Origin of the sequence: Dyella japonica A8 (assembly GCF_000725385.1) — a bacterium.
Lineage (GTDB): Bacteria > Pseudomonadota > Gammaproteobacteria > Xanthomonadales > Rhodanobacteraceae > Dyella > Dyella japonica_C.
Genome location: NZ_CP008884.1, coordinates 3,393,662 through 3,451,332, shown reverse-complemented (window position 1 = coordinate 3,451,332; position 57,671 = coordinate 3,393,662). Strand labels below are relative to the sequence as shown.

Annotated in this window: 36 protein-coding genes and 4 tRNA genes (2 of these 40 running past the window's edge); 20 read left to right on the top strand and 20 right to left on the bottom strand. The window is 66.1% G+C overall.

The window, feature by feature from the left end; translation table 11 throughout:
* Positions 1–360, bottom strand: partial view of a polysaccharide deacetylase family protein gene (locus tag HY57_RS14415; protein ID WP_237717939.1) — the 5' portion only. The gene continues 252 nt to the left of window position 1, outside the view; 360 of the gene's 612 nt are visible here — the first part of the coding sequence; it begins with the start codon at positions 358–360; the stop codon falls past the left edge of the window.
* A gap of 426 nt (positions 361–786) precedes the next feature.
* On the opposite strand from HY57_RS14415, the gene HY57_RS14410 reads away from it, so the two are divergent.
* Together HY57_RS14410 and HY57_RS14405 are read left to right on the top strand one after the other, a co-directional pair.
* On the top strand, positions 787–1,977 hold the full coding sequence (locus tag HY57_RS14410; protein WP_019463645.1) for a glycosyltransferase: 1,191 nt from the start codon (positions 787–789) through the stop codon (positions 1,975–1,977).
* Positions 1,974–4,079: an NAD-dependent epimerase/dehydratase family protein gene (locus tag HY57_RS14405; protein WP_019463644.1), complete on the top strand. Its 2,106-nt coding sequence runs from the start codon at positions 1,974–1,976 to the stop codon at positions 4,077–4,079. Before HY57_RS14410 ends, HY57_RS14405 begins: the two co-directional genes overlap by 4 nt.
* 745 nt (positions 4,080–4,824) lie before the next feature.
* Here HY57_RS14405 and HY57_RS14400 read toward each other — a convergent pair.
* The 9 genes from HY57_RS14400 to HY57_RS14360 form a co-directional block, all read right to left on the bottom strand.
* Positions 4,825–6,060, bottom strand: coding sequence for a glycosyltransferase family 4 protein (locus tag HY57_RS14400; RefSeq protein WP_019465564.1), 1,236 nt, complete (start codon positions 6,058–6,060; stop codon positions 4,825–4,827).
* Positions 6,051–7,172, bottom strand: coding sequence for a glycosyltransferase (locus HY57_RS14395; RefSeq protein ID WP_019465565.1), 1,122 nt, complete (start codon positions 7,170–7,172; stop codon positions 6,051–6,053). The genes HY57_RS14400 and HY57_RS14395 overlap by 10 nt, the downstream gene beginning before the upstream one ends.
* On the bottom strand, positions 7,169–8,530 hold the full coding sequence (locus HY57_RS14390) for a phenylacetate--CoA ligase family protein (RefSeq protein ID WP_019465566.1): 1,362 nt from the start codon (positions 8,528–8,530) through the stop codon (positions 7,169–7,171). Before HY57_RS14390 ends, HY57_RS14395 begins: the two co-directional genes overlap by 4 nt.
* A gap of 47 nt (positions 8,531–8,577) precedes the next feature.
* Entirely contained in the window at positions 8,578–9,843 is a 1,266-nt protein-coding gene (locus tag HY57_RS14385) for an O-antigen ligase family protein (RefSeq protein ID WP_019465567.1), read from the bottom strand.
* Positions 9,831–10,931 carry a polysaccharide deacetylase family protein gene (locus HY57_RS14380; protein ID WP_235186570.1) on the bottom strand — a complete coding sequence of 367 codons (1,101 nt, stop codon included), beginning with the start codon at positions 10,929–10,931 and terminating at the stop codon, positions 9,831–9,833. Before HY57_RS14380 ends, HY57_RS14385 begins: the two co-directional genes overlap by 13 nt.
* A 5-nt stretch (positions 10,932–10,936) precedes the next feature.
* Positions 10,937–12,067, bottom strand: coding sequence for a glycosyltransferase family 2 protein (locus HY57_RS14375; protein ID WP_026033975.1), 1,131 nt, complete (start codon positions 12,065–12,067; stop codon positions 10,937–10,939).
* 26 nt (positions 12,068–12,093) lie between these two features.
* Positions 12,094–18,540: a non-ribosomal peptide synthetase gene (locus HY57_RS20950; protein WP_019465570.1), complete on the bottom strand. Its 6,447-nt coding sequence runs from the start codon at positions 18,538–18,540 to the stop codon at positions 12,094–12,096.
* Positions 18,537–25,799, bottom strand: a complete 7,263-nt coding sequence (locus HY57_RS14365; protein ID WP_200873883.1) for a polyketide synthase — start codon at positions 25,797–25,799, stop codon at positions 18,537–18,539. Before HY57_RS14365 ends, HY57_RS20950 begins: the two co-directional genes overlap by 4 nt.
* Before the next feature lie 642 nt (positions 25,800–26,441).
* A complete protein-coding gene (locus HY57_RS14360; protein WP_019465572.1) occupies positions 26,442–27,296 on the bottom strand; it encodes a hypothetical protein in 855 nt (284 codons plus the stop codon).
* Positions 27,297–27,464: 168 nt separating this feature from the next.
* Here HY57_RS14360 and HY57_RS14355 point away from each other — a divergent pair, with 168 nt between their 5' ends.
* A complete protein-coding gene (locus tag HY57_RS14355; RefSeq protein WP_039732362.1) occupies positions 27,465–28,184 on the top strand; it encodes a J domain-containing protein in 720 nt (239 codons plus the stop codon).
* Positions 28,185–28,294: 110 nt separating this feature from the next.
* Here the strand turns inward: HY57_RS14355 and HY57_RS14350 are convergent, their stop codons facing one another.
* From HY57_RS14350 to tviB, 5 genes are all read right to left on the bottom strand, one after another.
* A complete protein-coding gene (locus HY57_RS14350) occupies positions 28,295–29,668 on the bottom strand; it encodes a TIGR03013 family XrtA/PEP-CTERM system glycosyltransferase (protein WP_019465574.1) in 1,374 nt (457 codons plus the stop codon).
* A gap of 215 nt (positions 29,669–29,883) precedes the next feature.
* On the bottom strand, positions 29,884–30,627 hold the full coding sequence (locus HY57_RS20945) for a 4'-phosphopantetheinyl transferase family protein (protein WP_050997920.1): 744 nt from the start codon (positions 30,625–30,627) through the stop codon (positions 29,884–29,886).
* A 26-nt stretch (positions 30,628–30,653) separates the two neighbouring features.
* The gene (locus HY57_RS14340; RefSeq protein WP_019465576.1) at positions 30,654–32,315 is read right to left on the bottom strand and encodes a GMC oxidoreductase; all 1,662 of its coding nucleotides are present in this window, start codon (positions 32,313–32,315) and stop codon (positions 30,654–30,656) included.
* A gap of 101 nt (positions 32,316–32,416) precedes the next feature.
* Positions 32,417–33,427 (bottom strand): NAD-dependent epimerase, encoded by a 1,011-nt coding sequence (locus tag HY57_RS14335; protein ID WP_019465577.1) that lies wholly within the window; start codon positions 33,425–33,427, stop codon positions 32,417–32,419.
* A 19-nt stretch (positions 33,428–33,446) separates the two neighbouring features.
* On the bottom strand, positions 33,447–34,724 hold the full coding sequence (tviB, locus tag HY57_RS14330) for a Vi polysaccharide biosynthesis UDP-N-acetylglucosamine C-6 dehydrogenase TviB (RefSeq protein WP_019465578.1): 1,278 nt from the start codon (positions 34,722–34,724) through the stop codon (positions 33,447–33,449).
* Between the two features lie 482 nt (positions 34,725–35,206).
* On the opposite strand from tviB, the gene HY57_RS14325 reads away from it, so the two are divergent.
* The 3 genes from HY57_RS14325 to HY57_RS14315 all read left to right on the top strand — a co-directional run bounded on the left by HY57_RS14325 (position 35,207) and on the right by HY57_RS14315 (position 38,959).
* Complete coding sequence (locus HY57_RS14325) at positions 35,207–37,501, top strand: TonB-dependent receptor (protein ID WP_019465579.1); 2,295 nt, start codon at positions 35,207–35,209, stop codon at positions 37,499–37,501.
* Between the two features lie 67 nt (positions 37,502–37,568).
* A complete protein-coding gene (locus HY57_RS14320; RefSeq protein ID WP_019465580.1) occupies positions 37,569–38,237 on the top strand; it encodes a Fe2+-dependent dioxygenase in 669 nt (222 codons plus the stop codon).
* Complete coding sequence (locus HY57_RS14315; protein ID WP_100218217.1) at positions 38,234–38,959, top strand: tetratricopeptide repeat protein; 726 nt, start codon at positions 38,234–38,236, stop codon at positions 38,957–38,959. The genes HY57_RS14320 and HY57_RS14315 overlap by 4 nt, the downstream gene beginning before the upstream one ends.
* Before the next feature lie 45 nt (positions 38,960–39,004).
* Here the strand turns inward: HY57_RS14315 and HY57_RS14310 are convergent, their stop codons facing one another.
* On the bottom strand, positions 39,005–39,688 hold the full coding sequence (locus HY57_RS14310; RefSeq protein ID WP_026033978.1) for a DUF2076 domain-containing protein: 684 nt from the start codon (positions 39,686–39,688) through the stop codon (positions 39,005–39,007).
* 288 nt (positions 39,689–39,976) lie between these two features.
* On the opposite strand from HY57_RS14310, the gene HY57_RS14305 reads away from it, so the two are divergent.
* A complete protein-coding gene (locus tag HY57_RS14305) occupies positions 39,977–40,864 on the top strand; it encodes an EamA family transporter (RefSeq protein ID WP_019465583.1) in 888 nt (295 codons plus the stop codon).
* Between the two features lie 131 nt (positions 40,865–40,995).
* Here the strand turns inward: HY57_RS14305 and HY57_RS14300 are convergent.
* A tRNA-Ala gene (locus tag HY57_RS14300) sits at positions 40,996–41,071 on the bottom strand.
* 58 nt (positions 41,072–41,129) lie between these two features.
* Positions 41,130–42,248 carry a ribonuclease D gene (gene rnd, locus HY57_RS14295; protein WP_019465584.1) on the bottom strand — a complete coding sequence of 373 codons (1,119 nt, stop codon included), beginning with the start codon at positions 42,246–42,248 and terminating at the stop codon, positions 41,130–41,132.
* Between the two features lie 106 nt (positions 42,249–42,354).
* Here rnd and HY57_RS14290 point away from each other — a divergent pair, with 106 nt between their 5' ends.
* The 10 genes from HY57_RS14290 to HY57_RS14245 all read left to right on the top strand — a co-directional run bounded on the left by HY57_RS14290 (position 42,355) and on the right by HY57_RS14245 (position 53,535).
* Positions 42,355–44,298, top strand: a complete 1,944-nt coding sequence (locus HY57_RS14290; RefSeq protein ID WP_026033980.1) for a formylglycine-generating enzyme family protein — start codon at positions 42,355–42,357, stop codon at positions 44,296–44,298.
* 244 nt (positions 44,299–44,542) lie between these two features.
* A tRNA-Leu gene (locus tag HY57_RS14285) sits at positions 44,543–44,627 on the top strand.
* An 87-nt stretch (positions 44,628–44,714) separates the two neighbouring features.
* Positions 44,715–46,007, top strand: coding sequence for a trigger factor (gene tig / locus HY57_RS14280; protein ID WP_019465586.1), 1,293 nt, complete (start codon positions 44,715–44,717; stop codon positions 46,005–46,007).
* A 37-nt stretch (positions 46,008–46,044) separates the two neighbouring features.
* Positions 46,045–46,674 carry an ATP-dependent Clp endopeptidase proteolytic subunit ClpP gene (gene clpP, locus HY57_RS14275; protein ID WP_026033981.1) on the top strand — a complete coding sequence of 210 codons (630 nt, stop codon included), beginning with the start codon at positions 46,045–46,047 and terminating at the stop codon, positions 46,672–46,674.
* A 106-nt stretch (positions 46,675–46,780) separates the two neighbouring features.
* Positions 46,781–48,076, top strand: coding sequence for an ATP-dependent Clp protease ATP-binding subunit ClpX (clpX, locus tag HY57_RS14270; protein WP_019465588.1), 1,296 nt, complete (start codon positions 46,781–46,783; stop codon positions 48,074–48,076).
* A gap of 172 nt (positions 48,077–48,248) precedes the next feature.
* Complete coding sequence (gene lon, locus HY57_RS14265) at positions 48,249–50,765, top strand: endopeptidase La (protein ID WP_019465589.1); 2,517 nt, start codon at positions 48,249–48,251, stop codon at positions 50,763–50,765.
* Positions 50,766–51,089: 324 nt separating this feature from the next.
* Positions 51,090–51,362 carry an HU family DNA-binding protein gene (locus tag HY57_RS14260; protein WP_019465590.1) on the top strand — a complete coding sequence of 91 codons (273 nt, stop codon included), beginning with the start codon at positions 51,090–51,092 and terminating at the stop codon, positions 51,360–51,362.
* A gap of 20 nt (positions 51,363–51,382) precedes the next feature.
* Positions 51,383–51,457: transfer RNA gene (locus HY57_RS14255), tRNA-Val, on the top strand.
* 9 nt (positions 51,458–51,466) lie between these two features.
* Positions 51,467–51,543, top strand: a tRNA-Asp gene (locus HY57_RS14250).
* An 87-nt stretch (positions 51,544–51,630) separates the two neighbouring features.
* Positions 51,631–53,535, top strand: coding sequence for a SurA N-terminal domain-containing protein (locus tag HY57_RS14245; RefSeq protein ID WP_019465591.1), 1,905 nt, complete (start codon positions 51,631–51,633; stop codon positions 53,533–53,535).
* Between the two features lie 76 nt (positions 53,536–53,611).
* Here the strand turns inward: HY57_RS14245 and HY57_RS14240 are convergent, their stop codons facing one another.
* Both HY57_RS14240 and gloB read right to left on the bottom strand, forming a co-directional pair.
* Entirely contained in the window at positions 53,612–54,775 is a 1,164-nt protein-coding gene (locus HY57_RS14240) for a LysM peptidoglycan-binding domain-containing protein (protein WP_019465592.1), read from the bottom strand.
* A 95-nt stretch (positions 54,776–54,870) separates the two neighbouring features.
* Positions 54,871–55,635, bottom strand: a complete 765-nt coding sequence (gene gloB, locus HY57_RS14235; RefSeq protein WP_019465593.1) for a hydroxyacylglutathione hydrolase — start codon at positions 55,633–55,635, stop codon at positions 54,871–54,873.
* Positions 55,636–55,861: 226 nt separating this feature from the next.
* On the opposite strand from gloB, the gene HY57_RS14230 reads away from it, so the two are divergent.
* The 3 genes in view from HY57_RS14230 to dnaQ are tightly spaced (at most 23 nt apart) and all read left to right on the top strand, a layout consistent with a single transcriptional unit that may run on beyond the window.
* Positions 55,862–56,545, top strand: a complete 684-nt coding sequence (locus tag HY57_RS14230) for a methyltransferase domain-containing protein (RefSeq protein ID WP_019465594.1) — start codon at positions 55,862–55,864, stop codon at positions 56,543–56,545.
* Between the two features lie 23 nt (positions 56,546–56,568).
* On the top strand, positions 56,569–57,012 hold the full coding sequence (rnhA, locus tag HY57_RS14225; RefSeq protein WP_019465595.1) for a ribonuclease HI: 444 nt from the start codon (positions 56,569–56,571) through the stop codon (positions 57,010–57,012).
* Positions 57,009–57,671 carry the 5' portion of a DNA polymerase III subunit epsilon gene (gene dnaQ / locus HY57_RS14220; RefSeq protein ID WP_019465596.1) on the top strand. The gene runs 60 nt beyond the window's last position, so 663 of the gene's 723 nt are visible here — the first part of the coding sequence; its start codon is at positions 57,009–57,011; the stop codon falls past the right edge of the window. Before rnhA ends, dnaQ begins: the two co-directional genes overlap by 4 nt.

The window sequence follows — 57,671 nt, the reverse complement described above, 5'->3', positions numbered from 1 at the left end:
GCGTGGCGGCCGGAACACGTGATAACGGCGGCCGTCGAAACTGGACAGCACCTCGTCGGTGCGCTCCACCTCCACCCATTGTTCGGTATGCGTAAGCGCGTCGAACATCGGATGGCTGTACGAGTGGTTGCCGAGCCGATGACCTTCTTCAACGATGCGTTCCACTAGCTGTGGGTAGCGCTCCGCCTCGCGGCCGATCAGGAAAAATGTCGCCTTGACACCATACTCGCGCAACAGCTCGAGCAGGGCTGGCGTGTGGTCAGGGTGCGGGCCGTCGTCGAAGGTCAGGTACAACGCTTTTTCGGCGCGTGACGCGCTCGTGGATACCACTCCTCGCGGCAGGCAGCGCAGTAGTTGCATCTTTTTCGGCCGTAGTGTCATGGCGACGGAGCGCACGGAAAGGGTGTGGGCGGGCGGTCGTGATGGCGCAAAACGCGCCGCTCCCTTGGTGTCCACTGTGTCGCCAAGCGGCCCCGATATCCATCGGGCGCATAGTCAATGCCGCATGCCACCGACAGGCTATGACGAACGGCCGATGAGTCGCGCGCAGGCCGCGTTTTCTCACCACCAATGGGTGGAAACAGCGGGTTTTCGGGCCTTCCCTTGGCAATTCGACGGATGGGAGCACCGTGGGCGTTGGGCTAGGCTCATGACGTTGACGGCGGGCGTCCGAAGGGCGCCAGCACGCTGTCGTCTGTTTCACGGGCCGGCACCGGCCTCTCTCGATCAACCGCACAGGGGACGGACCATGCTGATCGCGCATCTGTCCCGCGCACCGGAGGGGGCATGCTAGAGCAGTACGGTGTCGTCTACTTCGGCAACGACTGGTTCGCCGAGAACCGCACGAGCAGCCATCACGTCGCGCAGCGCCTGGCGGAGCGCATGCCCGTGCTCTATGTCGATTCCCCGGGCATGCGCGCGCCGCAGGCCAGTGGACGCGACCTGCATCGTGCATGGCGCAAGCTGCGCGAGGCGTTTCGCGCACCGAAGCAGCTGGGTGCGCAGCTCTGGCATTGCACGGTGCCGCAGTTGCCGTTCCGCCGCGTGCCGGGTGTGCCCTTGTTCAATCGCCTGTTCAGCCAGTGGGCGCTGCGGCGTGCCATGCGCGTGCTTGGCTCGCGACAGCGCATTTCGTGGTTCGTGACCCCGCATCCGGGGTTCCTGGCACGGCGGCTGGGCGAAAGCTTCTGTGTCTACTACTGCATCGACGACTATGCGGCGCACCCGGGTGTGGATGCGCAGGTGATTGCCGCCAGCGACCTGGCGCTTACCAAGGCAGCGGACATCGTATTCGTCGCTCCGCCCGCGTTGCTGGCAAGCAAGCAGGCGCAGAACCCGCAGACGCGCTTTTCGCCGCATGGCGTGGACGCGACGCTGTTCGCCCTGGCATCCGACCCGGCGACCCGGGCGCCGGCACTGGTGGGCGGTTTCAGCGGCCCCGTGGTGGGCTATTTCGGCTCGATCCATGAATGGATCGACGTGGAGCTGATCGCCTGGCTGGCCAGCGCGCGGCCCGGGTGGACCTTCCTGCTCGTGGGCTATGCGGCGATCAAGGTGCCCGCGCTGGATGCGTTGCCGAACGTGGTGCTTGTTGGTGCGCAATCGTACGCCAGCCTGCCGGCGTGGGCAAAGGCATTTGACGTCGCCATCATTCCCTACCGGCGCAACCGGCAGGTGGAGAACGCCAATCCGCTGAAGCTCCGCGAGTACCTTGCCACGGGAAAACCCATTGTGGCCGTGAGCAACCCGGAGATCGCACGCTTCGCGTCGCTGGTGCGTATCGCGGATGGCCGCGAGGATTTTCTCGCCGGCCTCGACCAGGCGATCGCGGACGGTCCCGGCAAGGGAGCCGCCGAGCGCATGGCCGCCGTGGCCGACCAGACGTGGGATCACCGGGTGGACGACGTGTTGCGCGAAGTCGAGGCGTCGCTGGCTGCGGCGGATATGGGCCTTGCTGACCGACAGGTATCGGGATGAGCGTTTCCAGGGACAAGCGGCTGCGCGTCGGCATCGTCGGCGCGGGCTATGTGGCGCGTTACCACATCGAGGCGCTGAAGCGGCTCGACGACGTGGAGATTGTCGGCATCTGCGATCTCGACACACAGGCGGCGCGCCGGCTGGCGCAGACGTATGGCATCGGGCTCGCGACGTCGGACCTTGCCGAGCTCGGCGCCCGCCACCCGCAGGCCATCCACGTGCTGACACCGCCTTCCAGCCACTGCGCGCTGACCTTGCGCGCCCTCGACATGGGCTGCCACGTCTTTGTCGAGAAGCCGATGGCCGACTCGGTGGCAGAGTGCGACGCGATGATCGCTAGCGCCCGCGAAAAGGGCCTCGTGCTGTCGGTGGACCACTCCGATCTGTTCGATCCGATGATCGAGCGCGCGCAGGCGCTGGTGGATGCGGGTGCCTGCGGCGATCTTGTCGCCGTGGATGTGTGGCGCAGTTCCGACTACCCGCCCTATGGCGGCGGACCGCTGCCCGCCATGGTGACGCAGGGCTCCTATCCGTTCCGCGACCTGGGCGTGCATGGCCTGTACACGTTGGAGGCCTTTCTTGGCGAGATCGCCGAGGTGGATATCCGTTACCGCTCCACCGGCCGCTCGACCACGCTGAAGTTCGACGAGTGGCAGGCATCGGCCACCTGTGCGCGGGGCTCGGGGCGGGTGATGCTGTCATGGAATGTGCGCCCGATGCTGAACCGCATCGTGGTGCAGGGCACGCGTGGGGTGATCGAGATCGACCGCTTCCTGCAGGTCAGCCACGTGCGGCGCGTGCTGCCAGGCCCGAAGTTCATTGGCATCGTGATAGGGGCCTTTGGGGGTGCTGTACGCGATGTCTTTCGCATTCCGTGGAATGTGCTGCGGTTTGCCACGGGTCGATTGCGGCCGTCGCCCGGCATCCAGTCGGGTGCAGCGGCATTTGCGCGTGCATTGATCGACGGCAAGGCACCGCCAGTCAGTGCCGAGGACGGCCGTCACCCCATCGCACTGATGGAAGCGGCGTGTCGCCGTGCCGACGATGAGCGCCGGCAGGAACTGGAGGCGCGCTTCGCGGCGCTGGCGCCGGTGGACGTCCTGGTCACGGGCGCGTCCGGCTTTCTCGGTCGTACGCTGGTGAGTGCCCTGCGCCGACGCGGCCAGAGCGTTCGGGTGCTGGTGCGCCGGGAGGACACGCGTCTCGCCGCCATGGTGCAGCAGGTGGTGGTGGGCGACCTGGGCGATCCGCGCATCGTCGACCACGCCGTGCAAGGCGCGCGTGTGGTTTACCACGTGGGTGCGGCGATGGGTGGTGGCCCGCGCGAATTCGAGGCCGGCACGGCGTGGGGCACGCGTAACGTAGTGGATGCGTGCCTTCGCCATGGAACGGACAGGCTGGTCTACGTGAGCTCGATGAGCGTGCTCGATCACGCCGGACGGGATCCTGCCGTGACCATCGACGAATCGTCGCCGCTGGAGCCACATCCGGAGTGGCGGGGCAGTTACACGCAGACCAAGCTGGCGGCCGAAACCTATGTGCGCGATGCCATGCGCGAGCACGGGTTGCCGGCAGTGGTGATTCGGCCGGGGCAGATCATCGGCCCGGATTCGGAGCACACCACGCCGAACGGCACGCTGGGTATCGCGGGCCGCTGGATCGCCGTCGGCTCGCCGGCGCAGAGTTTGCCGCTGGTGTATGTGGACGACGTGGTCGATGCACTGCTGCTGGCGGCGCAGTCCGCCGATGCGGAGGGAGAGCTGGTGCACGTGGTGGACCCGGCGGTGGTGACGCAAGGTGAATACCTCGATCGTGTGCGACGCAAGCGGGGGAGTGAATTGCGCTTGATGCGGTGGCCAACGTGGTTGCTGCTGGTGCTGGCGTTTGGGGTGGAGGGGCTTGGCAAGGTGTTGCGGAGGAATGTGCCGTTGACGCGGTATCGCGTGCGTTCGTTGCGGCCGTTGGCGAATTTTGATCAGCGGGTGGCACGGGATGTGTTGGGGTGGGAACCGCGGGTGGGGGTGAGGCGGGGAATGGATGTGATGTTCGGGGATTCGCCGTTGTCGTCTGTCGGGGTGGTCACGTCGGTGTCTGACAAGTAGTTCTGGTGGAGTGTTGTACTGCCTTGCGCTTACCAGTCGTGCCGCACCGCTTCTTGCTCCTCCGCGGAAGAGTGCAGGGAACAGCCATGAATGGTTGTGGCCTTGAGGGGTGGGTGTGGTGTTGAGTCCTCCCGGGAACATTTCTATCCGCCATCCCGGCGCGCCGGGCAGGGACTAGCTTCGCGGCGCAGAACGCCCGCAGGCAGGTGCTGGCAACCTAGCCTCCATGCCACATAAGAGCCGTCACCCCAGCGAAGGCTGGGATCCAGTGACTTTGCTCTTTCTCGCGGCCTTTGGTTGCTGTGATCCGGCGATCTGGCCGCTTACGACGCAAAGCTAGTTCCGTGGGAAGGCCGGGTCGCTTTTCTGTTGCGGGAGAGGGCGCAGCATTGGGTGCTCGCGGGACCGCCCCTATCCGTCATCCCGGCGCAGGCCGGGATCCAGTAGCGGTCACGTTTGGTCTTCGCCTCAGGCGATACGGCGATCTGGCCGCTTACGCAGCGGGCGTTTCGACCTTCTGCCGAAGGCCGAGTCACTTTTCTTTTGCTGGCCCAAAAGAAAAGTAACCCAAAGAAAATGGCCTTCAGAGCCAGAGCTGGCAGCATTCCGTGGGGATAAGCCCGAACGTGTGAGGCAGGTCGTTACTTGGCAACCTCCGCCTCTACACAGCGGGTAGTTCCAAGCGCTTCGCAACGCGCCATGGCGGTGAGGACTTAAAGCGCCAGAGCGCCAAATCTCCAAGGCATCAAGGCATGTTCTTCGCCGCAATACGGTCGAGCGACTTTTTCGCCTTGCCTGTCGCGGAGGCATTGCTCTTTACCTGACTTTTTCGGCTCAAAGCCGCTGCCTCCAGAATGCCATCCAGTCGCTGGATGTTTTCGTCCCAGCGAAAGCGGCTGGCATGGCTGGCGATGTGGTCGCTGTCCCAGGCTTTGCCGAGGGCGTCGACGAGGGCGCCTTCGAGGCCGATGCGGTCGTGGGCGTTGACGAGCAGGCCGGCATGTTGGGGCAGGACTTCGGGGATGCCGCCGACGCGGGTGGCGACGACGGGGGTGCCGCAGGCCATGGCTTCGAGGACGACGTTGGGCACGCCTTCGTTGTGGCTGGGCAGGCACAGCAGGTCGGCGGCGCGGAACCAGTCGCCGAGTGCGTCGTGTTCAACGGCGCCGACGAGGCGCACGCGGTTCTGGCAGCCCAGCGCGTTGGCACGTTGCAGCAGCGGGTCGCGGGCGGGGCCGGAGCCGATGAGGATCAGGTTGGCGTCCGGGTGGGTCAGCAGGACGTGCGGAAAGGCTTCGAGCAGGTCGAGGCAGCCTTTGGTGTCCTTCAGGTTGCCGACATAGAGCACGATGCGTTCGTCCTGCGGCAGCCCCAGCCGGGTACGTGCTTCGCTCAGTGAGCCGGGGTGGAACAGGCTGGGTTCGACGCCGTTGTAGAGCACATGCACGCGGGCTGGGTCGACGCCCAGCGAAACGGCCTTCTCGGCCAGCGCCTGGCTTACCGCCACCACCGCCTGCGCGCCCTGCAGCGCGCGCCGGATCTGTGGCCGAACCAGCGGTTGCTCGGCTTTCACGTTGAGGTCGGAGCCGTGCACCTTGACCACGTACGGGATGCCGAGGTGGCGCGCCAGCCAGCCGCCCGCCGCCGCATCCGGATAGCCCCAGCTCACCAGCAGGCAGTCGTACTGCGCCCGCCGGAACCGTTTCAGCTTCTGGCCCAGCAGGGAGAGTAGCCAGCAGGCGGCGTGCAGCGGGCGGCCTATCAGGGGCGGGTAGAAGAACACGAAGTGGTCGGTGTTGACGTTGTCCGCGCGGAAGGCTTTGCGCTTGCGGCTGAAGCGCTCGCGAAAATCCACGGCGGTGATCACGTCCACCTCGTGCTGCTCGCCCAGTCGCTCGAACTGCTGGCGATTGAACGGGCTGCGCAGCGGATCCCACGGCGAGGGGAACAGGTTGGTCAGGATGAGTACCTTCAGGCGCACGTTTCACACTCCCTGTCCTGATAGAGGCGTTCGTACCGATCGGCCATCGCCTCCAGCGAGCCGTGCTTTTCCACCCAGGTGCGCGCGGCACTCCCGTAGCTCGAAGCGATGGCGGGCTTCTCCAGCAGCAACAGCATGGCCTCGGCCAGGGCATCGGGTTCGCCTGGAGGCACCAGCTGCCCGGTGCGGCCACTGTGGATGATTTCGCCGTTGCCCCCCACGTCGGTGGCCACGATGGGCAGCGCGGCCGCGCAGGCTTCCAGCAGTGCCATGGAATAGCCCTCGCTGGTCGAGGACAGCACGAACAGATCCAGCCCCTGCAGCAGGTCACGCACGTCGTTGCGGTCGCCGAGGAAATGCACGGCCTGGCCGACGCCTTCGCGCACCGCGCACCGCTCGAGCTCGGCGCGCAGCTCGCCGTCGCCGATCAGCAACAACGCCGTCGCAGGGTGCCGTGCGTGGATCTGCCTAAAGGCGCGGATCAGCCCGGCCTGGTCCTTGGTCCAGTTGAGCCGGCCTACGTTGCCGATGAGGAAGGTGTCACCCGGAAGGCCAAGCATCTGCCGTACACGCTGACGTGCCGTATCCGATGTCGGCCTGAAACGCTCGATGGCGATGCCGTTGGGAACCACGCGCGTCATCGGTGGCGGAAACATGCCGCGCGATATGCCATTGCGGCGCGCGGCCTCGCATACCGTCACCACAATGTCCGTGCGCGACAGCGCGCGACGATAGAGCCACTCCTTGCGGCCCGTTCGCTGGCCCGCGCCCATGCCATGGCGTGTGTTGAGTGTGCGCAGCACGCCGAGCCCGAAGGAAGCCAGCACGGCCTGGTAGTGCGCCACGGCGTTGTGCGTGTGCAGGATGTCAGTGTCGTGGCGGTCGATGGCCCAGCGCACCCGGGCCAGGGCGCGCAGGTCGATGCCGCGCCCCTTGTGGCACGCCACCACGGGAATGCCGGCGACATCCAGCTCATGCGCCAGGGCCCCCGTCTCGTACAGGCAGACCACCTGGCAACGGTGGCCTTGCTGCTGCTGGCGCTGGACCAGGTCGAGCACCATGCGCTCCAGGCCGCCGCGGTTGAGGTTCTCGACCACGTGCGTGATGTTCACGAGACCAGCTCCGAGCGGGTGACGCGATGCTTGCCGCTGCGGGTCAGCGGGATGTCGTCGACGAAGCGATAGTCCAGCGCCACGCTGTCTCCCAGGACCTTGGCCGTCTCGCGCTGGATATAGGCGATGGATGCATCGTCGAAGCGGTCGTTGCGCACGATGGACAGCTCCAGCCGGCCCAGCTCCCGCTGCACGAGCTGGAAGCGCGCAAGGCCCGGCACGTCCTTCAGCATGTGCGGGAAGAACTCGCCCGGCAGGATGCGCCCATCCGGCGTGCGGATGGCATCGAGCACACGGCCATCGACCCGTTCCAGCAAAGGCAGGCCGCGGCCGCAGGCGCAGCTGCGCGCCTCCGACGCCGTGGCCAGGTCGCCGTTGAGGTAGCGGATGAACGGCATGCCATCGTTGGAAAGGTCGGTGACGGTGACCTCGCCGGGGCCGTGCGCGGTGGGGTTGCCTGTTTCGTCGAGCAGTTCGACCACCAGATGGTCCGCATTGACGTGCAGCCCCTGGTGATGCGTGCATTCGGAAGCAATCAGCATGAACTCGCGGCAACCGTAGGTGTTGTAGACCGGCGCGCCGAAAGCGCCGCCGATCACCTCGCGCTGGTGCGGATGCAGCGCTTCGGCCGCCGTGATCACGGCCTCGGGGCGGTGCACCTTGCGGCCGGTTTCCGTCATCCATGTCGCCAGCTGCGCCAGCGGATGCACGTAGCCGACGATGATGGCGGGTCGGTAGCGGTCGATGGCGTCGGCATACCTGGCCAGGTTCGACTCGGTCATGTCGAAACTGTTGAGCATGCGGCGCGCGAACAGCGCGTTGTAAAGGCCATCCTTGAGCTGGTGCATGCGGCCCGGCGTGCCCACCGTGCCGGCCCACAGGTACAGCGTGCGGCGGCCAGGCCGCGAGCCCGTCCAGCCGTAGCCGCGCCACATCACCGCCATGCGTCGCTCGTAGCTCTCGTGGGTATAGCCGAGTTCCAGCGGCTCGCCGGTGGAGCCGCCGGTGCGCTTGAACAGCAGGCGGCTGCGCCAGGATTCGGCCTGCAGGTCCTGGAAGTTCTCGCGGATGTCCGCCTTGGTCAGCACCGGCAGCCGCGCATAGTCGTCCATGTTGCGGATGTCTTCCGGCAGGATGCCCAGCTCGCGCCAGCGGCGACGGTAGTAGGGCACCTCGCGGTAGCAGTGGTCGATCAGCGCCTTCAGCTGCTGGAACTGCATCTGCGCGATGGCCTGCGGCGAGTACCATTGGTCGCGCTCGTAGCGGGCCAGCCACGACAACGTGCTGCGGCGACGCAGTCCGCTTTCGTAGGCGGGGTAAAGAACACCGCGGAAAACCTGTTCGTACCAGCCACTCATGCCAACGCTCCATCAAGCCTGGGTGGAAAGAGGGAGAGGACGTCGCGTCATCCGGCGGTCCTCAGGAGGATGTTCACCAGCACGAACAGGCCGGCGATGCTGCCAATGGCGGCAGGAATCCAGCGCATGCCGCTTTCATGCATGCTGAAGGCGGGCAGGCCGCCGATGCGTTCACGCGCGCCCACGAAGAAGCCGGTGGCAATGGCGAGCACCACGTACAACACGATCATGTAGCTGCGGCTCAGGAAGAACGCGCAGGCGAACATGCCGCACAGCGACAACAGCAGGGTCAGTGCCATCGGCCGCTCGATGTCCCACGCGGCGAAACGCGCCGGCTCGGTGGCAGCATCGGGTTTCAGGCGCAGCACCGCCGCCACCATCCAGAACGTGTAGCCGATCAGCGCCAGCCACAGCACGTAGCCGACGAACCCCGTTTCCGCCAGCACCAGCACGAAGGAGTTGTGCGCGGTCAGCGGGTTGTACTCGGTGAAATTGCCCGGGCCCACGCCAAAGAGCGGGTGGGATTTGAACATCTGCAGTCCTTCGTACCAGGCGTCCACGCGTCCGCTGGCGGACTCCTCGCCGGCATCCAGCTCCTGCATGCGCGAGGACAGCATCTTCATCACCGCCAGGCCCGCCGCGCCCAGCACGCCAGCCACCAGCATGCCGCGGCGATACCAGACATAGGCGCCGATCACGATCAGCACGCCAAGCATGGCGCCGCGCGAATTGGTGAGCCGCACGCCGTAGAGCAGGGTGAGGATGCAGCCAAGCCAGAACAGCTTGCCGACAAAGCCCGCCCGCTTGAGCAGCAGGCAGGCCATGGGGAATACCGAGACGAACAGCATGCCCAGGTCGTTCGGGTCGTTGAAGATGCCCACGTACTGGATGCGGCCGTCCTCGCCGAGCGGGATGCCCGTCCAGCCGATGCCGCTGCGGGCCTGGCCGATGCCGTGCATCGCAAGCACCGTAGCGCACATCACCATCACCGCCATCAGGACCAGAATGCGTCGCTGCGTAGTGCAGGCCGTAGCGATCATGAAGAAGGTCAGCACCACCGGGCCGAACTTGCCCAGTTGATCCTTCACGCCGCCCAGCCAGCCATTGGCGACCTCCGACACCATCAGCACGCCGAAGAAAGCCAGCAGGATGAAGAACTGCGGCGCGTGCAACCGGCGCGCGCCTGAGGCCACCCACGCGGCGAACGCCAGCACCAGCACCACCGGCAGCACCGGCAGGCCGATCAGCGAGGTGATGTACTCCTGCGGCCGGACGATGGTGAGGACGACGTAAACGAGGATCAGTGGGAACATGGCTTCGCCTCGTCCACGGACGCGAGGTGGGCCGGCGTCTGGTAGCCGATGATGCCCGGCATGGCCAGCAGGGCCGCGAACCACGCCTTGCCGTAATAGCGCTCCACCGCGATGCGATAGAGCGCGTAGCGGTTGTCGGCGGGGTGTGGGTTGGTGCCGCTGATATAGCTGCAGGCCAGGTCGAAGCCGGCCCGGCGCGTCACGTCGATCACCTGCCCGTCGAACGCGCGGTTGCTGCCGACGGGATAGGACATCAGCAAGGGCATCGGCCCCAGCTCGCGCAGCAGCGCGTCGCGGGAGTCGAACACTTCGCGCTCCAGCTCTTCGCGCGGCAGCTTGGACAGCATCCAGTGATTCACCCCGTGCGAGCCGATCTCCAGTCCCGCCGCGCGCATCTCGCGCAGCTGGTGCCAGTTCATCGGACGGCAGTCCGCCGGATAGGCGTGCCCGGACGGCATGTTCCACTGGTCCTCGAGGCGCTGGATCATCGCCGCCTGCGCCAGCGCGCTGATCTCCTTCATGCGATCGAGCACGCGGCCGGCGAGGGTGCGGCGTTCCTCGCGGCTGGCCGGCATCGGCAGATCCATGCCCAGTTCGGGAAGCTCCAGCCGCGTGGCGCCGGTAAGCAGGATCATGTGCACCAGCCAGTCGTAGGCGTAGGGGCGTCCGCTGTCGATATGGCCGGTGGAGATGAAGAAGGTAGCGGGTACGCCCAGTTCCTTCAGGATGGGATAGACGATGCGGTAGTTGTCGTCGTAACCGTCGTCGAAGGTGATCACCACCGCGTCTGGCGGCAGGTTTTCACCGGCATTGATGGCCGCGGCGACATCGCTCAGACGCATCGGCCGGTAGCGCTCCCTGATCAGCAGCATCTGCTCGCGGAATTCCTCCGGCGTGGTGCTGATCAGCTCCATGTCGAACGGATAGTGCTCGGGGTCGGGCACCGGCATCACGCGGTGATAGGCGAGGATGCGCAGGTCCTTCTGCCACCAGGCACGCATCTTCTGCAGCGGACTGAGCAGGCCGGCGTTGTAGCACAGCTCTCCCAGGCGCTCGCGGATGCCGGTGTTCTTCGCGTCATGCGACATCGGGCTCACCATAGATTTTCACCCCGGCCACGGGCATAGGCGATCGATGCCTGCGCCGCATAAAGGTTGAGATAGAAGAAAGCCACCATCAGCCGCACCGGCAGCCAGCGCCCCGCATTGGGGCGCGCGCGTTCGATGGCCACCAGCCCGATGCACGCCAGCAGCCCCGCGAGCACAGCGCCATAGGCCAGCTGGTGGCGCGCGAGATAGGCACAGGAGAGCAACAGTGAAAGCAGCAGCCAGGGCGCGATCAGGCGCAGCATCTTGTGGCTCATGAACTGGAACCACAGCGGGTTGCGCGCTGGCGAAAGCAACCAGGGAGCCACGTCCATCAGCTGGAAGCAGCCGACCATGGCGCGCAGGCGGCGCGGCTGCTCATCGAGCGGCGCCTGCGCCGTTTCCCCCCATGCGATGGCGCGCGGTTCGAACACGACGCGCCGGCCGGTGGCGGCCACGTCCATCGGCACCAGTACGTCGTCGAGCAGGGTATCGGGCGGCAGCGGCCTGAACAGTTCGCTGCGCACGGCATAGAGCGCGGCGCATACGCCGATGGAGGAGCCGCAGCGACTCTCCTGGTGGCGGATGAACTTCTCGTAATGCCAATAGGCACTCACGCCGTGGCCGAACGTGCTGTTGACGTTCTCCAGCTCAAGGCTGCCACTCACCGCGCCCACGCGCGGATCGCCGAGATTGCCCACCAGCTCGCGCAGTGCGAGCGGCGAAAGCTTGTGCTGCACGTCCGTCATCAGCAGGATCTCGCCGCGTGCGGTGGCCACGGCGTCGTTGAGGCACAGGGCCTTGCCGCGCGATACCGGAAACTCCATCACGCGCACGCGCGCATCGTGCGAATGGCGGACCAGGGCGGCGGTGCGGTCCTTGCAGCCGTCGCAGGCCACGATGATCTCGATGTAATCGGCCGGGTAATCCAGTGCCCGCAGGTTCTTCAGCTTGCTGCGGATATGGCGCACACCGTCGCGCACCACGATAACAATGGTCACGGTGGGCAGGATGGGTTGCTTGCGCACCGGGCGATGCATCACCTTGCCGCACAGCCAGGCAATCAGCGGATAGCCGACGAAGATGTAGAACAGCAACCAGAAACTGGCCCTGCACACCAGCGAAGCCATCGTTGTCATGTCGCGCCCCCTGTCGCCATGCCCTGTCAATGCCTGCCGAACAACTGCCGCAATCGTCCGCCCAGCGAGGCGGCCCTGGGTGGTCCCGTCAGGTCGCCATCCGGCAGTGCGGCGGCGAGTGACGACAGCGGACTGGTCGCCACGTCGAGCAAATTGAGCTTCACGCCGGTTTCCCTGCGCACCTGCGTGACCATATCGATGGCCAGCAGCGAATGGCCGCCGATGTCGAAGAAGTTGTCGCTGGCGCGCACGTCGTCCGCGCCCACCAGCCGGCACCACACCTCGCCCAGGTAGCGCTCGCGCGCGTCATCGCTGACGCTGACGCCGGGCTCGGCGTTCCCGTCCGGAAGGGCGGTGTTGAGCAGCGGTGCGGGTAGTGCCTTGCGGTCGGTCTTGCCGTTGGGCGTGCGCGGCAGGGCGGGCAGCCGCACCATGTGCTGCGGCTGCATATAGGCCGGCAGCCGTGCCGCCAGTTGCGCCCGCAGCTTCGGCCAGAGCACTTCCTCGTCTTCCGTGCACACCGCGTACAGCACGAGGCGTTCGTCACCGGGTGCCACTTCGCGCACCACCACGACGCAATCGGTCACGGCGGGTTCCATGCGCGCCACGGCTTCGATCTCGCCGGGTTCGATGCGATAGCCGCGCAGCTTCACCTGGAAGTCGAGGCGCCCGAGATGTTCCAGCGTGCCGTTGGCCAGCCAGCGCGCACGGTCGCCGGTGCGATAGAAGCGCATGCCCGGCGCGAACGGGTCGGGCGGGAACCGTTCTGCCGTGAGCTCCTCGCGATGCAGGTAACCCAGGGCCACGCCCTCGCCACCGATGCACAGCTCGCCGGGCACGCCGATGGGGCAATGCTGGCCGTGTGCGTCGAGGATGTGGATGGTGGTGTTGGCAATCGGCGTGCCGATGGAGATGCCGCGTTCCGGATCCTCCACGCGCCAGCAGGTCGACCACACCGTGGTCTCGGTGGGGCCGTACATGTTCCAGCACTCGCCGCCGCGCGCGAGCAGTTGTGTGGCGAGATCGGCGGACAGCGGTTCGCCGCCGCACAGGGCACGGAAATCCTGCGGTGGCTGCCACGGGGTCTGCAGCAGCAGGCGCCAGGTCACGGGCGTGGCCTGCATCATCGTGGCGGCATGGGTGCCGAGCAGCTCGCAGAGCGCATCGCCATCCATCGACTCCTCGCGCGTGGCGAGCAGCACTTCGCCGCCCACGCTGAGCGGGCCGAAGAGTTCGAGCACCGCGATATCGAACGACAGGGTGGTGACCGCCAGCAGGCGCTCGTCCGCGCGCAAGCCGGGGCGCTGCGCCATGCCGACCAGGAAGTTCACCACGGCGCGATGCGGTATGGCGACACCCTTGGGGCGGCCGGTGGAGCCGGAGGTGTAGATCACATAGGCGGGGAAGTCGGCGCCCAGCGCGGGGTCGGCGGGCAGGCGTGTGTCGGGCAGGGCGTCGAGTTCGGCGGCGGTCTCGTCGAGCAGCAGTCGCTCGCAGGTGCCGCTGTCGATCCGGCCGGCCATGGACGACTCGGTGACCAGCACGGCGAGTTCGGCATCCTGCGCCATGTAGGAAAGGCGATCCGCCGGAAACTCAGGGTCCAGCGGCACGTAGCCGGCGCCGGTCTTCAGGGCGGCCAGCACCGTGGCCACCATGTCGATGCCGCGTGCCAGCGATACGCCGACCAGTGCGCCGCGCCGGGCGCCGCGCTGGCGCAGGGCGTGGGCAATGCGGTTGGCGCGTGCATCGAGTTCGCGATAGCTCAGCGTGACGTCACGACAGCGTATGGCGTTGCGCGACGGTGCGCGATCGCACTGCTGTTCGAACAGCGCATGCAGGCGCACATCGGGCACCTCCAGCTGGGTCCGGTTCCATTCGGCGAGCAGGGTGGCCTGCTGCGCCGGCAGCAGGTCGAGGCGCGACACGCAGCGTCCCGGGTCGGCCAGTGCGGATGCGAGCAGCGTTTCGTAGCAGTCGCGGAAACGCGCGGCGGTGGCCGGATCGAAGATGTCGGTGTTGTAGGTGATGCCGCCCAGCAGGCCCTGTTCCTGCTCGAGGAACCACAGGCCGATGTCGTCGGCGGCGCCGCGCTGGAACACCGGCAGGTGTTCATGCGACAGCTCGCCCCACGACACGATGCGGCGGCGGGCGTCCTGGAAGGAAAACATCGCCTGCGAGATCGGCGGTCGGCTTTCGTCGCGCGCCAGCCCCAGCGCGAACACCAGCTGCTCGAACGGCACGTCGGGATGCGCGAAGGCATCGAGCACGACACGGCGCACCTGCTGCAGCACGTCGCGGAACGGTGCGTCGGGGTCCACGGCGACACGCAGCGGCAGGGCGTTTACGAACAGCCCCATGATGCCCTCGGTTTCCACGCGGTCGCGACCACGCACCGGCGTTCCCACGATCAGGTCGCGCTGACCGCTGAGGCGATGCAGCAGCACGTAATACGTCGCCAGCAACACCATGAAGGATGTCGCCTCCTCGCGCTGGGCGACTGCATGCACGGCGGCCACCCGTTCGGCCGGAATGCGTACCCACTCGGTGGCGCCCGCGCCGGTCATGCGTGCCGGGCGCGGACGGTCCGCGGGAAGTTCCAGCGGTTCGAGTGCGCCATCGAGCGTTTTCAGCCAGTGCGCCAATTGCTGCTGCACGGTGTCGCTGCGCATCCAGTCGCGGTGCCACGCGGCGAAATCGGCGTAGTAGACGGCCAGCGGCGGCAGGCCTTCCGTATTGCCCGCGCAACGCGCCACGTAGGCACGCGACAGGTCGTCGTACAGCAGGTCGAACGACCAGCCATCCCACACGATGTGGTGAGCCATGAAGAAGAACACGTGGTCGTTCTCGTCGAGCCGGAACAGGCGGGCGCGATAGAGCGGTGGCTGGGTGAGGTCGAAGGGCTCCGCGATGGAGACTTCCAGTGTCTGCATCAGCGCCGCCATGCGTGCGTCGGCGGGCATGGCAGACAGGTCCTCCAGCCAGAGTTCGGGCATCGGGCCGGCGTGGATGCGCTGCACGCCACCGTTCTCACCCGCCTCGATCGAGGTGCGCAAGATGGGCTGGCGTTGCACCACGTCGTTCAGTGCCTGCTGGAAGGCTTCAACGTTCATGGGGCCGCGCAGGCGGTGGGCGGAAGGCGTGTTGTAGACCACGCGGCCGGGATGGAGCTGCTCCACGTACCACAGGCGTTGCTGCATGGATGACAGCGGCGCGAGCTGCCGGTCCGCGAGGCGCGGAATATCCGCCGAGGGCGTAGCGGTTTCAGGCGTGCGGTAGCCGTCGACGGCCTGGGCCAGGCCTTCGATGCTCGGCGCATCGAACAGCGTGCGGAAGGAAAGCGCGATGCCGAACTCCCGGTTGATCCGCGCGGTGAGCTGCGCGGCGAGCAGCGAGTGGCCGCCCAGCGCGAAGAAGTTGTCGCGCACGTCCAGTTCCGGCAACGCGAGCACGGACTCCATGGCGGCGGCCACGCGCCGTTCGGTGTCGCTCTGCGGCGCGCGGCGGTCGCGGCGCGCCTCGGTCGCGGGCTGCGTGGGTGTGGGCAGCGACTTGCGGTCGATCTTGCCGTTGGGCAGCAGCGGGATGGCTGCCATCGCCACGAAGTGCTGCGGCAGCATATAGTCGGGCAGACGCTGGCGCAGGCGCGGACACAGGTCGACGGTTTCCAGCTCCACGCCTTCGGCGGGCACCACGTAAGCCACCAGACGCACGTCGCCGGGGCGATCCTCGCGCGCCATCACCACGGCACGTGCGACTTCCGGCAGATCGGCCAGCGCGGTTTCGATTTCGCCCAGCTCGATGCGGTAGCCACGGATCTTCACCTGGAAATCCAGGCGGCCCAGGTGCTCCAGCTCGCCCTTGGCCAGCCAGCGGCCCCGGTCGCCGGTGCGGTACATGCGTGCCGGCGCATCGCCATGGAACGGATCGGGCAGGAAGCGCTCGGCGTTGAGTTCGGGACGATGGAGATAACCCAGTGTGACGCCCTCGCCACCGATATAGATTTCGCCCGGCATGCCCAGCGGCACGGGCGCGCCGTGTTCGTCGAGCACGTGGACGGTGGTGTTGGCGATGGGGCGGCCAATGGTGATGCCTGCGCGTGGATCGTGCGCACGCCACAGCGTGGACCAGACGGTGGTTTCGGTGGGGCCGTACGCATTCCACAGTTCGTCGCAGCGGGCGAGTAGCGCTTCGGCCAGATCCAGTGGCAGCGGTTCGCCACCGGCGATGGCCTTGAAGCCGGCACGGCCTTCCCAGCCCGATTCCAGCAACACCCGCCAGCCGGCCGGCGTGGCCTGCATCACGGTGGCCTCGCTGCGCTCCACCAGCTGGCGCAGCGCGGTGCCGTCGCGCACGTCGTCATGGCTGGCGAGCACAACGGCCGCGCCCACGCTCAGCGGCAGCATCAGCTCAAGGAAGGCAATGTCGAACGACAGGGTGGTGACGGCGACCAGGCGGTCATTCTCGCGGATGCCGGGCTCGCGCTGCATGCTGCTGATGAAGTTGGACGTGGCGCGGTGCGGCACGCAGACGCCCTTGGGCTTGCCGGTGGAGCCGGAGGTGTAGATCACGTAGGCGGGCGACTCCGGCGTGGCTGCGCGTTCGTCGCGCGGGAGGCGTTCCGCGCTCGCGGCATCGATAAGCGACGCATCGCGCTTCAGCGACAGCACCTTGTTGGCCGGAAACGCAAAGACGGCCGCGGCTTCGTCGTCCACTACCAAGGCGGCGAGTTCGGCATCCTCCGCCATGAAGGCGAGACGCTCGGCCGGAAAGGCCGGGTCGAGCGGCACGTAGCCGGCGCCGGACTTCAGCACGGCGAGCAGGGCCGCCAGCATGTCCGCGCCGCGGTTGAGCGAGAGCCCCACCAACTGGCCGCGCGCCACGCCGCGTTCGCGCAGTACGCGGGCGATGCGGTTGGCGCGTGCCTCCAGCTCGGCATAGGTCAGCGGTGCGGCGCCTGCGATGGCAATGCGCGACGGCGCGCGATCCACCTGCGTTTCGAAGTACTCATGGGCCAGCTGATCGGTGGCATAGGCGCTGCGCTCGGGCTGCAAGGCCATCGATGCGGCGTGCATGGACGGCGAGACGAGCGAAAGCCCATCGCCGGCTGTCGCGGGCGAGCCGGCGGCGTGGCGCAGCAACGTCACGTAGGCGTCCAGCCAAGCCTGGATGGTGGCCGGTTCGAACAGGTCGCTGTTGTACTGGCATTCAAGCCGGATGCCCGCCGGCAGCTGCACGGCGTTGACGAACAGTTCGAAGTTCTCGAAGACGCGCGGGTTGCCGGCAAATTCAAAGGAAAGCCCGGGGAAGGTGATCGTGCGTTCGTCCAGCGCCTGGTCAAGGTTGAACAGCACGCTGGTCAGCGGCAGGCGGCCCGGGTCGCGCGGCAGGGCGAGGCGTGCAAGCAGGCTGCCCAGCGTGTACTGCTGGTGGTCGAAGGCATCGAGCAGGTCGCCGCGTACCCGCTTGAGGCTGTCCTCGAACGGTGCCGCCGTATCGATCGCCACCCGCAGCGGCAGCACGTTCACGCAGTGCCCCACGAGATCCTGATGACCGCCGGCTGCCTGTCCGGCGGAGGGAATGCCGATGACCACGTCGTCCTGTCCGCTGAGGCGCTGCAGCAACAGGCCAAAGCCGGCCAGCAGGGTGGCGTAGAGGCTGGCGCCCCGTTGCGCGCCCATGCGCTTTATGTCGGCCACCAGCGCAGCGTCGAGCAGGCAGTCTTCACGCCGCGAGTGGAACGTGCGCTGGTGCGGACGTGGATGGTCGGTAGGCAGATCCAGCGAGGGCGTGGCGTTGGCGAAGCGGGCCAGCCAGTACGCCTCGTCGTCCCTGCCGGTGGTGCTCTGCGCGTGCGCGGCTTCGGCAAGCGCGTAGTCGGCGAACAGGTCGGCCGGCGGAAGATCCTCGCCCTGGCCGGTCTGTTGGGCATAGAGCGCGGCGAGGTCGCGCACGATCACACCGAACGACCAGCCATCGCACACGATGTGGTGCGCAGTGAACACCAGCAGGTGTTCCTGCGGCGACAGGCGCAACAGTTCGGCGCGCACCAGCGGGCCGTGGTCCAGGTCGAACGGCTCGCTGACGACGCGGACAAGCGTCGCATCGATGTCGGTCTGCTGCTCATCCGGCCCCAGCCATGAAAGCTCGCGCAGCGGGCAGGCCAGCTCCTGTTCGGCGGCAATGCACAGCTCGCTGCCATCGTTGGCAAAGGTGGCGCGCAGGGCTTCGTGCCGCTCCATCAGCTGCCGCAGCGCCATCTGCAGGGCGGGTACGTCAAGCGCGCCATGCAGGCGCAGCGATACCGATTCGTTGTACGCCAGCGAGGCGTCGGGCTCGAGGGTGGAAGCGAGCCACACCTCGCGCTGCGGCGCCGTGGCAGGGACCACGCGCGCCAGCGTCGCGCCCGCGAACGGATCGTAGTCGACGGCAATGCTGCCGGCGTCGGGCACGCGGGCGGGATCGTTCGGGATCATGCGTTCACCCTCATGTACTTGCCGGGTACATCGGGGTTCGGCACGAACCACGCCGGGTTACCGTTCTGGTCCTTGCCCAGTCGCGCGCCGACCACGGGCGGCCGGCTGGCGTCGATGGCCAGCGACTCCACGTTCTTGTGGCGCGGCAGAAATTCGGCCTCCTGCATTTCCAGCACGGATTCCTTGTAGGCCTTGGCGATGGCCTGGAAATCCTGTTCGGTGTGCGCAGTGGTGAAGAAACAGGGGAAGTTGTCCAGCAGGTGCACGCCGCGGCTGCGGATCATGGCGAACAGCAGGTCCTGCAGCGGATGGTCCTCGGTGAAGCTGGTCTTCCACACCGAGGCAAAGTGCACGAGCTGGATGGGTGCGCCGACGCTGGCGCAGAACGCGTTGAGTTCGTCCATCAGCAGGCTGGTGCGCGCGTTCAGGCGTTCCTGCAGCGCGGCACCGTTCTGCTTGAGGTGGTTCAGCACCGCGTGCGCGGCGGCGAGCGCCAGCGGGTGGCGCACGAAGGTGCCGGCGAAATAAGTGACGCCCACGGTGGGGATGGACGTGTCGCCGTACTGCCAGCTGCCGCCATCCAGTGCATCCATGTAGCGACGCTTGCCGGCGATGACGCCGATGGGGAAGCCGCCGCCCACCACCTTGCCGTAAGAGGCGAGGTCGGCATCGATGCCCAGCACCTGCTGTGCACCGCGGGGGTGCGAACGGAAGCCGGTGACCACTTCGTCGAAGATCAGCAGCGCACCGGCGTCGGCGGTGATGGCACGCAGCTCCTTGAGGAAGTCGCGCGGCTGGAAGTCGGGGCGCCGGCTCTGCACCGGCTCGACCAGCACGGCGGCGATGCTCGATGCGCGCTCGCGGATGATCTGCAGCGATTCGGGGGTGCCGTAGTCCAGCACCAGTACGTTTTCCGAGGTGTTGCGCAGGATGCCCGGCGCGGCCGGGACGGAGCGCAGCTTCTTGGTGCCGCGCACGATCACTTCGTCGAAGATGCCGTGGTACGAACCGGTGAAGATCACCAGCGTGTCGCGGCCAGTGACCGTGCGGGCGATGCGGATGGTGCCCATCACCGCTTCGGAGCCGGTGTTGCACAGTGCGGCGCGGTCGAAGCCGGTGAGTTCGCAGACCTGCTCGGCCACTTCGCCGGCCAGCGGGTGTTGCGGGCCGATCTCGTAGCCGGCGTCCAGCTGGCGGCGCACGGCATCGAGCACGAAATCCGGCTGCCAGCCGAACAGGTTCATGCCGAAGCCGTTGAGCGCGTCGACGTACTCGTTGCCGTCCAGGTCCCATACCTTGGAACCCTTGGAGCGGTTCACCACGATCTGGTAGATCATTTCCTTGAGCAGCGGACGGAAGCCGTTCACCACGCGCGGGTCGGCGAGATGATCGCGATGGCGCTGCGTGTATTCCTTGGATGCCCGCGTGCGGTCGATGTAGCGGCGCATGAAGGCGTCCAGCCGCGCGTGCTGGCGATCGGTCAGCTCTGTCTGCGTGGAGTGGATGCGCGCGATGGCGCCGAACGCCTTCTTGACGTCATACGTGGTGTGGGCGAGCGCGGTTTCTTCGTCCGGTGCCGGAGCCTGCGCCGCAGCGGCGGCGACCGGCGGCACGGGTGCCGGCTGCGCCGGTGCGGTGGCCTGGGCCTGCACCGGTGCAGTGACGACCGGTGCGGGGGCCATGGCGGCACCTGCAAGCAGGGCAAGCTGCTGCTGCATGATCAGCATCTGTTGCTGGATAAGGTCCTGCACGACGTTGCCCGTGGCGGCAACCTGCATGACCGGCGCGACGATGGCGGCGGGAGCCACCGGCGCGCCGGCTGCAGCGGGAAGGACCGGCGCGGCCGGCGCGGGTGCGTCCGGCGGAAGCATCTGGTCGATGTGCATGGCGAGGCGCTCGAATGAGGAAAACGACTCCATCAATTCGCGGAAGGTGATCTTCAGTGCAAAGGTCTTCTGCAGCTGCAGGGCGACCTGGGTGAGCGACAGCGAATCCAGCCCCAGCTCGACGAAGCCGGCCGCGGGGTCGACGCCCGCCAGCTCCGTGCCCGAGACGTCTTCGAACAGTTCGGTGAGCTGGGCCAGCAGGCGGGTGAGGCGGGGCGAGCCGGCGTTGGCGCTGGCGGCGGTGACATCCATGATGGGCTCCACAACGGGGGCAGGCGAAGGGGCGAACAGCGGGACGACGTTGTCCTGGTTGACGGCGGGCGCGGCGGTTGCCGGGGTGGCGTGGGCCGGTGCGGCGGCTTCCACCCAGTGGCGCTTGCGCTCGAACGGATAGGTGGGCAGGCGCACGCGCCGGCGATTGGCGCGGCGATCCAGCGAACACACGGCGACCGGCAGGCCGGCACTCCACAGCTCGCCCATGGCGCCGATCCAGCTGGCGCGCTCCAGCGATTCACCATCGGCGAGGCTGGAGACTACGTGGTGCTTGCGACCCGGCGCGTGCTGGCGGGCGAGTGTGCTCAGCGCGTTGCGCGGGCCGATTTCGAGGAAGACACGCGGCTGTTCGCCCAGTTGGGTGAGCAGGGCCGGCGAGAAGCGCACGGCTCCGCGCAGGTGGCGGGTCCAGTAATCGGCTGACGTGGCGTCGGCATCGCCGAGCGGTTCGCCGGTCAGCGTCGAAATGATCGGGATGTGCGGCGCGGACAGCGGCGTGCGCAGCACTTCCGCGTGGAACGGTTCGAGCACCGGTTCCATCATCGCCGAGTGGAAGGCATGGGACGTCTGCAGCAGGCGACACGCCACGCCCTCGGCCTCCAGTTGCTGGCGGAAGGCTTCCACGCGCGCGGTTTCGCCACTGACCACGCTCGCGTTGGGGCTGTTTTCCGCGGCCAGGCTCAGGGCGTCGGGAAGGCGCGCGCGCAAGGCATCGACACCCAGTCGCACCGACAACATGGCACCCGCCGGCATCGACTGCATCAGCCGGCCGCGACGGGCGACCAGCCGTGCGCCGTCGGCAAGAGGCATCACACCCGCGATCACCGCCGCGACAAACTCGCCCACGCTGTGGCCGATCATCGCCGCTGGCGTGACGTCCATGGACAGCCACAGCTTCGCCAGTGCGTACTCGATGGCGAACGTGGCCGGCTGGGTTAGCGAGGTTTCGCGCAGTGCGTCGGCATCGCCGTCGAACATGCGCTCGCGCAGGTCGAAACCCAGTTCAGCGCGCAGCGCTTCGGCGCAATCGTCCAGGGCGGCGCGGAAGGCCGGCTCGCTTGCATACAGCGCCTTGCCCATGCCCGCGTACTGCGAGCCCTGGCCCGGAAACAGGAACACCACGTCCGGCGCCGGCTTGCCCGTTTCGCGGATGTTGCCCGACGAAAGATCGCGCAGGCGTGACACTGCCTCATCCGTGGTGGCGGCCACCACGGTGGCGCGTTGCGCGAAGGCTTTCCGTCCATGCAGCAGGGTGCTGCCGACGTCGGCGAGATTGGCGTCCGCATGGGCTGCCAGGTGATCGGCCAGACGCGCGGCATACGCGGCGACGGCCGTTGGCGTGCGGCCGGAGAGGAACAGCAGCTGCGGGCCTTGCGCGGCATCCGACGGCGGCATGGCCGGCGCTTCTTCCATGATCACGTGCGCGTTGGTGCCGCCCACGCCGAACGAACTCACGCCGGCGCGCAGGGGATGCGCGTTGGCAGGCCAGGACCGTAGCGTGTCGTTGACGACGAACGGCGAGTGGACGAAGTCGATCTTCGGATTGGTGGCCTGCAGGTGCAGCGAAGGTGGCAGCAGGCGCTCGTGCAGCGACAGGGCGGTCTTGATGACGCCGGTGGCGCCAGCCGCAATGACGGTATGGCCGACGTTGCTCTTCACCGAGCCGATGGCGCAGTAGCCGCAGTCGTCCGTGTGCTGGCGGAAGGCGGTGGTCAGGCCTTCGATCTCGATGGGGTCGCCCAGTGGCGTGGCCGTGCCATGCGTTTCCACGTAGGAAATGCTGCGCGCATCGACGCCGGCATCGGCCAGCGCCATGGCGATGACCGCAGCCTGGCCCTCGCTGCTGGGCGCGGTGAAGCTGGCCTTGCCGCCACCATCGTTGTTGACGGCGATGCCGCGGATGAGCGCGAGCACGTCGTCGCCATCGCGCTGCGCGTCGGACCAGCGCTTGAGCAGCACGACGGCGGCGCCGTCGCTGAACACCGTGCCCTGCGCCTGCGCGTCGAAGGTGCGGGTATGGCCGTCCGGCGACAGCATGGAGCCTTCCTGTGCGATGTAACCGCTGCGTGGCGGGCAGGTGATCGACGCGCCGCCGGCGATGGCCATGTCGCATTGCCCGGCACGCAGTGCCGCCACCGCCTGGCAGATGGCGACCAGCGAGGTGGAGCACGCGCTGCTCACGTTGACGGCGGGTCCGGTCAGGTTGAGCTTGTGCGAGACGCGCGTGGAGAGGAAATCCTTCTCGTTGGCCAGCGATACCAGGAACGCGCCAAGCTTCTCGATCAGGTCGGGACGATGGGTCAGGTGATGCTGGAAGTAGGTGGCGTGATACATGCCGCCGAACACGCCGACAGGCACCTCATGGCGGTCCGGCGTGTAGCCGCCGCGCTCCAGGCACTCCCAGCACAGCTCGAGGAAGATGCGCTGCTGCGGGTCCATCAGCTCCGCTTCGCGCGGCGACATGCCGAAGAAGGCGGCGTCGAAATCCTCCACACCCTCGATGATGCCGCGCGCCGCGACGTAGGCGGGGTCGTCGCGCACTGGCGCGGGAATCGACGGGTCCAGGTCCTGCGCGCTGAAACGAGTGATGCTCTCGCGGCCTTCGCAGAGGTTGGACCAGAATGTCTCCACATCGGCGGCGCCGGGGAAACGGCCCGCGACGGCGAGGATGGCGATGGGCTCCCGCGCATCGCCCTGATGGCCGCGCGACAGGCGCGAGGCGAGCGCGGAGCGCTGCTGGCGCCCTTCGATCAGCGCGGCAAGCGCGGCGGGTGTCGGCTCGGCGAAGAAGGCGGGAATGGTGGGCGCGGCGGAGATATCGGCATGCACGCGTTCCATCAGGCGGACCGCGAGCAGCGAGTTGCCACCCAGGTCGAAGAAGTGGTCGATGCGGCCGACCTGGTCCACCTCGAGCACGTCGGCGAACAGTGCGCACAGCTGCTGCTCCAGTTCGCCCACCGCAGGCACGTAGCGATCCGCCAGTTCCGGACGGCCGCGTCCGGGAGCGGGCAGGGCGCGGCGGTCCAGCTTGCCGTTGGTGGTCACCGGCAGGCTGTCCATGTGCACATAGGCGACCGGCACCATGTATTCGGGCAGCGACTGCGCCAGCTGGGCGCGCAGCCCGCGCGCGGTTACGGCGGAATCCTCCGCCACAAAATAGGCCACTAGCCGCTTCTGGCCGGGATGGTCTTCGCGTGCAAGCACCGCGCTGGCGCGCACGCCCGGAAGGTTCTGCAGTGCCGCCTCGATCTCGCCGATTTCGATGCGGTAGCCGCGGATCTTCACCTGCCCGTCGATGCGGCCGATGAAGTCGATAACGCCATCCGGCAGCCAGCGCACCAGATCGCCGGTGCGATAGAGCGTGTTGCCGTTGCCGGCGAACGGATCGGGGACGAAGCGTGCGGCGGTAAGTTCCTCGCGTGCCATGTAGCCGCGCGCGACGCCGGCGCCACCGATGTACAGCTCACCGATCACGCCCGGCGGCACCAGCTCGCCGCGCACGTTCACCACGTATAGCGTGGTGTCGGCAATGGGGCGGCCGATGGGAATGGATCGGGCTGTCGCCTCCAGTGCCTCCGGAATGCGGTAGGTGGTGGCGAACGTGGTGCATTCGGTGGGACCGTAGCCGTTGATCAGCGTGGTGCCGGGCAGCAGCGATTGCGCCTTGCGCACATGGGCGACCGACAGCGCTTCGCCACCGGTCAGCAGTTGGTCGAGGCCGCGCAGGTTCGCGGCGTCCTCGTCGATGATGGCGTTGAACAGCGCGGCGGTGAGCCAGGCGATGCGTGCATCGTGCTGGCGGATGGTGGTTGCCAGGCCAGCGCCGCTGGGCACACGTTCGGCGTGGACGATGCAGGTGCCGCCGTTGAGCAGCGGCCCCCAGATTTCCAGCGTGGCGGCATCGAAACCCAGTGGCGCGGCATGCAGCACGCGCGGACTGTCGCCGAACGTCACGTAGTGCACGTCGCGCACCAGCCGGATGATCGAGCGGTGCCGTATCTCCACGCCCTTGGGCGTGCCAGTGGAGCCGGAGGTGTACATCACATACGCCAGGGCGTCGCCATCGACCGCAGGCAGCGCGGCGGTAGCGGCCATCGCCATCAGCGCGTCGATGCTCCGCATGGGGGCAGTGACACCCTGAAGGGATTCCATGTCGACGGGTGCGATGACCAGGGCGGCCTGTGCATCCTTGAGCACGAAGGCAAGGCGCTCGGCTGGATTCGTGCGGTCCAGCGGCAAGTACGCGGCGCCGGCCTTGAGGATGCCGAGGATGGCGACGAGGGCTTCCTGTGAGCGGTCCAGCAACAGGCCTACCGTCGAGCCGGTGGTGACGCCCGCCTGCAGCAGGCCGGCGGCGATGCGGTCGCTGCGCTGGTCCAGTTCGGCATAGGTGAGCGCACCCTGCGGGCCATCGAGTGCCACCGCATCGCGACGGCTCGCGGCGACCGCGCCGAAGAGGCCGTGCACGGTGTCCGCTGCATGGCGCGGCACGGCCGTGTCATTCCAGGTGGAGAGCAACTGCAGGAGCGTTTCGTCATCGAGCACCGTGACGGCTTCGATCGCATCGTGGTGCGCGAGTGACTGGAGCAGGCGCGCGAGCGCCCTGGCCAGGGTCAGCACCATGGGCGCATCGAATACGCCGGGGTCGTAGTCGAGCTGGAGATGGCCGGCATCGTCGGAGAGCGACCAGCGCAACGGCAAGCCTGCATTCGCGGGGGCGTCATCGATCCATGCGCCGATGGCGCTGGGCGTGCCGCTGTCGGCAATCGCGGGCGTGAGATGCGCGAGCAGCCACGCATCAACGTTGCCTTCGGCGGGAATCTTGTGGAAGACGGTGCCTGCTGCCGTGGCGAGCACGATCTCGGACTGCCCCGTCAGCCGTGCATCCAGCAGGGCCAGCGCGGCGCGGCGCAGCAGTGATGGCGCGAGCTCTAGTCGTGCCGCGCGTGCGTCGATGCCGCGCGCAACGGCCGGGTCGATGGCCATGGCCAGCCGCAGCGACGATCCCGTGGCCGTGGCAGGCGCCTGCCGGACGAGTACGTCGAGCAGGGACAGGTCCATGCCAGCGGACGATGTTTGCGGGATGTGGGGATGATTCATGGGCGTTCACCTGCGCGCGCGGCGTGGCGCGGTCGATCAACTGGCAAGGGGGCGGGGTGCCGCGTTGTTGCAGGGGCGCCTGACGGACGAACGGCGCAGCGACCGCAGCGATGCGGGTGGCCTGCTTACCTGGATCTGCGGGCAACGTTGCAGCGCGAGGCGCATCGCCCGGTGCTGGTGCATGGCCCGGATGCACCACTGGGCAAGGGAATCCCTCTGCACTTCGATCAGTCGGCCGGCATCGGCGTTCATGGTTTCCTCCCCCTGAACAAGCGTGGTTCGCGTCGCGGCGACGTGTCTTCCTTCCGGTGGCCGACTATCGCTTTCTGTGCAGCGCGGGCCGTTGCCGACCCGGACACCTGTCGATGGCACCATCCCCCGGAGCCGTGTTCCGCGAGAAGCCCTGCAACCTCGCTGATACATCGGAACGTGGTTAGTCTCCGTCCCGCGTGCATGGGTGTGAATACGTCCTAAGCAGCAGGGGCGCACGACGAATCAAGCGCGGCAGCCCCGACGAAATAGGCTGTTAGGGGTAGCGGGTGCGCGGCGCCGCGACACCTGATGTCATGGCGTCAGAAGGCACGGCGGTGGTTCCGCCGAAAAGTGATACAGGGATGTAACAGGTGCAGCGGATGGGCCGCGTCAGGGTGCCTGGAAAGCGAACAGCCAGAGGATCGCTCCCTGGGCGGGCGAGCCCGTCCAGCTCACCGAATACGTGCCGGCGGCGTCGACCTGCCGGACGGCGACGGCGCATTGCACGCCGCTGTTCGGCGGCAGGTGCAGGTAACTGTCGATCACCTTGAAGCCGTCACCGGGCACGGCGGTCATCGAGTAGACATAGGCGTCGCCCAGCCACACGGCCACCAGGGTGGCAGGGCCCGTGGTAGTCACCGTGCCGCTGGTGAGCAGCGTGCTGGTGGTATCCGGGCTGCCGACCACGCCCTGCCATGCGCGCGCCAGCTTGTTTGCCGCACGGGCGGCAACGCCCGGCGTGGGGTAATTCTGCGCCACGTCCTGCAGCTTACCGGCGTGCGCGATCTCGACGAAGGGCACCGTGATTTCACCGTCGGGCGAACCGCTCTTCACCACCTGCACCGTGTGGTGCTTGCCGCCGTGGGCGTCAATGGCGATATAGGCGCTCGCGTTGAAGCGGTCGCCGTAGCCGTTGTACGTCACAGGGTCGCCTACGCGCTTCCAGGTGTTGAGGTAGCTGTCGGTCGGTTCGGCGTCGTTGTCCGCATGGCCGGCGACCAGCACCAGCAGCGAGCTGCCGTCGAGCTGCGTGTGCATGCCGGACGTGACCGCCGGCGAGCTCCCGTCACCCTCGGACTGGGTAAGCATGGTGTGCGCGCCGAGCGTGGGTGGGGCAGGCATGGCCGGCAGGGTATCGTCGATGGTGGCGGCGGTGGCGGGAAGCGCGAGTGCGAGAAGCAGTGGCAGCAAAGTGGCTCGTGAGCTGCGCAGGCGGGCGGGAAACGAGGAGAAACCGGCGTGCATGGGTGCGTTCTCCTGCCGTGGTGGCGCGATATTGTGGTTGGGTTTGTATCGTGTCAAGCTCGTGTGGCACATCGAATGGACGGCCAAACGATGTAGGAATACCGGCGGGTCGATTCACGCCCCCGGTGTTTCGAGGCAACGGTTCGACGCCATGTCTGGGGGACGGTGGTGACGCACGAAACCGATTTTCTCGATCTGTACCGCCGCCTTGGCCTTGACCCGGGTTGCCAGCTGGACGAGCTGAAGCAGGCCTATCGCCGGAAGATGGCCGTACTCCACCCGGACCGGCAGCTGGGCAAGCCTGTCGATGTCCATGCCGCGGCGCGCCTGCAGCGGATCACGGCGCAATACAGCGCGGCCATGGATTTTCATCGCCGTCACGGGCGCCTGCCTGGCGCGCCGCTGTCCACGGCATCCGCCGCGGTGCCGGGGCATCGCGTGCCCACCGGGGCGACTCCCGAAACGCCCGACCCGTTCGCTGCCCGGCGCGATGCGTCGAGCCACGCGAAACCGCGCGAATCCGCGCGGGCGCCCTTGGAGCACCGTTCCCACACCAGGCTGGCGGTGCTGCTGGCGATCACGGCGCTCGCATCGCTCGGCTGGGCGTTGTATCGGTCGCCCGTATCCCCGTCCGAGGGCACGGATGAAAGTGCCGCCATGTCAGGCGGAAACGTGCTTCCCGAGCCGGCGCCCACGGGTGCCGTGCTGCACCTTGGCATGTCCACGGACGACGTGCGCGCCATCGAGGGCGAGCCGTTGGCCGTGCATGGTGACCTGTGGGAGTACGGGCCGTCCTGGGTCCGCTTCGAGCACGATGACGTGGTCGACTGGCACAGCTCGCCACTGCGGCCGCTGCATACCGATACCGGTCCGGCGGCTGGCCTGTGACGTTGACGCGTGACCACACGGGTCGCCAGGCGGCTGCCGTGGGCGATCTGCGGTAGGTCAGATCGCACCGCGGGCTCCCACCACCCGGCGGCCAGTGTGGTCAATGCTTCTCAGCGCGCCCCACGGCCGAACAACACTACCTCCACCGTCTGGATCAGGATGAGCATGTCCAGCAGCAGGTTGTGGTTCTTCACATAGAACAGGTCGTACTTGAGTTTCTCGGCAGCCTCCTCGACGGTCGCACCGTAGGGATAACTCAGCTGGGCCCAGCCCGCGAGGCCCGGTTTCAGGCAATGGCGCAGGCTGTAGTAGCGGATCTGCGAGGCCAGGTTGGCCACGAATTGCGGACGCTCCGGGCGCGGCCCGACGATGCTCATGTCGCCCTTCAGCACGTTCCACAATTGCGGCAGTTCGTCGATGCGAAGCTTGCGGCTGATGCGCCCAACGCGGGTGACGCGGTCGTCGTTCTTGGATGCCCAGCGCGCCACGCCATCGCGTTCGGCGTCGGTACGCATGCTGCGGAACTTCAGCAGGAGGAAGGTGCGACCGTGCGCGCCGACCCGTTCCTGCCGGTAAAGGATGGGTTGGCCGGGCCCCGACTCGACACGGATGGCCAGCGCTTCAAGCAGCATCAGCGGCCAGCACAGCAGCATCAGCAGGGTGGCGGTGCCAAGATCGAAGCAGCGCTTGCTCAGCTGGCGCAGGGGCGTGGCGTTGAAGCCGCCGGAAAACACCAGCCAAGAAGGGTCGAGGATGGTGAGCTGCAGGCGGCCGGATTCGCGCTCGAAGAACGACGTCAGGTCGGTGATGGTGATGCCCATCTGGCGGCATTCGAGCAGGTCGTCCATCGGCAGGTGGCCGCGACGATCGTCGACGCCCACCACGACTTCATCGATCTGTTCGCGCTGCACCAGCACATGCAGCGGAAAATGCGTGCGGATCAGATGATCGTCCGGAACCGCGACGATTTCGTTGGCGCGGGGCAGGTAGCCCACCACGAAGAAGCCACGGCGATCCGTGCGTCGGCGCATCTGGTTGTGGATCTGCGCGGCGCGGTTGCCTGCGCCGAGGATCAGCACGCGGCGCTTCAGCGCGTCTACCTCCACCAGCTGCAGGAACAGCGTGCGCAGGGCGAGCACCAGCACGAAGCCGAGCGTCAGCGCGATGGCCAGCACGCCGCGACCGACGTAAGCCTGCGGCACGATGTAATAGCCAATCACCAGCAGGACGCCGCCCAGCACGAAGGCGACGAACTGGCGCGCGACCAGGCCGAAGCGCGTCATGCGGATGTGCGCCTGGTACTGGCCCAGCGCGATCATGCCGATCACGATGATGACGGCGAACGCCAGCGAGCGCTCAGGCAGGTGCGTGGTGAATTCCGCGAGTTCTTCGGGGTTGTAGGCGTAGCGGATATAAGTGGCAAGCGCCAGCGAAAGGGCAAGAAGCACCAGCTCGCAGAAGCCGAGCAGAAAGAGCCAACGCATGGATTGCCGACGAAGAAAGCGAAGCATCCGATCCCCCTTACATCCCCTCAGGCGGCTCACTTCCCGTGGCCGATGGAGAGGCTATCGCCGCAGCTTCGCGTGTGTCGATGCAACTTACGGTGGACCGAAGGCACAGCCTGTTCGGCTGTCTCAGGGGTGTTACACGTTGATGATCGATCGGCGGGCACGGATGTGTCCGCGACTCTTGCGTTGTATCAGACGTGATGCAGCGAGTGATTGCTCGTGCATTCACCCAGTGCGAGCGCACCCAGCCAGCCGATGGGCATGCTCAGCGGATAAAGGCGGCAGGCTTGCCCCCGCGGGATGCCGTCGGGTGACTGGATGACCCGGTCGATATCCGCGTCGATGGTTGCCGGCGCAATGCGCAGACCGGTGCCAAAGGCCTTGAGCAGGGCTTCTTTGCGAGTCCACAGTTCGAGCAGCGCGCGGTCGCGTGCTTCACCTTCCAGCGTCGACATGGTTTGCGCCTCGGCCGGCGTGCACAGGATCCCGGCGATGTCCTGCAGCCGGGTGCGCGACGGGAACCCCTCGATGTCCACGCCGATCGCCGCGCCACGGGCGATGGCCAACGCCACCATCGTGCCGCTGTGGCTGAGGCTGGTGGTCAAGCCGGTGCCGGGCAGCAGGGGTTGTCCGTCCGGCGAGCGGGCAAGGTCGACGCTGGCCGGGTCGGTATTCAGCACCATGCCGAGCGCGACGCGCCAGAAGGCGTGCGCCACGGTGTAGGTGTCATGGTCGAGCGCATGGCGGAAGCGTGCCGCTCGGGCCGACTCGTACGGCGACAGCAGATTCGCGGCGTCGTCCCGCAGTGGCCACCAGGGCGCGCTGTCGAAGACGACGACGCGCGCGTGGTTGGCATGGGGTGGAGTGAACCCGCAGGCGCGCAGCGACGCTGCGGCGCGATGCGTGAAGCGGGAAAAGCGGGACTGCCTGAGCATGACTGCGTGCATTCCGTCGCCTCGTCCTAAAGGAGTCCGGCCAGCAGCTGGACGCGAAGCGCGTCGGCAAGGCGCAGGCTGAGGGCGACGATGGTGAAGGTGGGAAACGCCCAGCCTCCCGTGGGAAAGACCGAGCTGCCGGCCATGTGCAGATTGTCCACGCCATGCACCTTGCCGTTCCGGTCGACGACGCCGGTGGCAGGGTCGTCGGACATGCGGGTCGTGCCGATATGGTGTGCCGTGCCGTGGATTTCCGGGCTCGTGGCTGCCGATTCGGCGAGCCATGGCGCCAGGGTGAAATGCCCGTTGCAGGAGCGCGCCAGTTCACGGCCGAACAGCGTGGCGGACGCACGGTGGGTGTGATGGTCGAGCGACGTGAGGCGCCAGTCCACGCAGACCTTGCGTTGGCCAAGGGCGTCGGTTTCCGTGCCCAGGGTGACGCGACTGTCGGGGTTGGGGGCCTGTTCGAAATAGCCGACCAGTTCAACGTGGCTGTTGCGTACCGCGGGGCGATTGCCGAGTTTGTGCACGAACGCCCTGGCGATGTCGCCGATGCCCAGGCCCAGCTTCAGGGCCGTGATTCCAAGGCTGGACGGCGCGGTGATGACTTCGCCTGCCGGGGCATTCCTGAGCGCCTCGGAGAGGCGCGCCTCAAGCAGGGTGTTTTCGTCCTGCACCGTCTTGCGCAAAGCGGTGCGCAGTTCGCGCAGCGCGCGGATGCCGCGGGGCAGCGGACCTTCTACACCAAACGGGTGCACCCGACCGTTCAGCACGCGCTGCGTGCGCTGGTATTCCGGCGACAGCGCGATTTCGGGAAACGACATCGGTGCATGCCTGCCATGCAGGCGTTCATACGGACGGGTGACGCGATGCGGCTCGTCGGCGGTCAGGGTGCCCAGGGTGCCGCTCGGATGGTCCATGAAGTAACGACCCACCACGTCGTGCCGGTTGCCGAGGCCTTCGGGCACGACGGAGTTGGAGAGCAACAGCAGGCGTGCGTTCTCGATGCCGCCCGACGCCAGCACGTAGTGGCGCGCGCGCACCCGTCCGCGGTGGCCGGCCAGCGACCCGATGATAGCGTCCTGCACGTGCCCGCCGTCCGGCGAGGGAATCAGTTCAAGCAGGTTGGCGTGCAGCAGAACCTTGACGTTGGGGGCGTGTTCTAGTGCGTCTCGATAGGCATTGCCGAACAGGATGCGGCAGCGCGCGAAGAGCGAGTTGATGAGCTTGTCGTCATCGAAGGGCAGCACTGGGCGCGCGGTCGGCGCGGTGAACGTGCCTTCGGCGAAGGCGATGTCGCCCAGCTGGCAGAAGGCGCGTGCCCGTGCGTAATACGGTTCGAGCTCCGTGTAGCCGATCGGCCAGCCGCTGTGCGGCACCCAGTCGCGGGGCTTGAGATCGTCGCCGCCCAGGGGAATGCAGCCACCGCCCCACAGGTTGCAGCTGCCACCGAACACGCGCATGCGCGAGGTGCCCGGATCAAAGTCGATGTGGCCGGCGGAGCTTCCTTCGTACAAGGCCTGGTTGCGCTGCTCGCCACCCAGTCCGCCGCTTTCGAGCAGGCAAACTTGCACGGAGGTGCCAATGAAGCTGTGTGCGATGGCGATGCCCGCCGCACCGGCGCCGACGATGCATAGATCGGTTTCCACATCCTCCGGATGCGCGCCACCCAAGTAGTCGATGATCACACCAACCCCCTAACGATCCACGTCGTTCACTGCCATGTCGATCGTGGATCTGTCCGAGGCGCAACGTGCAGTCGCTCCGGACTGGTGGTGGCGTCAGTCGATCACACGCGGTAGTACTCCCTGTACCAGCGTACAAAGTTGTCGACACCGGTTTCTACCGACACCTGCGGCCTATAGCCAACGGCCTGTATCAGGTCCGTTACATCGGCTTCAGTGTCGGGCACGTCGCCGGGCTGCAGCGGCAGCATCTCCATGATGGCCTTGCGGCCAAGGCATGCTTCGAGCACTTCGATGTACTTCAGCAGCTCCACCGGACGCTCATTGCCGATGTTGAACAGGCGATAGGGCGCAACACCGCTGCTGGCCGGATCGGGCTGGTTGCTGTCCCAGCCTTCGTCGATAGGCGGCACCTTGTCGAGCGTGCGGATCACGCCTTCGACGATGTCGTCCACGTAGGTGAAGCTGCGCTTGTGCTTGCCGTGGTTGAACACGCGGATCGGTTCGCCGGCGAGGATGGCGCGCGTAAACAGGAACAGCGCCATGTCCGGACGTCCCCAGGGGCCGTACACGGTGAAGAAGCGCAGGCCCGTGCTCGGGATGCCGTACAGATGCGCATAGCTGTGCGCCATCTGCTCGTTCGCCTTCTTGGTGGCCGCGTACAAGGTGAGCGGATGTTCGGCGGACTTGTGTTCGGAGAAGGGCATGTCCGTGTTCGCGCCATACACCGAGCTGGTGGAGGCGAAGACCAGATGCTCCACACCGTGATGGCGGCAGCCTTCCAGCACGTGCAGGAAACCCGTGACGTTGCTGCTGGTGTAGACGTGCGGATTCTGCGCGGCGTAACGCACGCCGGCCTGCGCGGCAAGATGGACCACGCGTTGCGGCTTGTGTTCGGCGAAGGCCTGCTCCATAGCAGCCCGATCGGCGAGGTCCGCGTGGATGTGGGTGTAGCCGGGCTTGTCCGCGAAGCGCGCCAGGCGCGCCTTCTTCAGGGTGACGTCGTAGTAGTCGTTGAGGTTGTCCAGGCCCACCACTTCATCGCCGCGCTCGAGCAGGCGCTGTGCGACGTGGGAGCCGATGAAGCCTGCCGTACCGGTGACCAGCACTTTCATGACGCTAATCCTCAGGCTCTCAGAGTCGACCGTCGACCGCTTCGCGCGGCAGGATGTATTTGACGTCGTAGACCACGGAGGACGGCTTGCCGAAGGCGCGGATGCCTTCGGCACCCAGGTCCGCGAACTGTCGGTGGCCCACGGCGATGATCACGGCATCGTAGTTGCCCTGGTCGGGGGCGCCGATGGGCGAGAGCGCGTATTCGTGCTCGGCTTCGGCGGTATTGACCCAGGGGTCGTGCACGTCGACATCCGCGTTGTACTCGCGCAGCGCACGCACGATGTCGACCACGCGCGTATTGCGCAGGTCGGGGCAGTTCTCCTTGAAGGCCAGGCCCAGCACCAGCACACGGGCGCGCACCGGATTGATGCCCTTGCGCACCATCAGGCGGATCACTTCGCTGGCCACATAGGGGCCCATGCTGTCGTTGGTGCGGCGGCCCGCCAGGATCACATCCGGATGGTGGCCGACTTCCTGCGCCTTGTGCGTGAGGTAGTACGGATCGACGCTGATGCAGTGGCCGCCGACCAGGCCCGGGCGGAACGGCAGGAAGTTCCACTTGGTGCCCGCTGCCTGCAGCACTTCCAGCGTGTCGATGCCCAACTTGTTGAACAGGATGGACAGGTCGTTCACCAGGGCGATGTTCAGGTCGCGCTGCGTGTTCTCGATGACTTTGGCGGCCTCGGCCACCTTCAGGGAGCTGGCCTTGTGCGTGCCGGCGGTGATGATGGAGCCGTAGAGGCGGTCCACGAAATCGGCTGTCTCCGGCGTGGAGCCCGAGGTGACCTTGAGGATGCTGGTCACGCGGTGCTGCTTGTCGCCGGGGTTGATGCGCTCGGGGCTGTAGCCGGCGAAGAAATCGCGGTTGAACACGAGCCCCGAACCCTTTTCCAGCAGCGGCACGCACACTTCTTCCGTGCAGCCCGGATACACCGTCGATTCGTAGACCACGATGTCGCCCCGCTTGAGCACCTTGGCCAGGGTTTCGCTGGCGCGGATCAGCGGCGTGAGGTCGGGGCGCTTGGCCGAGTCGATCGGCGTGGGCACGGTGACGATATAGACATTGCAGTCGGCGAGGTCCGACCACTGCGAGCTGAAGTGCAGGCGGTGGGCTTGCGCCAGCTCTTCGCCGGTGACTTCCAGCGTGTGGTCGATACCGTCTGTCAGTTCGCTGATGCGGCGCTGGTTGATGTCGAAGCCGATGGTGTCGTAGTGCTTGCCGAACTCCACTGCCAGCGGCAGTCCGACGTAGCCGAGTCCAATGATGGCGAGCTTGGTGTCTTCCAGATTCTGCATGCCGTTCTTCCGCTGTTTGATGGCGAGGCGTGACCCGCAGGGTATCGGATGGATCGATCGATGCCGAGCGAAGTTACATGCCCGCTGATGAATGCAAGCGTGCACAGACGCGCGCGAATCTGCGAAACCGCTGCAGGCGGCGCAAGGCTAACAGGGTCGCACTGGATTTCCGCTAGGCCAGAGGATGCGTGCCGGATGGCGTATGCGCGAATGTGCGCCAGTACGCCAATGGCGAATGCAGAGATCGTTGTTCGCCGATGCGGCAAGTCGGGTGAACTTGATGGAGCTGATCGTGCGGAACACCGTCGGCGTGGTATGCCGGGGGACGTTGGTTGGTATTGCGAATCATTCTCAATATTGTTACCGTAAGTTCATGCGGAGCGCGTAAGCCCTGACTCCGCGCCCCTACTTCCCCTCAACCCGACGGTGAACGACTGCCCAGATATGGGGCGGCCGGTGTTCGCCTGCACGAAGGATCGAGCATGACCTCCCAGACTTTTGTTTCCTCCTCGGTCCACCCGCCGGTGCGCCTGATGGCCAGTGCCCTTGGGCTGGCCCTGGTGTCGACGTCGGCGATGGCGGCCGGCGAGGCGCCTGCCGACGCCAAGGCGGACCCGCAGGATGCCCAGAACCTGGACGGGGTAAGGGTGCGCTCCACCGTGGTCAATACCACCTCGCCCAAGTTCACCGCGCCGCTGCTCGACACGCCGCGCTCGGTCACCGTGGTGCCGCAGCAGATCATCCAGCAGACGGCCGCCACGTCGCTGCTCGACGTCTTGCGCCAGGTGCCCGGCATTACCTTCGGCGCGGGCGAGGGCGGCAACCCCAACGGCGACCGGCCGATCATCCGCGGCTTCGACTCGGAGAGCTCGGTGTTTATCGATGGCGTACGCAGTTCCGGCTCGCAATCGCGCGAAATCTTCGATATCGAGCAGGTTGAAGTGATGAAGGGCCCCAGCTCCGCCTACACCGGGCGCGGTGGCGTCGGCGGTAGCGTCAACCTGGTGACCAAGATGCCCAGGGCCGAGAACTTCGTGCGTGCCACGGCTGGCGTGGGCACCGACAACTACTACCGCGGCACGGCGGACTGGAACCAGCAGGTGGGCGCCGACACGGCGGTCCGACTGAACGTGATGGGTCACAGCAACGACGTGCCAGGCCGCAACGGGCCTGACATGTCGCGTTGGGGCATTGCGCCTTCGGTGACGTTCGGGCTGCGCGCGCCGACCAGCGTCACACTGAGCTATTACCACCTGCAGAGCGACGACACGCCGGATAGCGGCATCCCGTACAACAATCCGTTCGCCGCCACGAGCCCTTACGCGCGCCTCAATGGCGACGGCCGACCGTATTCGGTGCCACGCGGCACGTACTACGGCTGGCTTGATCGCGACTTCCAGAAGCAAAGCAATGACGTCGGCAGCATCCTGCTGAAGCATGATGCCGGCGATGGCTGGCTGCTGCGCAACGCGACGGTTTACGCGCGCTCCACCAACGATTACATCTGGACCCAGCCGGATGATAGCCAGGGCAACTTCCTGGTGAACGGTGGCATCTGGCGCCGCAACAACAATCGCGACAGCAGCACGACGAGCCTTACCAACCAGACTGACCTCACCGGCGAGTTCGAGACGGGTTCGCTCAAGCACAGCCTGGCGGCCGGCATCGAGTTGAGCAGCGAAAAGACCCGCCGCACCAGTTATCTGGTGGATCCCGCGAAGAACGCCAGCGACACCCACAACACCGGCTCCATCGTCAACGGCGCCTGCAGCAGCAAGTACGGCATAGGCGCGCCGTCCAACTACTGGTGCACCAGCGCCCAGGCGCCGACTCCGCATGATCCGTTCAACGGGGCGATCATCGGCGGCCAGAACCCCACGCGCATCGTCACCGATACGCGCTCGGCCTGGGCCTTCGACACGGTGACCTTCGATCCGCAGTGGTCAGTCAATGGCGGCGTGCGCTTCGACAGCTACAGCACGCGCTCCACCGCAACCACGTCCACCACGGGTGCGGTGACCCATCTGAGCAACGATTCGGACTTCTGGAACTATCAGCTGGGCGTGGTCTACAAGCCGGCAGCCAACGGCAGCATCTATCTGTCGTGGGGCACGTCGTCCAACCCGCCGGGCGTGGACGCTGGCGATGGCGCGGACGGCCTGGCCGTGACCAATGCCGACCTCAAGCCCGAGAGCAGCCGCAACATCGAGCTGGGCACCAAGTGGGATGTGCTGGATCAGCGACTCTCACTCACCGCCGCCGTGTTCCGCAGCGAGAAGACCAATGCCCGCGTGGCGACCGGTGGTCGCGGCAGTCCGCAGATCAATGCGGGCGAGCAGCTCGTGGATGGCATCGAGCTTGGTTTCAGCGGCCAGGTCACCGAACGCTGGAGCATCTACGGCGGCTACACCTATCTCGACAGCGAACTGGTGAAGACCGGCCCGGGTGATGCCACGAGCCGGGGCAATGCGTTCCCGAATACGCCCAGGAACAGCGCTACCCTGTGGACCACGTATGCGATCACGTCGCAGTGGACGGTGGGCGGTGGCGCGTACTACCAGGACAAGGTCTTCGGCAATACGGCCAACACCAAATGGGTGCCCTCGTACGCGCGTTTCGACGCCATGGTGTCGTACGCGGTGAATGCCCGCTTGTCGCTACAGCTCAATGTGCAAAACCTCACCAATCGCTACTACTTCGACAAGGCCTATGCGGCGCACTACGCGTCGGTGGCACCGGGGCGCGTGGGTATGCTCACGGCCAATATCAGTTTCTGATACGTTCGCTGGTCCCGGCCTGGCCTTCGCAAGGGGTTCGGTCGACCGGTAGTTACAGGGAAATACGATGCTGCTTCATATCCCCGACGTCCTGAATGCCGACGAGCTCGCCCGATGCCGGCGTGGTCTCGCGCCCGCCGACTGGGGCGCAGGCCAGGCGACGCTGCCGGGAGGTCACCGGCAGTTGCCCGCAGACGGGCCGGAGGCGAAGGAGCTGGGTGCGCTGGTCATGGCGGCGCTGACCCGGAATACCACCTTTTTCGCGGGTGCCTTGCCGCGCCACATCTCTCCGCCGCAGTTCGGCAGCCATGGCGTGGGGCCGGCGTCCGGCTCCCGCGTGGAGGGCGCGATTCGCCGTGACCGCCCGGATGGCCTGGGCATACCGGTCCGTACGGATCTGTCTGCCACCTTGTTCCTGCATGATCCTCAGGAATACGACGGTGGCGAGATGGTCATCGAGGACACCTATGGGTCGCATACGGTCAGGCTCGCCGCCGGCGACATGATTCTTTATCCGGCCAGCAGCCCGCACCGCGTGGAACCCGTGACACGCGGCGAGCGCGTGGTGGCGGTTTTCTGGATCCAGAGCCTTGTCCGTGACGAGGCCCAGCGTCGCCTGCTGCTGGAGCTGGATGTGTCCATCCAGAACCTCGGGCAGGCGCATGCGCCGCAGGCGGATGTGCTGCGCCTGACCGGCATTTATCACAACTTGTTGCGTGCGTGGTCCGAGACATGATGGCAGTGCATAGCGTCGCCAATCCCAATGATGGTTTCCCGCAGCTGCTGAGGAGCGATCCCGCCCGCGCGCTCGGGATGTTGCGCGTGCAGGCCTTGGCGGGCGACAGCGCCTCGCAGCTCGCGCTGGGGCAGATGCACCTGGAGGGCATCGGCTGCGAGCGCAATGGCGCCGAAGCGCGCTACTGGTTCCAGCATGCGGCGCACCAGGGCGACGCCATGGCCATGAACATGCTGGGACGTTGTCTCGAAAACGGCTGGGGTGGCGCGATCGACCATGAACTGGCGGCCGTGTGGTACCGCGAGGCGGCGACACATGGTTCGGACTGGGGCATGTACAACTTCGCGCACGTGCTGGCCAACGGCCGCGGAGTCAAAGCGGACCGGGCCGCGGCGTTCCTGTGGTTCTCGCGTGCCGCGGAACAGGGACACGGCCGCGCCATGCATTTCCTTGGGCAGTACTACGAGCATGGCTGGGAAACCGAGCCGGATGCGGAGCGCGCCAGCGAGCTGTATCGCTGCTCGGCGGAGAAGGGTGATTACCGCGGGCAGTGCAGTTGGGCGTCGGTGTTGACCGAGCAGGGGCGCATCGACGAGGCCTGCGCATTGCTGCGTCGCGTCCTTGCCGCGGCGCCCGCGTATTTCGCTGAGGCGCTGCGCGACGATCTGGGTCGCTCCAGGCACCCCGAGCTGCGCGCGCTGGCGGTCGTGGCCCCAGTATAGGAACGCCTCCACGAAGGGAGGCGTTCCGCGGGGTGGGGCGCTGCGTTACGCCCAGTTGTTGTCGTCGAATCCGCCGCCGTTGTCGTCGTCGAAATCATTCGTCGACGTGAAGTCGTTCGAGGCGAAGTCGTCGCGATCGCGGTGATCGGTGAGGCGATCGTTGTTGTCGTCGTAGTAGGTGTTGTTCTCGGTGATGTTCTCCACCACCGTCGGCTGTCCGCCGCCACCGAAGAAGCCGCCACCACCATGGTGGCCGCCCAGCAGGTTTTCGATGCCATCGAACAGGAACATGCCGCCCGCCACGCCGGCGGCCGTGGTGGCGGCCTGCGAGAGGAAGCCGGGCGCGGCGGCTGCGGTCGGTGCCGGCTGGGCAGGGGCGCTGCCGAACAGGCGGTCGCGCCAGCTGGGCGGTGCTTGCTGCGGCATCGGCTGCTGCGGCATCGGCGGAGGCGTGGCGCCCCAGGCCGGCGAGGGCGGCTGGCCACCGAGGAAGCTGCCGCCACCCTGCTGCGAGGCGAGCTGGGACTGGAGCTGGGCAATCTGCGCCTTGGCGCTGTCCAGCGCCTGCTGCTGCAGCAGGCTGCGTTGCACCAGCAGATAGAGCGCGTCGGGCTGAGCGGCCAGGCGCTGGCGGATCAGGGCGTCGGCCTGCGGGTCCTTGGCCACGCTGCCGGCGGCAACCAGGCGCTGGAGAAAATCATCGATTAGCTGTTGTTCCTGCGGTGTCATGACAAACAAATCTCCGTGGGACGGCGAGTAACGATCACTGTGGCGGTTGTTTTCACCGGAATGCAGTGCCGGAAGTGTGATCTCCACGCGTGACATCAAGGGGCATGCCGCTGTCGTTTTCCTTGCAGTCAGCGAATGCGCAAGCTTTTTCGAGCGGTGAGGCGGGCCGGCGGGTGCATCGCTGCTGACGATATCTGTCAGGAATCGCGACGTCAGGTCCATGGAAATGGTGGGCTTCGCAATTATCTGCAGGCATCATGCGCGTATTGCTCCACGGCGGCCCTCCCCATGTCCCCACGCTCCACCCTTGGCCCGATCGCGCTCGCGATCGGCGCGTTGCTGATCAGCATGGTTTCGTATCAATGCGGCGCTTCGCTGGCCAAGCACCTGTTCCCGGCCGTGGGCGCGCAGGGCGCGACCGCCTATCGCCTCGGGCTTAGTGCGTTGATCCTGCTGTTGTGGCGCCGGCCGTGGCGCAGGTTGGCAAACGGTACCCAATGGCGCGCGCTGTGGGCCTACGGGCTGGCCATGGGGGCGATGAACCTGGTGTTCTACATGTCGTTGCGCACGATTCCGCTGGGCATCGCCGTGGCTCTGGAATTCACCGGTCCGCTGGCGTTGGCGGTGTTCAGTTCGCGTCGCCTGATCGACTTTGCATGGATCGCCCTGGTGGTCATGGGGCTGGCCTTGCTGCTGCCCTTGCGCGGGGAGGTGCAGACGCTCGATCCGGTGGGCGTGATGTATGCGCTGGCGGCGGGTCTTGGCTGGGCGCTCTATATCGTGTTCGGCAAGCAGGCCGGCGAAGCGCACGGCGGGGACGCCGTGACCTGGGGTACCTCGATCGGCGCGTTGCTGGCCATTCCATTCGGCGTGGTGCACGCAGGGAGCGCATTGTTCTCGCCCTCGTTGTTGCCTTATGCGTTGGGCGTGGCGTTGCTCAGCTCGGCATTGCCTTATTCGCTGGAAATGGTGGCGTTGACGCGATTGCCGGCGCGCACGTTCAGCACGTTGCTGAGCCTGGAGCCCGCGGTGGCTGCCGTGGCGGGCGTGGTGCTGCTGAGCGAACACCTCAGCCTTCTGCAATGGACGGCCATCGTGGCGATCATCGTGGCGGCAGCGGGCACGGCATTGAGTGTGCGTCGCCCGGCCGTGGGCGAGCCGCCGCTGGTCAACTGAGTGGTGGCGTTGCGGCGGACGCCTGAAGGCCGCATGCGCGACGCAGGTGTGCGCAACGCGATCGAAGATCGCGCAAAACAAAACAGCGCTTCACGCCGCGAGGCATAAAGCGCTGTCGTTTTGATTCTGATTGGTGGAGCCAGGGAGGATCGAACTCCCGACCTCGTCATTGCGAACGACGCGCTCTCCCAGCTGAGCTATGGCCCCACACGAGCCATCGATATTACCAGTGAACTTTGGCGTTCGCCAAGCCCCTGCCGCCGGCTCAGGGAAGCAGGCGGCTGAGCGGCTCGAACAGCATCTCGCGGCGCCAGCCTTCGAGGAAGTCGGGCCATTCGGCGGTGACCACGTATTCCTCCAGCACCTTGCGCGGGCACAGCAGGCCGGCCGGCAGGTCCAGTTCCGTCGCGCGCTTGTCCACGCAATCCTTCATGGTGGCCAGGGCGCGCTTCGCATCGCCCTGGGGCGATTCGGGAATGGCCTCGGTGGCGTCCACTTCGTCGGCATCGATCGCGCGTTGCAGCACCTCCAGCAATTCCACGCGCTGTGGTGAGCGCAGCGCGCGCTGGCCGCGCGTCCGTTCGTCGAGTTCGTTGGCCGAGCGCGGCAGGTGCTGGACCAGGCTCATCACCGTGGCGTCCTCGAGCAGCCAGGGGCGCGGGCGATCCAGCGTGCGTGCCGACCGGTCGCGCCACAGCAGTACGCGACGGAGCAGGGCGCGCTGTTCGGGGCGCCAGTCCGACGCGCTGCGGAAACTGCGCTGCGGTTGCGGATCGCCTTCGCGATAACAGGCGCGCTGCTTGAGGCGTTCGCAATCCTCCGCATGCCATGCGGCACGGTCGCGTTGAGCCAGTCGTTCGGCCAGTTGCTCGTGGACGGGCTTGAGATAGACCACGTCCAGCGTGGCGTACGCACGCTGCGAATCGGTCAGCGGCCGCTGCAGCCAGTCCGAGCGCGTTTCACCCTTGTCCAGCTCTGCGCCCACCAGCTCTGCCACGAGTGCGCGATAGCTGATGCCCAGTCCCATGCCGACGAAGGCAGCGGCGATCTGGGTGTCGAACAGCTGGCGCGGGCCGTGTGGCAGGAGGGGCGAAAGGGCTTCCAGATCCTCGCTGGCACTGTGCATGACGGTGACCGCGTTGCCGTTGCCGATCAGCGGAGCCAGTGCATCCCCGATGTCGAAGGCCACCGGATCGACCAGTGCGTAGCGACCGTTCCAGCCCAGTTGAAGCAGGGCCAGCTGCGGGTAAAAGGTGTTCCGGCGCATGAATTCGGTGTCGAAACCGAGCGCGGCATCGTCCGGCAGCTCCGCGAGCCAGGCTTGCAGGTCTTCGCGCCGCTGGATCCAGGCGGCGGCGGGCGCGAGGGAGGATTCTTCTAGCATGCGTCTTCCTGGCGATGCCGGGCATGCGTTCGTGCATTGTCCTGACATCGGTTTGTGCCTAAGGTTTAGATTGCGCACCATAGCAGGCCGCCCAGGGACGCCCAACATGCCGAGCAAGGAAACCGTACGACGACAGCGATCCCTCGGCGGTGCCGTGGGCGTCGTCGTGCTCGGGCTGGCCCTCGTCTACCACTTCTTTCCGCGCGTGTTCCATGTCGAGCCGTCGGTGACGGCCACGCATCGCGCGATGAACCTGGGGCCGGCCAACACGGTCGCCCCGGCCTCGTCGCTGCGCCTGCCCGAACCAAGCGAGGTGGATGCAGGGCCGCCTCTCACGCTTGCCCCGACGGACGTGGTGGTGGCACGCCTGAGCAAGAAGAACACCCATCTTCCCGAGCAGCTGAGCGCGGATACGCCCGAAGTCGAGGCGCTGATCACCCGCGCCGACAAGGCGCTGAAGGCCGGGCAGCTGGCGGGCGACCAGAACAGCGCCGCGGCGCTTTACGAGCAGGCATTGAAAGACAAGCCCGACAGTCGTCGCGCGGCGCAGGGCCTGTTCGAGGTTCGTGCACGGCTGGTGGCCGAGATCAACCAGAACCTGGCGGTCGGCGATGCGGAATCGGCCACGGATCTTCTCGACACGCTCAAGCTCATTCCTGATTCCGCCGATGATGTGACGCCATTGCAGGGCAAGCTGAAGACGCTGGCGCAGGTCCGGCCGCTGCTCGCCAAGGCGGCGATGCTGTTGCAACAGGGCAACGCCGATCAGCCGGCCGGAAACAACGCGTTGGAGCTCTACCACCAGGTGCAGCAGTTGGACCCGGACAATGCCGTGGCGGCGCAAGGCACCCTGCAGGTGCAGCGCGTCATTCTGGATCGCGCGTTGGCCGCGGTGGCGCAGAACGATTTCAAGTCGGCCGATCAGGCGCTGGCCGAGGCCGCGCAGATCGCACCCGATTCGCAGGCACTGCGCGATGTGCATGGTCGCGTGGACAGCATGCGGCAAGGGCGTGCCAGTGGGCTGCTGGCGCAGGCACGTTCCGCGCTGGATGGGGGCAACCTGACGTTGGCCCAGCAGCTTGCGGACCAGGCCAAGGCCATCAGTCCGGATCTGGCGGGGCTGGGCGAGTTCGGCGAGCGCCTTACCAATGCGCGCCTTTATTCGAGCTACAAGCCGGGACAGGTCTTCGGCGATCGCTTCGCCGATATGCCGGGACAGGCGCCCTCCATGGTGGTCATTCCCACGGGCAGCTTCCCGATGGGCGCGCCCGACAACGAAACCGGCCGCGAGGATGCCGAGACACCACAGCATGACGTGACCATCGCCAAGGGCTTCGCCTTGTCGCGAACGTCCGTCACCGTGGGGCAGTTCCGTGAGTTCGTTCGTGCCAGCGGCTACCAGCCTGACTCGGCCAAATTGGGTGGCGCCAGCGTGTATGACGAGGGCACGGGCGCCATGCGCGACGACTCCAGTGCCAGCTGGCAGGACGACTACGCGGGCCACACCGCGGACAGCCGGTTGCCCGTGGTCAATGTGTCCTGGAACGATGCCAAGGCGTATGTGGACTGGCTGAGCCAGCGCACCGGCAAGACCTATCGCCTGCCCAGCGAGGCGGAATTCGAATACGCCCTGCGCGGCGGAACCACCACGCGGTATTGGTGGGGCGACGGCGCACCCAGTGGCAAGGTGGAAAATCTCACAGGTTCCGGAGACCGATCGCCCAGTGGCCGACGTTGGAGCAATGCGTTCCAGGGATACCGGGACGGGTTCTGGGGGCCGGCGCCCGTGATGAACTTCGCGCCCAATCCGTTCGGCCTGTACGACATCGACGGCAATGTCTCGGAGTGGGTGCAGGACTGCTGGCACGACAGCTACCTGCGTGCGCCGCGCGACGGCAGCGCCTGGGTCAACCCCGGGTGCGGCATCCGCGTGGTGCGTGGCGGCTCGTGGGGCAGCTCCCCGGAGCAGGTGCGCTCGGCCTACCGGCAGGGCGCGGACGCCAGCGTGCGCAGCGGCCGGGTCGGCTTCAGGGTGTTGCGCGAGCTGTAGGGCGGCCTCGCGGCGCTGGAAACGCAGGGTGTCGCAATCATGCCGAGACGGCGCGCCCGGTCAGAGTTTCCCCGCTTGTGCTGCCCCCCGGGCGAACCGTAAAATGACCCGCTTTCGTGTAAGGGAATCATCGACTTAGGGGCGGAGTGCCCGGAAGCTGGCGGGGCGGGGTGTGTTGGGTTTTGGCCTGAATATTCCCTTGGAAATCCGATGCTTGCGGACACTTCCTCTTGGTTGTTCTGATGCGAAAGTGGCGGAATTGGTAGACGCACTGGATTTAGGTTCCAGCGGGTAACCCCGTGAGGGTTCGAGTCCCTCCTTTCGCACCATCCCTTGGTTTTTTCTCTTTATTGCAGGCGGCCAGTGGCCGCCAGGCGCCCTTGACGGGCGCACTTACCGGTACACCAGGAGACGTCATGCAGGTTTCGGTTGAAAACGTCGGCAAGCTCGAGCGCAAGCTCACGGTGAAGTTCCCCGCGGAGCGTTTCGAGTCGCAGGTGAGCGCCCGCATCGCCGAAATGGGTCGCACGGTGCGCCTCAAGGGCTTCCGCCCGGGCAAGGTGCCGACCGCGGTGATTCAGCAGCGTTTTGGCGACCAGGTGCGTGGCGAAGTGCTTTCCGACCTGATCGGCAGCACGCTGCGCGAAGCCGTCAACCAGGAAAACCTGCGTCCGATCGCCAACCCGTCGATCGATACCACCGGCCGCCCGGAAAACGGCGAAATCGCCTACACCGCCACCTTCGAAGTGATGCCGGAATTCCCGGAAATCGACGTCGCCAAGCTGGAAATCAGCCGCCCGGTTGCCGAGGTGAGCGACGCCGACATCGAAAAGATGATCGAAACCCTGCGCCTGCAGCGCCGCAGCTTCGACCCGGTCGAGCGTGCCTCGGCCGAGGGCGACTTCGTGATGTTCGAGTACTCGGCACAGGCCGGCGACTACCGCTTCCCGGAAGAAGGCCTGGAGCGCGCCGGCAGCGTGCTGGGCTCGGGCAACCTGTTCAAGGCGCTGGACGACGTGCTGACCGGTCGCAAGGCCGATGAGGAATTCGACGCCGACGTCGAGTTCCCGGCCGACTTCCGCAACGAAAGCCTGGCTGGCAAGACCGCCAACTGCCACTTCAAGATCATCAAGGTGCAGGAGCCGAAGCTGCCGGAAGTCGACGCCGACTTCGCCCAGCTGTTCGGCATCACCGACGGCGACCTGGAGAAGTTCCGCAAGGAAGTCCGCGCCAATCTGGAGCGCGAACTGAAGGCCACCCTGATGGCACGCCTGAAGTCGGAAGTGGCCGAGAAGCTGGCCGACGCCCATCCGGACCTGGACGTGCCGAACGTGATGGTGCAGTCCGAGGCCCATGCCCTGGCCCAGAACAGCGTTCCGCGTGGCCAGCAGGTGCCGCAGCAGTTGCTCGAGGCCGCCGCCCCGGTGGCCCGCAAGCGCGTCATCGCCGGTCTGCTGATGGGTGAAATCGCCCGCAAGCAGGCGCTGGTCATCGACCGTAGCCGCGTGGCCGAGCAGCTGGCCGCCATCGCCTCGACCTACGAGGAGCCGGAGAAGGTTGTTGAACTTTACAACCGCGACCCCCAATTGATGTCCGGGCTGCAGAATCGCGTGATGGAAGACCAGGTGGCCGAGTGGGTGGCAGATCACGCCGCCACCACCGTGCAGAACCTGGGCTTCGACGAGGTGATGCGCCCGGTCAGCGCCTGAGGCATCCTTCAGGCCAATCAACCGGAGAGCGACACGCATGGCTATGGACCCGATCCAGAACCTCAACCTGGTACCGATCGTCGTTGAGCAGACCGCTCGCGGCGAACGCTCGTACGACATTTACTCGCGCCTTCTGAAGGAGCGCGTGATCTTCCTCGTGGGCGAGGTGAACGATCAGGTGGCCAACCTGCTGGTCGCGCAGATGCTGTTCCTCGAGTCCGAAAACCCGGACAAGGACATCCATCTGTACATCAACAGCCCGGGCGGTGCGGTTACCGCCGGGCTGGCGATTTACGACACCATGCAGTTCATCAAGCCGGACGTCAGCACCATGTGCATCGGCCAGGCCTGCAGTGCGGCCTCGCTGCTGCTGATGGCTGGCGCCAAGGGCAAGCGCTACTCGCTGCCCAACTCCCGCGTGATGATCCACCAGCCGTCGGGCGGCGCTCGCGGCCAGGCGACCGACATCGAGATCCAGGCCCAGGAAATCCTGTACCTGCGCCGCCGCCTGAACGACATCTACGTTCAGCATACCGGCCAGCCCCTGGACAAGATCGAGCGGGACATGGAGCGCGACCGCTTCATGAGCGCCGAGGCGGCCAAGGAATACGGCCTGATCGACCAGGTCCTCGACCGCCGCGCGGTCGATACGGTGAAATCGGCCTGATTTCAGGTATTTGGTACCGGGTTTGCAAGTGGTTCCGCGTCTGGCTTCAGACGCGGAACGCTGTGCTATTCTCAAACCGTAATCGATTTACTAGCAGGATCCAGGCATGAGCGACGATCGGCAGGGCCGTTCCAACGACAGCGGCAAGATTCTCTACTGCTCCTTCTGCGGCAAGAGCCAGCATGAAGTGCGCAAGCTGATCGCGGGTCCGTCCGTGTTCATTTGCGACGAATGCGTAGAGCTGTGCAACGACATCATCCGCGAGGAGCTTGAGGAAAAGGCCGCCTCCGGGCGCAACCAGCTGCCCAAGCCGCGCGAGATCATGGAGACGCTCGACCAGTACGTGGTCGGCCAGACCCGTGCCAAGAAGGCGCTCGCGGTGGCGGTGTACAACCACTACAAGCGCATGGAGTCGCGTCAGAAGAGCGACGACGTCGAGCTCGGCAAGTCCAATATCCTCCTGATCGGCCCCACTGGTTCGGGCAAGACGCTGCTGGCCGAAACGCTGGCGCGCCTGCTGAACGTGCCGTTCACCATCGCCGACGCCACCACGCTGACCGAAGCCGGTTACGTGGGCGAAGACGTGGAAAACATCATCCAGAAGCTGCTGCAGAAGTGCGACTACGACGTCGACAAGGCGCAGTCGGGCATCGTCTACATCGACGAAATCGACAAGATCTCGCGCAAGAGCGAGAACCCGTCGATCACCCGTGACGTGTCCGGCGAAGGCGTGCAGCAGGCGCTGCTCAAGCTTATCGAGGGCACGCTGGCCTCGGTGCCGCCGCAGGGCGGTCGCAAGCATCCGCAGCAGGAATTCCTGCAGGTGGACACCAAGAACATCCTGTTCATCTGCGGCGGCGCGTTCGCCGGCCTCGAAAAGGTGATCCAGCAGCGTTCCGAGACCGTGGGCATCGGCTTCTCCGCCGAGGTCCGCAGCAAGGAGCGCAAGGAAAACCTGGGCAAGCTGCTGGCGGACGTCGAGCCCTCGGATCTGGTGCGTTACGGCCTGATCCCGGAGTTCGTCGGTCGTCTGCCGGTGGTCGCCACGCTCGATGAGCTGGACGAGCCGGCGCTGGTGAAGATCCTCACTGAGCCCAAGAACGCCGTCACCAAGCAGTTCAAGAAACTGTTCGAGATGGAAGGCGTGGAACTGGAGTTCCGCCCCGAGGCGCTGCAGGCGATCGCCCGCAAGGCGCTCAAGCGCAAGACCGGTGCCCGCGGCCTGCGCACCATCCTGGAGCAGGTGCTGCTGGACACCATGTACGAACTGCCGTCACTGGAGCACGTCAGCAAGGTCGTGGTGGACGATGCCGTCATCGAGGGCCAGGCCGAGCCGTACCTGATCTACCGCGGCAATCTCAAGCAGCCGCGCGCGGCAGGCGAGGGCGGCGACGCCGCCTGAGCAATTCAAGCGCGCAAGTGACTTGGGTGGCCCCGGCAGAAATGCCGGGGCCATTTTGTTTGCGCGGCGGCTCATGCACTTGTGTGAGCGGCCGCAAGCCACCACTTGACGTACAGATGCACCCGGCGCAGTGTCGGTGCAAAGACGATTTCATCACGAGAGATTCTCTTCGATGGCAAAGACCGCCCCCAATCCCCAGGCCACCGGAGCCACGCTGGACGCTCTGCCAGTGTTGCCGTTGCGTGACGTGGTGGTGTATCCCCACATGGTCATTCCGCTGTTCGTCGGGCGCGACAAGTCCATGCGCGCGCTCGAGCGCGCGATGGAGGGTGAGCGCCAGATCCTGCTGGTCGCGCAGAAGAGCCCGGATATCGACGACCCGAAGATCAGCGACCTCCATGAGATCGGCACGTTGGCTGGCGTGCTCCAGCTGCTGAAGCTGCCCGATGGCACCGTGAAGGTGCTGGTCGAGGGCCAGTCGCGCGTGCAGATCGAGGACTACAACGAAGACGGTGGCATGTTGACGGCCACCTCGCGCGTGGTCGAGCCGGTGTACAGCACGAAGGAGCGCGAGCTCGACGTGGTGTCGCGCACGCTGATCTCGCTGTTCGAGCAGCTGGTCAAGCAGAGCCGCAAGCTTCCGCCTGAAGTGTTGGCGACCCTGTCCGGCATCGATGACCCGTCGCGCGTCGCGGACTCCATCGCGGCGCATCTGTCGGTGCGCATGGCCGACAAGCAGAAAGTGCTGGAAACGGCTGATGTCGGCCAGCGACTTGAGTTGCTGATCGGCCTGGTCGACGGCGAAATGGATCTGCAGCAGGTGGAAAAGCGCATCCGCGGCCGCGTGAAGTCGCAGATGGAAAAGAGCCAGCGCGAGTACTACCTCAACGAGCAGATGAAGGCCATCCAGAAGGAGCTCGGCGAGGGCGAGGATGGCCCTAACGAAATCGAAGATCTGCAGAAGAAGATCGAGAACGCCGGCATGCCCAAGCCGGTGCTGGCCAAGGCGCGCCAGGAGTTCGGCAAGCTGCGCCAGATGTCGCCGATGTCGGCCGAGGCCACCGTGGTGCGCAACTACCTCGACTGGCTGGTGGGCGTGCCCTGGAAAAAGAAGAGCAAGGTCCGCAAGGATCTCCAGCTCGCCCAGGACGTGCTCGATGCGGACCACTTTGGTCTTGAAAAGGTCAAGGAGCGCATCCTTGAGTACCTCGCGGTGCAGCAGCGCGTGAACACCATGCGTGGCCCCATCCTGTGCCTGGTTGGCCCGCCGGGCGTGGGCAAGACCTCGCTCGGCCAGTCGATCGCCAAGGCTACCAACCGCAAGTTCGTCCGCATGAGCCTGGGTGGCGTGCGTGACGAGGCGGAAATTCGTGGCCACCGCCGCACGTACATCGGCTCTATGCCGGGCCGCATCGTGCAGAATTTGAACAAGGTGGGCTCGAAGAATCCGCTGTTCGTGCTGGACGAGATCGACAAGATGTCGATGGATTTCCGCGGCGACCCGTCGTCGGCGCTGCTGGAAGTGCTCGACCCCGAGCAGAACCACGCCTTCAACGACCATTACTTGGAGGTCGATCTCGACCTGTCCGAGGTGATGTGGATCGCCACCGCCAACTCGCTCAACATCCCCGGTCCGCTGCTGGATCGCATGGAAGTCATCCGCATCCCGGGTTACACCGAGGATGAGAAGCTGGGCATCGCCCTGAAGTACCTGTTGCCCAAGCAGCTGAAGGCCAATGGCCTGAAGCCCGAGGAGCTCAGTGTCGACGAGGAGGCTATCCGCGACATCGTGCGTTACTACACGCGCGAATCGGGCGTGCGCAACCTCGAGCGTGAAGTGTCCAAGATCTGCCGCAAGGTGGTGAAGGAGCTGACGCTTGGCCAGGTCCGGAAGGCGTCCGCCAAGAACGAGTCCAAGAAGGCTTCGGCAGCCGTAAAGACGGCCAAATCGAAGACGAAGGCGCCGGGTCGCGTGGTGGTCAACTCGGAGAACCTGGAGCACTACCTGGGTGTGCGTCGCTTCGACTTCGGCCGCAAGGAGCTGCAGAACGAAGTTGGCCTGGTCACTGGCCTGGCCTGGACCCAGGTGGGCGGCGACCTGCTCAGCATCGAAGCCTCGGTGGTGCCGGGCAAGGGGCGTCTGGTGCATACCGGGCAGCTCGGCGACGTCATGAAGGAGTCGATCCAGGCGGCGTTGTCGGTGGTGCGTGCGCGTGCCGATCGCCTCGGCATCGAGGCGGATTTCCACGAGAAGTACGACATCCACATCCACGTGCCCGAGGGCGCGACGCCGAAGGATGGTCCGAGCGCAGGCATCGCCATGTGCACGGCGCTGGTGTCCGCCCTGACCAAGGTGCCGGTGCGCTCCGAGGTGGCCATGACGGGTGAGATCACCCTGCGCGGCCGCGTGCTGCCGATCGGTGGTCTCAAGGAGAAGCTGCTGGCGGCGCATCGCGGCGGCATCACCACCGTGATTATTCCGGACGAAAACAAGAAGGATCTGGCGGATATTCCAGACAACATCACGTCTTCGCTGGACATCCATCCGGTGCGCTGGATTGACGAGGTGCTGGATATCGCGCTGGAGAGCCCGCTGCATCCGCGTCAGGCCGCCGACGGCGACAAGCCGAAGGTGGAGGCACCCATCGAGGAGTCGCAGGATCAGGAGTCCTACACGCGGCCTCACTGACGTGTGACACGCGTCACCGGAGACGGGCGGGCAACCGCCCGTTTTCGTGTCTGGATCACGAGAAAGTGTCGCGGCCGCATAACGTTTCAGCACATACTTTGCAAGCGTTTACGAGGCATGCTGAACCGCGCGAACCCTTGGTATTGCTTGTCATTGCGGACCCTGGGGGGCACTGGTATAAAGGCGGCACCGCAGCCTGACGCCAAGCAAGGTGCGCAGTGATGCGGAGTTGCTTGGTGATGTCCCGGTGCCCAGTCATGAGGTGACGTCGCCTGGTCCCAGAATGACCACGCGGGCTGCATAACCGTTTAAGGGAGTGTCTCAATGAATAAAACCGATCTGATCAATGCCATTGCCGAGAAGGCCGAACTCACCAAGGCTGACGCCGGCCGTGCTCTCGAAGCGTTCTTCGAGACCGTGCAGAAGGCGCTGAAGAAGGGTGACGACGTGTCGGTGGTCGGCTTTGGCACCTTCACCGTGCGCAAGCGCGCCGCGCGCACCGGCCGCAACCCGCGCACCAACGAGACGATCAAGATCAAGGCCTCCAAGGTCCCGGCATTCAAGGCTGGCAAGACCCTGAAGGATGCCCTAAACTAAGCGGCTACTTGCTTAGTTTCGGGTGCTTAGCTCAGCGGTAGAGCGTCGCCCTTACAAGGCGAGGGTCGTAGGTTCGATCCCTACAGCACCCACCAGTAATATGTGGAGCGGTAGTTCAGTCGGTTAGAATGCTGGCCTGTCACGCCGGAGGTCGCGGGTTCGAGTCCCGTCCGCTCCGCCACAGTTCGCAAGGGCGCCCGTGTGGCGCCCTTGCCTTTTAAGCGCCGCGCACTTGGTGCGCTGAACAACGAGAGCCGGGAACATCTCCATGCTGCAGGCATTGCGTACCAAGCTTCACGGATGGCCTTCCATCGTCATTCTGGGCATTTGCGTCTTCGCTATCTCGTTCTTCGGCATCGAGTCGTACTTTGCGTCGCATACCGAAACGTACGTGGCGATGGTCGGCAAGCATGAGATCAGCCAGCGCGACTTCCAGGACCGCATGAACGAGGCCCGCCGCGACGCCATGGCGCGCATGGGCGACCAGTTCGATGCGACCTCGTTCGAGAAGCCGGAAACCAAGCGGCAGATCCTCGACCAGCTGATCAACGAGCAGCTGCTGCGCCAGGCGAATGACACGCTGGGCATGAAGGTCTCCAGCGCGGAGCTGCGCGACCGCATCGCCAACCAGCAGGCCTTCCAGGTCAACGGCCAGTTCGATTCGGCGACGTACCGCGCCATCCTGGCGGCACAGAACATGACGCCGGCGATGTTCGAGAGCAGCCAGCGCGCATCGCTTGAGCCCGGCCTGCTGCCGCGCGCGATCATTGCCAGCACGATCATTACCGACGCGGACATGGATCGTTACCTCGGCCTGCTGTACCAGCGCCGCGACGTCCGCTGGTTCAGCGTGCCGCGTCCGGCCGTGACCGACACCGAAGTCACCGACGCCCAGCTCGATGCCTATTACAAGGAGCATCAGGCTGACTTCATGAACCCGGAGCAGGTGTCGCTCAAGTACATCGAAGTCAACGGTGCCGACCTGAAGGTTGATTCGCAGCCGAGCGAAGACGACCTGAAGAAGCGCTACGAAGAACAGAAGCAGCGTTTCGTGCAGCCGGAGCAGCGACTGGTGTCGCATATCCTGGTCAACGTGCCGAAGAACGCGACGCCGGATCAGCAGAAGGCGGCGCTTGCCAAGGCCGAGAAGATCGCCGCCGAGGCCACGCCCGAGAATTTCGCGAAGCTCGCCGAGCAGGATTCGGACGACCTGGGCTCCAAGCGTTCGGGCGGTGACCTGGGCTGGCTGGAGAAGGGCGTGACCAACGCGGCGTTCGATTCCGCCCTGTTCGCACTGCAGAAGGGCCAGGTTTCCAAGCCCGTGCTGTCCGACGAGGGTTATCACGTGCTGTGGCTGCGCGACGTGCGCAGCGGCGATGCGAAGCCGTTCGCCCAAGTGCGCGACCAGATCGCCAAGGACTACCTGTCCACCGAGCGCGATCGCCAGTACAACGACCTGGCCGGCAAGTTGACGGACCAGACCTACCAGAACCCGTCGTCGCTCGACCCTGCTGCGCAGGCGCTGAGCCTGCCGGTCAAGACGACCGAGCTGTTCTCCCGCAAGGGCGGCGATGGTCTTGCCGCCAATCCCAAGCTGGTGCAGGCCGCCTTCTCGGATGATGTGCTCCTGCAGGGCAACAACTCCGGCCTGATCGACCTGGGTGCGGATCACGCCGTGGTGGTGCGTGTGGACAAGCACGTGGCCGCCGCAGCACGTCCGCTGGCTGAGGTGAAGGACAAGGTGCGCCAGAAGATTCTCGACGAGCGTGCCGCGACCGAGGAACAGAAGCGCGCCGACGCGCTAGTGGCCCGCCTGCAGAAGGGCGAGGACATGCAGGCGGTGGCCGCCTCGGCGGGTGCTTCGCTGCAGACGGTGCCGGCTGCGGTACGCATGCAGCAGGGCGTGGCGCCGGAGGTGCTTGAACAGGCGTTCCTGCTGCCGCATCCGGCGGCGGGCAAGGCAGAGTTTGCGCGTGTCGCCCTGCAGGACGGCAACTATGCCCTGGTCGGCGTGGACAAGGTGCAGGAAGGCGACCTGAGCAAGATTTCGGCTGAGCAGCGCAACACGCTGCGTGATCAGATGTCGCAGGCCTATGGCATCCTGGCGACCCAGGGTTTCATCGATTCGCTGAAGTCCAAGACGGAAATCAAGATTGCCGCGGACCGCATGTAACCGCGGCGGCAGGTGATCCACGGAAAAGGGCGGCCATGGGCCGCCCTTTTTTGTTCGTCGATACGGTGCCGTGCGTTCAGCCCGGAGCGTTCACCCGGAGCACCTGACCCGGTTTGACGCCCGGACCTTTGAGGTGATTCCACTGCTCCAGTTGCTTGATGTCGAGCGAATACTGGCGGGCGATGGACCACAGGCTTTCACCGGACTTCACCGTGTGGGTGCGCCTGGTGGTGTTGCCTGACATGGCCGGCGCGCTGCCGTTGTCGTCTTCGTTGTCGGCGGCGCTCAGGGCGGCCCCAAGCGGCGGAAGCGTGGCCGTGCCCGGTACGGTTTGCGCGCTGCCGCTGTTGCCTTCAGCCAGCAGCGAGTTGCGGAACTGCTGGACCTTGCTGCGGGGAAGCAGCAGGTAAGGCGATGCGTTGGTGTCCACCACGCCGTTCCGGAATGCGGCGTTGATATCCTTGAGTTCGTCGGTGGACATGCCGGCATGGCTGGCGGCGCGGGTGATCGGCATGGAGTTGTCGACGCTTACCGCGACCAGGCGCTGTTCCGATGGAAGCGTCGGCAGGCTCACGTTGAACCGGTCGGGCTCGCGAATGACACACGCGATAGCCAGCAGCTTGACCAGGTGTTCGCGTGTTACCGGCTTCACCGGCATCTTCGGGATCACCGGCTCAGCGGGTGGCTCGCCATGCTGGCTGACCACGCGCTTGATGCCGAACTCGCCTGCATTGAAGGCGTAGTCCACCAGGCGCCAGTCACCCAGGTCATCGTGGTAGCGGCTGAGCAGCGCCATGATGGCGTCGGTGGCCGCAGGAACGTCCAGGCGGCCATCGAAATTCTTGTCGACGCGAATGCCAAGGGCGTTGGCGGTCTGCGGCATGATCTGCCACATGCCGGCAGGCATGCCCTTGCCACCCGGGACCGGGCGGTACTGGCTTTCGACCCAGGGAATCAGGGCGAATTCGCCGGCCACGTTGTGGCGGGCGGCGACCTGTTGCACGTAGGCCAGCCGTGGCGCGGCGGCCGCGATCTGGTTTTCGAAGCGTTCCGGGTTGCTCGTATAGCGCCGCGCCCACGCCGCGATATTCGGGTCGGCATCGCAATCGGCCATGGCGAAGCTGTTGCGAAGGTTCTGCCAGACATTGCCTTCGTCGGCTGCGTTTGCCGCGATGGATGTCGGGTCTGTGCGCAAGCCGGGATGCAAGGACACCGTCTTCTGCGGCACCGACGTGGTCATGGGTGCCTGCACGGGTTTCTGCGCGGGGCCAGATGCGCACGCCGCCAGGAAGATCGACGTCGCAAGCGGCAGGGGGCGTAAGCGTCGGGCGGTCTTCATCCGGTGAATACGTCCTTGTTGGCCCGCAACGCGGCGAAACGCGCCACGCGGTCGCCGTCGACGCCTTGCTGCCGACCCCACGCGATGACTGCATCGCTGTCGGTGCGCAGGAACGGGTTGGTGGCCTGCTCGACGGAAAGCGCAACCGGTAGGCTGGGCTGGTTGCGTGCGCGCAGGTTGGCGACTTCCTGCTGGCGAGCGGCGAGCGGGGCATTGTCCGGCTCGATGGTTCGCGCAAAGCGTCCATTGGCCGCGGTGTATTCGTGCGCGCAGCAAACCAGCGTGTGGCTGGGCAGCGACGCAAGCCGGTCGAGGGAGGTCAGCATCTGTTCCGGTGTGCCTTCGAACAGGCGGCCGCAGCCCATGCTGAAAAGCGTGTCGCCGCACAACAGGATGCCTTCGCCGGTATAGGCGATATGCGTTGTCGTGTGGCCTGGCACGGCCATGACTTCGAAGCGGGCGGCAGGGGTGACAAGCTGCACGATGTCGCCATCGCCCACGCGCTGCGTCGCCGTGGCAATGCGTTCGTCGTGCGGTGCATATACCGGTACGCGGTGGCGCGACAGCAGGGCGTCCACGCCGCCGATATGGTCGTGGTGATGATGCGTCAATAGGATGGCGCGCAGCTGCAGGTGACGCTGCGCGAGCGCTGCCTCGACCGGTTGGGCGTCGCCCGGGTCGACCACGATGGCGTTGCCGTCATCGTCATGGAGCAACCAGATGTAATTATCGGCAAGCGCCGGTAACGGTACGACGTGCAAGGAGTCGTCCTCCAGGGTCTCGTATCGACTGACGCAGGCCCCTCCCTGGCTTGCGCGAAGGGAGGGACTATACGGCCCCGTCATGCCTCGCTCGTTAGTGAGACGTTAAACTCCTGTAGGGGTGTTCAGACTTGAGGCGTCGGCCGCACCTTTCACTGTCGATCCGAGCACGTTGTCCGCGGGCTCCCGTTACACTGTGGGCATTGTGACGACGGGTCGGTCCTCCATGTCTCAGCGTGACCAAGACATCTATAGCAGCGCCCCTCTGCGCAACCTGCTGGCCGAGGAGACGGTGGCCCTGGCGCCCGGGCTGCAGCGCTGCAGTGGCCCCCATGCGCTGCTGGTCAGCGCGGCAGCGGATGACATGCCCCCGGTGCTGCCTTTGCTGGGTAACTGGACGTGCCTGAGCATGGCCGGCCAGCGCTACGGCGGGGACGTGAAGGCGCGCACGGACGAGTCGCTCCCCTTTATCGACGACGCCTTCGACCTGGTGCTGCTGCGCCATGCCCTTGAGGTCTCTGGCACGCCGCAGCAGATGCTGGAGGAAGCCTCGAGGGTGCTGGCGCCGGGCGGCGTGCTTGCGCTGACCGGGCTCCACCCGTTGAGCGCATGGTTGCCGTGGATGATGTGGCGCACGCGCGGGAACGCGCCCACCATGCATTCGCCCTTGCTGCTGGAGCGCTGGGTGCGCCGGCGGGAGCTGGACATCGAGCGCGTCGAGCGCGTGGGGCGCTTGTGGCCGAGTCGCCACGCCGGCATCGACACAACGCACGCTCTTGGCGGCGGCTATCTGCTTATCGCGCGCAAGCGTCGCCGCATGGCTGCTCCCATTCGACTGAAACCCAAGGCCTTGCCGGCGACGGTCAACGTAGGCCTGGCACCGGGTGCCCGACGCAACGCGGCATCCTGATTTCTCACGTATTGATGGTGACAATGACTGAAGTGGAAGCTTTTACCGATGGCGCGTGCCTGGGCAATCCCGGGCCTGGCGGCTGGGCAGCGCTGCTGCGCGCGAAAGGCACGGAACGCATGCTCTCAGGTGGTGAGCCAGCCACCACCAATAATCGGATGGAGCTGATGGCGGCCATTGCGGCACTCGAAGCGCTGACGCGTCCCTGCAAGGTGGCGTTGACCACCGATTCGAAGTACGTCATGCAGGGCATCGAGCAATGGGTGCCCAAGTGGCGCGCCAATGGCTGGAAGACCGCCGACAAGAAACCGGTGAAGAACCAGGATCTGTGGGAGCGTTTGTCCAACGCGACGCAGGCGCATCAGGTGCGTTGGCATTGGGTGCGCGGCCATAACGGCCACGTGGAGAACGAGCGCGTGGACGTCGCCGCGCGTGAACAGGCAGAGCAATTCAGGAGCAAGCCATGAGGCAGATTGTGCTTGATACCGAGACCACCGGTCTCGAAGTCCGGCAGGGCCACCGGCTGATCGAAATCGCGTGCGTGGAGATGATCGAGCGTCGTCCCACCGGGCGTTATTACCAGACCTACCTCAATCCCGATCGCGCCATCGACGAAGGCGCGCGGCAGGTCACGGGCATTGAGGATGAGTTCCTGCTCGACAAGCCGCGTTTCGCGGACGTGGTGGAAGAATTCCTCGCCTTTGTCGATGGCGCGGAAGTGATCATCCACAACGCGACGTTCGACGTGGGCTTCATCAACGGCGAGCTCGCCCGCCTGGGTGAATCGTTCGGCCGGCTGGAGGATCGCTGCAGCGTGCTCGATACGCTGGCGATGGCGCGCGAGCGCTATCCCGGCCAGCGCAACAGCCTGGATGCGCTCTGTAAGCGCCTCGGGGTCGACAACTCCGCGCGTGATCTCCATGGCGGCCTGATCGACGCCCAGTTGCTGGCGGATGTCTATATCGCCATGACGTCGGGCCAGGTCGTGCTCGACCTTGGTTTCGAGGGTGCGCAGGAGCAGGGCGCTGCCGTCGCGCTGACACCGGTCCTGCTCGATCGTCGCCCGCGCGTGCTGCGCGCGAATGCCGACGAAGCCGTGGCGCATGAAAAGCGGCTCGACTCGCTG

Bases quoted from the DNA above. Each gene is read 5' to 3' on its own strand.
- tviB (WP_019465578.1), bottom strand. From the start codon at position 34,724: ATGCAGAATCTGGAAGACACCAAGCTCGCCATCATTGGACTCGGCTAC.
- HY57_RS14365 (WP_200873883.1), bottom strand. From the start codon at position 25,799: ATGAATCATCCCCACATCCCGCAAACATCGTCCGCTGGCATGGACCTG.
- HY57_RS14380 (WP_235186570.1), bottom strand. From the start codon at position 10,931: ATGTCGCATGACGCGAAGAACACCGGCATCCGCGAGCGCCTGGGAGAG.
- HY57_RS14310 (WP_026033978.1), bottom strand. From the start codon at position 39,688: ATGACACCGCAGGAACAACAGCTAATCGATGATTTTCTCCAGCGCCTG.
- HY57_RS14410 (WP_019463645.1), top strand. From the start codon at position 787: ATGCTAGAGCAGTACGGTGTCGTCTACTTCGGCAACGACTGGTTCGCC.
- HY57_RS14245 (WP_019465591.1), top strand. From the start codon at position 51,631: ATGCTGCAGGCATTGCGTACCAAGCTTCACGGATGGCCTTCCATCGTC.
- HY57_RS14360 (WP_019465572.1), bottom strand. From the start codon at position 27,296: ATGCACGCCGGTTTCTCCTCGTTTCCCGCCCGCCTGCGCAGCTCACGA.
- rnhA (WP_019465595.1), top strand. From the start codon at position 56,569: ATGACTGAAGTGGAAGCTTTTACCGATGGCGCGTGCCTGGGCAATCCC.
- HY57_RS14290 (WP_026033980.1), top strand. From the start codon at position 42,355: ATGCCGAGCAAGGAAACCGTACGACGACAGCGATCCCTCGGCGGTGCC.
- HY57_RS14385 (WP_019465567.1), bottom strand. From the start codon at position 9,843: ATGTTCCCACTGATCCTCGTTTACGTCGTCCTCACCATCGTCCGGCCG.
- rnd (WP_019465584.1), bottom strand. From the start codon at position 42,248: ATGCTAGAAGAATCCTCCCTCGCGCCCGCCGCCGCCTGGATCCAGCGG.
- HY57_RS14240 (WP_019465592.1), bottom strand. From the start codon at position 54,775: ATGACCACGTCGGTGCCGCAGAAGACGGTGTCCTTGCATCCCGGCTTG.
- HY57_RS14305 (WP_019465583.1), top strand. From the start codon at position 39,977: ATGTCCCCACGCTCCACCCTTGGCCCGATCGCGCTCGCGATCGGCGCG.
- HY57_RS14335 (WP_019465577.1), bottom strand. From the start codon at position 33,427: ATGAAAGTGCTGGTCACCGGTACGGCAGGCTTCATCGGCTCCCACGTC.
- HY57_RS14350 (WP_019465574.1), bottom strand. From the start codon at position 29,668: ATGCGTTGGCTCTTTCTGCTCGGCTTCTGCGAGCTGGTGCTTCTTGCC.
- HY57_RS14320 (WP_019465580.1), top strand. From the start codon at position 37,569: ATGCTGCTTCATATCCCCGACGTCCTGAATGCCGACGAGCTCGCCCGA.
- HY57_RS20950 (WP_019465570.1), bottom strand. From the start codon at position 18,540: ATGATCCCGAACGATCCCGCCCGCGTGCCCGACGCCGGCAGCATTGCC.
- HY57_RS14405 (WP_019463644.1), top strand. From the start codon at position 1,974: ATGAGCGTTTCCAGGGACAAGCGGCTGCGCGTCGGCATCGTCGGCGCG.
- clpP (WP_026033981.1), top strand. From the start codon at position 46,045: ATGGCTATGGACCCGATCCAGAACCTCAACCTGGTACCGATCGTCGTT.
- lon (WP_019465589.1), top strand. From the start codon at position 48,249: ATGGCAAAGACCGCCCCCAATCCCCAGGCCACCGGAGCCACGCTGGAC.
- HY57_RS20945 (WP_050997920.1), bottom strand. From the start codon at position 30,627: ATGCTCAGGCAGTCCCGCTTTTCCCGCTTCACGCATCGCGCCGCAGCG.
- HY57_RS14390 (WP_019465566.1), bottom strand. From the start codon at position 8,530: ATGAGTGGCTGGTACGAACAGGTTTTCCGCGGTGTTCTTTACCCCGCC.
- HY57_RS14315 (WP_100218217.1), top strand. From the start codon at position 38,234: ATGATGGCAGTGCATAGCGTCGCCAATCCCAATGATGGTTTCCCGCAG.
- HY57_RS14260 (WP_019465590.1), top strand. From the start codon at position 51,090: ATGAATAAAACCGATCTGATCAATGCCATTGCCGAGAAGGCCGAACTC.
- tig (WP_019465586.1), top strand. From the start codon at position 44,715: ATGCAGGTTTCGGTTGAAAACGTCGGCAAGCTCGAGCGCAAGCTCACG.
- clpX (WP_019465588.1), top strand. From the start codon at position 46,781: ATGAGCGACGATCGGCAGGGCCGTTCCAACGACAGCGGCAAGATTCTC.
- HY57_RS14230 (WP_019465594.1), top strand. From the start codon at position 55,862: ATGTCTCAGCGTGACCAAGACATCTATAGCAGCGCCCCTCTGCGCAAC.
- HY57_RS14325 (WP_019465579.1), top strand. From the start codon at position 35,207: ATGACCTCCCAGACTTTTGTTTCCTCCTCGGTCCACCCGCCGGTGCGC.
- HY57_RS14375 (WP_026033975.1), bottom strand. From the start codon at position 12,067: ATGACAACGATGGCTTCGCTGGTGTGCAGGGCCAGTTTCTGGTTGCTG.